The 57,671-nt window shown below is 60.7% G+C and carries 49 protein-coding genes; 30 read left to right on the top strand and 19 right to left on the bottom strand.

Translation table 11 applies throughout. From position 1 onward, the window contains the following. Window positions 1–100 precede the first annotated feature (100 nt). The 15 genes from J3P75_RS22410 to J3P75_RS22340 all read left to right on the top strand — a co-directional run bounded on the left by J3P75_RS22410 (window position 101) and on the right by J3P75_RS22340 (window position 17,112). Window positions 101–1,723, top strand: coding sequence for a methyl-accepting chemotaxis protein (locus J3P75_RS22410; protein ID WP_434708220.1), 1,623 nt, complete (start codon window positions 101–103; stop codon window positions 1,721–1,723). Further along, window positions 1,723–2,259, top strand: a complete 537-nt coding sequence (locus J3P75_RS22405; RefSeq protein ID WP_434708219.1) for a chemotaxis protein CheW — start codon at window positions 1,723–1,725, stop codon at window positions 2,257–2,259. The genes J3P75_RS22410 and J3P75_RS22405 overlap by 1 nt, the downstream gene beginning before the upstream one ends. Then, on the top strand, window positions 2,256–3,530 hold the full coding sequence (locus J3P75_RS22400; protein WP_434708218.1) for a CheR family methyltransferase: 1,275 nt from the start codon (window positions 2,256–2,258) through the stop codon (window positions 3,528–3,530). The genes J3P75_RS22405 and J3P75_RS22400 overlap by 4 nt, the downstream gene beginning before the upstream one ends. Then, a complete protein-coding gene (locus J3P75_RS22395; RefSeq protein WP_434708217.1) occupies window positions 3,527–4,210 on the top strand; it encodes a chemotaxis protein CheW in 684 nt (227 codons plus the stop codon). Before J3P75_RS22400 ends, J3P75_RS22395 begins: the two co-directional genes overlap by 4 nt. After that, a complete protein-coding gene (locus J3P75_RS22390; protein ID WP_434708216.1) occupies window positions 4,207–6,489 on the top strand; it encodes a hybrid sensor histidine kinase/response regulator in 2,283 nt (760 codons plus the stop codon). The genes J3P75_RS22395 and J3P75_RS22390 overlap by 4 nt, the downstream gene beginning before the upstream one ends. Continuing rightward, window positions 6,486–7,496: a chemotaxis response regulator protein-glutamate methylesterase gene (locus tag J3P75_RS22385; protein ID WP_434708215.1), complete on the top strand. Its 1,011-nt coding sequence runs from the start codon at window positions 6,486–6,488 to the stop codon at window positions 7,494–7,496. Before J3P75_RS22390 ends, J3P75_RS22385 begins: the two co-directional genes overlap by 4 nt. Before the next feature lie 48 nt (window positions 7,497–7,544). Next, window positions 7,545–8,546 carry a response regulator gene (locus tag J3P75_RS22380; RefSeq protein ID WP_090281963.1) on the top strand — a complete coding sequence of 334 codons (1,002 nt, stop codon included), beginning with the start codon at window positions 7,545–7,547 and terminating at the stop codon, window positions 8,544–8,546. 118 nt (window positions 8,547–8,664) lie between these two features. Beyond that, window positions 8,665–9,807, top strand: a complete 1,143-nt coding sequence (locus tag J3P75_RS22375; protein ID WP_434707542.1) for an IS481 family transposase — start codon at window positions 8,665–8,667, stop codon at window positions 9,805–9,807. Between the two features lie 362 nt (window positions 9,808–10,169). Beyond that, window positions 10,170–11,265 (top strand): peptide chain release factor 2 gene (prfB, locus tag J3P75_RS22370; protein ID WP_157720869.1). Its coding sequence is split into 2 segments (ribosomal slippage): window positions 10,170–10,241 and window positions 10,243–11,265, totalling 1,095 coding nucleotides; the frame shifts between segments, so codons are not numbered across the junction. Between the two features lie 114 nt (window positions 11,266–11,379). After that, window positions 11,380–12,882 carry a lysine--tRNA ligase gene (lysS, locus tag J3P75_RS22365; RefSeq protein ID WP_090281964.1) on the top strand — a complete coding sequence of 501 codons (1,503 nt, stop codon included), beginning with the start codon at window positions 11,380–11,382 and terminating at the stop codon, window positions 12,880–12,882. 105 nt (window positions 12,883–12,987) lie between these two features. Then, window positions 12,988–13,701, top strand: coding sequence for a TetR/AcrR family transcriptional regulator (locus J3P75_RS22360; RefSeq protein ID WP_093104335.1), 714 nt, complete (start codon window positions 12,988–12,990; stop codon window positions 13,699–13,701). A gap of 158 nt (window positions 13,702–13,859) precedes the next feature. Continuing rightward, the gene (locus J3P75_RS22355) at window positions 13,860–14,414 is read left to right on the top strand and encodes a hypothetical protein (RefSeq protein WP_434708214.1); all 555 of its coding nucleotides are present in this window, start codon (window positions 13,860–13,862) and stop codon (window positions 14,412–14,414) included. A 59-nt stretch (window positions 14,415–14,473) separates the two neighbouring features. Continuing rightward, a complete protein-coding gene (locus tag J3P75_RS22350) occupies window positions 14,474–15,724 on the top strand; it encodes a flavohemoglobin expression-modulating QEGLA motif protein (protein WP_172833349.1) in 1,251 nt (416 codons plus the stop codon). A gap of 156 nt (window positions 15,725–15,880) precedes the next feature. After that, complete coding sequence (locus tag J3P75_RS22345) at window positions 15,881–16,786, top strand: alpha/beta hydrolase (RefSeq protein WP_434708213.1); 906 nt, start codon at window positions 15,881–15,883, stop codon at window positions 16,784–16,786. Continuing rightward, window positions 16,783–17,112, top strand: coding sequence for a hypothetical protein (locus J3P75_RS22340; RefSeq protein ID WP_434708212.1), 330 nt, complete (start codon window positions 16,783–16,785; stop codon window positions 17,110–17,112). Before J3P75_RS22345 ends, J3P75_RS22340 begins: the two co-directional genes overlap by 4 nt. Window positions 17,113–17,282: 170 nt before the next feature. Here J3P75_RS22340 and J3P75_RS22335 read toward each other — a convergent pair whose 3' ends face one another. The 3 genes from J3P75_RS22335 to J3P75_RS22325 all read right to left on the bottom strand — a co-directional run bounded on the left by J3P75_RS22335 (window position 17,283) and on the right by J3P75_RS22325 (window position 19,243). After that, window positions 17,283–18,071, bottom strand: coding sequence for an OmpA family protein (locus tag J3P75_RS22335; RefSeq protein WP_024011746.1), 789 nt, complete (start codon window positions 18,069–18,071; stop codon window positions 17,283–17,285). A gap of 54 nt (window positions 18,072–18,125) precedes the next feature. After that, complete coding sequence (locus J3P75_RS22330) at window positions 18,126–18,530, bottom strand: DUF4398 domain-containing protein (protein WP_090281970.1); 405 nt, start codon at window positions 18,528–18,530, stop codon at window positions 18,126–18,128. 368 nt (window positions 18,531–18,898) lie between these two features. After that, the gene (locus J3P75_RS22325; RefSeq protein ID WP_090281971.1) at window positions 18,899–19,243 is read right to left on the bottom strand and encodes a pilin assembly protein; all 345 of its coding nucleotides are present in this window, start codon (window positions 19,241–19,243) and stop codon (window positions 18,899–18,901) included. A 214-nt stretch (window positions 19,244–19,457) separates the two neighbouring features. On the opposite strand from J3P75_RS22325, the gene ppc reads away from it, so the two are divergent. The 7 genes from ppc (at window position 19,458) to J3P75_RS22290 (ending at window position 26,798) form a co-directional block, all read left to right on the top strand. Next, a complete protein-coding gene (gene ppc, locus J3P75_RS22320; RefSeq protein ID WP_434708211.1) occupies window positions 19,458–22,088 on the top strand; it encodes a phosphoenolpyruvate carboxylase in 2,631 nt (876 codons plus the stop codon). 302 nt (window positions 22,089–22,390) lie between these two features. Further along, window positions 22,391–23,041 carry an adenylate kinase gene (adk, locus tag J3P75_RS22315; protein WP_039762420.1) on the top strand — a complete coding sequence of 217 codons (651 nt, stop codon included), beginning with the start codon at window positions 22,391–22,393 and terminating at the stop codon, window positions 23,039–23,041. Between the two features lie 95 nt (window positions 23,042–23,136). Then, the gene (gene tsaB / locus J3P75_RS22310) at window positions 23,137–23,811 is read left to right on the top strand and encodes a tRNA (adenosine(37)-N6)-threonylcarbamoyltransferase complex dimerization subunit type 1 TsaB (RefSeq protein ID WP_434708210.1); all 675 of its coding nucleotides are present in this window, start codon (window positions 23,137–23,139) and stop codon (window positions 23,809–23,811) included. Between the two features lie 252 nt (window positions 23,812–24,063). Then, window positions 24,064–24,375, top strand: a complete 312-nt coding sequence (locus J3P75_RS22305) for a hypothetical protein (protein ID WP_090281974.1) — start codon at window positions 24,064–24,066, stop codon at window positions 24,373–24,375. Beyond that, window positions 24,375–25,235, top strand: a complete 861-nt coding sequence (locus J3P75_RS22300) for a DUF72 domain-containing protein (RefSeq protein ID WP_434708209.1) — start codon at window positions 24,375–24,377, stop codon at window positions 25,233–25,235. The genes J3P75_RS22305 and J3P75_RS22300 overlap by 1 nt, the downstream gene beginning before the upstream one ends. A gap of 31 nt (window positions 25,236–25,266) precedes the next feature. Further along, window positions 25,267–26,103 carry an isocitrate lyase/PEP mutase family protein gene (locus tag J3P75_RS22295; protein WP_434708208.1) on the top strand — a complete coding sequence of 279 codons (837 nt, stop codon included), beginning with the start codon at window positions 25,267–25,269 and terminating at the stop codon, window positions 26,101–26,103. 2 nt (window positions 26,104–26,105) lie between these two features. Next, window positions 26,106–26,798, top strand: a complete 693-nt coding sequence (locus tag J3P75_RS22290; protein ID WP_434708207.1) for an extensin-like domain-containing protein — start codon at window positions 26,106–26,108, stop codon at window positions 26,796–26,798. Window positions 26,799–26,801: 3 nt separating this feature from the next. Here the strand turns inward: J3P75_RS22290 and J3P75_RS22285 are convergent, their stop codons facing one another. Further along, a complete protein-coding gene (locus J3P75_RS22285; protein ID WP_336354972.1) occupies window positions 26,802–27,422 on the bottom strand; it encodes an energy transducer TonB in 621 nt (206 codons plus the stop codon). Window positions 27,423–27,514: 92 nt separating this feature from the next. Here J3P75_RS22285 and J3P75_RS22280 point away from each other — a divergent pair, with 92 nt between their 5' ends. After that, entirely contained in the window at window positions 27,515–28,297 is a 783-nt protein-coding gene (locus tag J3P75_RS22280; RefSeq protein WP_434708206.1) for a class I SAM-dependent methyltransferase, read from the top strand. A gap of 117 nt (window positions 28,298–28,414) precedes the next feature. On the opposite strand, the gene J3P75_RS22275 is transcribed toward J3P75_RS22280, so the two are convergent. Continuing rightward, window positions 28,415–29,050, bottom strand: a complete 636-nt coding sequence (locus J3P75_RS22275) for a TetR/AcrR family transcriptional regulator (protein ID WP_434708205.1) — start codon at window positions 29,048–29,050, stop codon at window positions 28,415–28,417. Window positions 29,051–29,144: 94 nt separating this feature from the next. Between J3P75_RS22275 and J3P75_RS22270 the strand changes: the two genes are divergently transcribed. From J3P75_RS22270 to J3P75_RS22260, 3 genes are all read left to right on the top strand, one after another. After that, window positions 29,145–30,245, top strand: coding sequence for an efflux RND transporter periplasmic adaptor subunit (locus J3P75_RS22270; protein WP_434708204.1), 1,101 nt, complete (start codon window positions 29,145–29,147; stop codon window positions 30,243–30,245). A gap of 6 nt (window positions 30,246–30,251) precedes the next feature. After that, window positions 30,252–33,320 (top strand): efflux RND transporter permease subunit, encoded by a 3,069-nt coding sequence (locus J3P75_RS22265; protein WP_434708203.1) that lies wholly within the window; start codon window positions 30,252–30,254, stop codon window positions 33,318–33,320. Between the two features lie 840 nt (window positions 33,321–34,160). Next, complete coding sequence (locus J3P75_RS22260) at window positions 34,161–35,552, top strand: Fic family protein (protein ID WP_434708202.1); 1,392 nt, start codon at window positions 34,161–34,163, stop codon at window positions 35,550–35,552. Here the strand turns inward: J3P75_RS22260 and J3P75_RS22255 are convergent. The 3 genes from J3P75_RS22255 to plsB all read right to left on the bottom strand — a co-directional run bounded on the left by J3P75_RS22255 (window position 35,549) and on the right by plsB (window position 39,283). Then, complete coding sequence (locus J3P75_RS22255; RefSeq protein WP_093104297.1) at window positions 35,549–36,238, bottom strand: DUF4197 domain-containing protein; 690 nt, start codon at window positions 36,236–36,238, stop codon at window positions 35,549–35,551. The genes J3P75_RS22260 and J3P75_RS22255 overlap by 4 nt on opposite strands. A 27-nt stretch (window positions 36,239–36,265) precedes the next feature. Continuing rightward, entirely contained in the window at window positions 36,266–36,664 is a 399-nt protein-coding gene (locus J3P75_RS22250) for a YbaY family lipoprotein (protein ID WP_434708201.1), read from the bottom strand. 117 nt (window positions 36,665–36,781) lie between these two features. After that, window positions 36,782–39,283, bottom strand: a complete 2,502-nt coding sequence (gene plsB, locus J3P75_RS22245) for a glycerol-3-phosphate 1-O-acyltransferase PlsB (protein WP_434708200.1) — start codon at window positions 39,281–39,283, stop codon at window positions 36,782–36,784. Between the two features lie 238 nt (window positions 39,284–39,521). On the opposite strand from plsB, the gene J3P75_RS22240 reads away from it, so the two are divergent. Then, window positions 39,522–39,731: a cold shock domain-containing protein gene (locus J3P75_RS22240; protein ID WP_208938554.1), complete on the top strand. Its 210-nt coding sequence runs from the start codon at window positions 39,522–39,524 to the stop codon at window positions 39,729–39,731. 229 nt (window positions 39,732–39,960) lie between these two features. On the opposite strand, the gene J3P75_RS22235 is transcribed toward J3P75_RS22240, so the two are convergent. The 4 genes from J3P75_RS22235 to J3P75_RS22220 form a co-directional block, all read right to left on the bottom strand. Further along, a complete protein-coding gene (locus J3P75_RS22235; RefSeq protein ID WP_434708199.1) occupies window positions 39,961–40,338 on the bottom strand; it encodes a hypothetical protein in 378 nt (125 codons plus the stop codon). 75 nt (window positions 40,339–40,413) lie between these two features. Next, a complete protein-coding gene (locus tag J3P75_RS22230; RefSeq protein ID WP_434708198.1) occupies window positions 40,414–41,223 on the bottom strand; it encodes a putative RNA methyltransferase in 810 nt (269 codons plus the stop codon). Continuing rightward, window positions 41,223–42,374, bottom strand: a complete 1,152-nt coding sequence (gene dapE, locus J3P75_RS22225; RefSeq protein ID WP_208938551.1) for a succinyl-diaminopimelate desuccinylase — start codon at window positions 42,372–42,374, stop codon at window positions 41,223–41,225. Before dapE ends, J3P75_RS22230 begins: the two co-directional genes overlap by 1 nt. A gap of 240 nt (window positions 42,375–42,614) precedes the next feature. Continuing rightward, window positions 42,615–45,206, bottom strand: a complete 2,592-nt coding sequence (locus tag J3P75_RS22220) for a glycosyltransferase (protein WP_434708197.1) — start codon at window positions 45,204–45,206, stop codon at window positions 42,615–42,617. A gap of 213 nt (window positions 45,207–45,419) precedes the next feature. On the opposite strand from J3P75_RS22220, the gene tcdA reads away from it, so the two are divergent. Beyond that, complete coding sequence (tcdA, locus tag J3P75_RS22215) at window positions 45,420–46,235, top strand: tRNA cyclic N6-threonylcarbamoyladenosine(37) synthase TcdA (protein WP_434708196.1); 816 nt, start codon at window positions 45,420–45,422, stop codon at window positions 46,233–46,235. A gap of 120 nt (window positions 46,236–46,355) precedes the next feature. Here the strand turns inward: tcdA and J3P75_RS22210 are convergent, their stop codons facing one another. The 4 genes from J3P75_RS22210 to J3P75_RS22195 form a co-directional block, all read right to left on the bottom strand. Beyond that, window positions 46,356–46,760, bottom strand: a complete 405-nt coding sequence (locus tag J3P75_RS22210; protein ID WP_434708195.1) for a SufE family protein — start codon at window positions 46,758–46,760, stop codon at window positions 46,356–46,358. Continuing rightward, entirely contained in the window at window positions 46,757–47,962 is a 1,206-nt protein-coding gene (locus J3P75_RS22205) for an aminotransferase class V-fold PLP-dependent enzyme (RefSeq protein WP_434708194.1), read from the bottom strand. Before J3P75_RS22205 ends, J3P75_RS22210 begins: the two co-directional genes overlap by 4 nt. Window positions 47,963–48,108: 146 nt before the next feature. After that, the gene (gene dapD, locus J3P75_RS22200) at window positions 48,109–49,143 is read right to left on the bottom strand and encodes a 2,3,4,5-tetrahydropyridine-2,6-dicarboxylate N-succinyltransferase (protein ID WP_434591863.1); all 1,035 of its coding nucleotides are present in this window, start codon (window positions 49,141–49,143) and stop codon (window positions 48,109–48,111) included. A 31-nt stretch (window positions 49,144–49,174) separates the two neighbouring features. Then, the gene (locus tag J3P75_RS22195) at window positions 49,175–49,483 is read right to left on the bottom strand and encodes an arsenate reductase (protein ID WP_231985582.1); all 309 of its coding nucleotides are present in this window, start codon (window positions 49,481–49,483) and stop codon (window positions 49,175–49,177) included. 342 nt (window positions 49,484–49,825) lie between these two features. On the opposite strand from J3P75_RS22195, the gene J3P75_RS22190 reads away from it, so the two are divergent. Continuing rightward, window positions 49,826–51,457 carry a Na+/H+ antiporter gene (locus J3P75_RS22190; RefSeq protein ID WP_434708193.1) on the top strand — a complete coding sequence of 544 codons (1,632 nt, stop codon included), beginning with the start codon at window positions 49,826–49,828 and terminating at the stop codon, window positions 51,455–51,457. 44 nt (window positions 51,458–51,501) lie between these two features. On the opposite strand, the gene dapC is transcribed toward J3P75_RS22190, so the two are convergent. The 3 genes from dapC to map form a co-directional block, all read right to left on the bottom strand. Beyond that, entirely contained in the window at window positions 51,502–52,701 is a 1,200-nt protein-coding gene (dapC, locus tag J3P75_RS22185) for a succinyldiaminopimelate transaminase (RefSeq protein WP_434708192.1), read from the bottom strand. 203 nt (window positions 52,702–52,904) lie between these two features. Continuing rightward, window positions 52,905–55,607, bottom strand: a complete 2,703-nt coding sequence (locus tag J3P75_RS22180; protein ID WP_434708191.1) for a [protein-PII] uridylyltransferase — start codon at window positions 55,605–55,607, stop codon at window positions 52,905–52,907. 42 nt (window positions 55,608–55,649) lie between these two features. Beyond that, window positions 55,650–56,432: a type I methionyl aminopeptidase gene (gene map / locus J3P75_RS22175; protein WP_203420929.1), complete on the bottom strand. Its 783-nt coding sequence runs from the start codon at window positions 56,430–56,432 to the stop codon at window positions 55,650–55,652. Between the two features lie 372 nt (window positions 56,433–56,804). Between map and rpsB the strand changes: the two genes are divergently transcribed. Then, window positions 56,805–57,542 (top strand): 30S ribosomal protein S2, encoded by a 738-nt coding sequence (rpsB, locus tag J3P75_RS22170; protein WP_003222119.1) that lies wholly within the window; start codon window positions 56,805–56,807, stop codon window positions 57,540–57,542. The last annotated feature ends 129 nt before the right edge of the window (window positions 57,543–57,671 follow it).

The raw sequence follows: 57,671 nt of genomic DNA, 5'->3' as shown, positions 1-57,671 counted from the left end.
GCAGGGGCGCGGCAGGGATGAGGGTTAGAAAGCGTCTTATAAATGAAACAGCGCGCTCGGCTATACTCCCCGCATTTCGATCAGGCACCGAGGAATCACTGTGAAGAACTGGACGTTGCGCCAACGCATTTTGGCGAGCTTTGCGGTGATTATCGCCATCATGTTGATGATGGTGGTGCTCTCTTATTCACGGTTGCTGAAGATCGAGGCCAGTGAAAACAGCGTGCGCGACGATGCCATTCCCGGCGTTTATTACAGCTCGATGATTCGCGGCGCGTGGGTCGACAGTTATTTGCAGACCCAGGAATTGCTGGGCCTGAAGGAAGGGCAGGGCATTTCCAGCGAAGACGCTGCGGACTACAAGGCTTTCGAGAAACGCCTGCAAGAGCAGATGGCCAACTATCGCAAGACCATGGCAACCGATGAGGACCGCTCGGAGTTCGCCCTGTTCGAAAAATACCATGACGCCTATATCGACATTCAGAATGCTGTGCTCGATCTGCACAGTCGCAAACTGGAAGCCGAGGCGATCAAGCTGTTCACCGAAAAGCTGACCCCGGCCTGGTACACCGGGCGTATGAAACTCAATGACATCATTGGCGAAAACAAGGTTGTCGCGGATACAGCCATGGCCAACATCGACGACGCGGTGGCCGCCGCCAAGGTCAGCATGGTCATTTCCCTGCTGGTCGCGGTGCTGGCCGCCGGCCTGTGCGGTCTGTTGCTGATGCGCGCGATCATGGCGCCGATGAACCGCATCGTCACGATCCTCGAAATCATGCGCACCGGCGACCTCAGTTCGCGCCTGAATCTTGATCGCAAAGACGAGTTCGGCGCCGTTGAAACCGGCTTCAACGACATGATGACCGAACTGACCTCGCTGGTTTCCCAGGCGCAGCGCTCATCGGTGCAGGTGACCACCTCGGTGACCGAGATTGCCGCCACCTCCAAGCAACAACAAGCCACCGCCACCGAAACCGCCGCGACCACCACCGAAATCGGTGCGACCTCGCGCGAGATTGCCGCCACTTCGCGAGATCTGGTGCGCACGATGACCGAAGTCTCCACCGCCGCCGATCAGGCCTCGGTGCTCGCCGGCTCCGGCCAGCAAGGCCTGGCACGCATGGAAGACACCATGCACTCAGTGATGGGCGCCGCCGATCTGGTCAATGCCAAACTGGCGATCCTCAACGAGAAGGCCGGCAACATCAATCAGGTGGTGGTCACCATCGTCAAAGTCGCCGACCAGACCAATCTGCTGTCGCTCAACGCTGCCATCGAAGCCGAGAAGGCGGGTGAATACGGGCGTGGGTTTGCCGTGGTCGCCACCGAGGTGCGGCGTCTGGCCGACCAGACCGCTGTCGCCACTTACGACATTGAACAAATGGTCCGCGAGATCCAGTCGGCGGTGTCGGCCGGGGTGATGGGCATGGACAAATTCTCTGAAGAAGTCCGTCGCGGCATGTCCGAAGTGCAGCAGGTCGGCGAGCAGTTATCGCAGATCATTCATCAGGTGCAGGCGCTGGCGCCGCGGGTGTTGATGGTCAACGAAGGCATGCAGGCCCAGGCCACCGGCGCCGAGCAGATCAACCATGCGCTGGTGCAGTTGGGCGACGCCAGCAGCCAGACCGTCGAATCGCTGCGCCAGGCCAGTTTCGCCATCGACGAACTGAGCCAGGTGGCCGTCGGGCTGCGCAGCGGCGTTTCGCGATTCAAAGTCTGATGAACGAAGTCATCGCCAAGCGCGATGTGACGCCAGTGACGAAACCGGCATTGTTTCTGCTGTTTCGCATCGGCAGCGAGCGTTACGCCCTGCGCGCCACCGAGGTGGCGGAAGTCTTGCCGCGCGTGGCGTTGAGGCCGATTGCCCGGGCGCCGCATTGGGTCGCCGGGGTGTTTGCCTATCGCGGCGCGGTGGTGCCGGTCATCGACCTCAGCGCCTTGACCTTCGGCCAGCCTGCCGAGGCGCGCACCAGCACGCGGCTGGTGCTGGTCAACTATCGCCCGGATGATGCGGACTCGGCGCAATGGCTCGGGCTGATTCTCGAGCAGGCCACCGACACCCTGCGATGCCATCCTGAAGATTTTCAGCCTTACGGCCTCGATAACCGCGACGCGCCGTACCTCGGTCCGGTGCGCGAAGACGCCCAGGGGCTGGTGCAGTGGGTGCGGGTCAATGACTTGCTCGACGAGTCGGTGCGCGCCTTGCTGTTCCCCGATCCGCCGCGCGACCCGGCGCAGCTTGAGGCGCAGGCATGAGCGCTGATCAGCGGTTTTTCGACTTTCTCAAAGAGCGCATCGGCCTCGATGTGACGTCGGTCGGCCCGGCGATCATCGAGCGTGCCGTGCGCCAGCGCACCACGCTTTCGCAGGCGACTCATAGCGATGACTACTGGCAGTTGCTGCAAGGTTCGCGAGATGAACAGCAGGCGCTGATCGAGGCGGTGATCGTGCCAGAGACATGGTTTTTCCGTTATCCGGAATCCTTCGCCACGCTCGGCAAACTGGCGCGCGCCCGGCTTAAAGAACTGAATAACATGCGCGCGTTGCGCATCCTCAGCCTGCCGTGCTCCACCGGCGAGGAACCCTATTCGATTGCCATGGCCCTGCTCGATGCAGGATTGCAGCCGCATCAATTCAAGGTCGACGGCATGGACGTCAGTCCGATTTCGGTAGAGAAGGCGCGGCGTGCGCTGTACGGCAAGAACTCGTTTCGCGGCCAGGATCTGGATTTCCGCGAACGGCATTTTTTCGCCGAGCAGGATGGCCACCGGGTCAATGAAAACGTGCGCGAGCAGGTGCGCTTGCAGGTCGGTAATGTGCTCGATCCGACGCTATTGGCCAGTGAGCCGGCGTTCGATTTCGTGTTCTGCCGCAACCTGCTGATCTACTTCGACCAGCCGACCCAGAAGCAGGTGTTCGAAGTGCTCAAGCGCCTGACGCATTTCGACGGCGTGCTGTTTATCGGCCCCGCCGAGGGTAGTCTGCTCGGCCGCCTGGGCATGCGCTCGATCGGCATTCCCCAGTCGTTCGCGTTCAGCCGTCACAGCGAACCGCACCCCGAGCCGCTGCCGACACCGAAACCGATCGCCGTGCCGATCAGCCAAGCGCTGCGCAATCCGCCGCCAGTGCCGGTTATGCGCAGTCGCCCGTTTGCTGCCGTGACACCATTGCCGACCGTTCCGAAAGCCGCGAATCCGGACGCCGCCAGCTTGCTGGCGCACATCGCTGCGCTGGCCAACGAAGGCAAAAGTGCCGAAGCGCGCGCCGCTTGCGAACAATACCTGCGCAGCCATGAGCCAGTGGCACAGGTGTTTTACTGGCTCGGACTGCTCAGCGATGTCGCCGGCCTGACCCTCGAAGCCCAGGGTTTCTACCGCAAGGCGCTGTACCTCGAACCGCAACACCCCGAAGCGTTGGTGCACCTGGCGGCGTTGTTGCAGGCCCAGGGCGACACGGCGGGTGCCCTACGATTGCAGGAGCGTGCCGCCCGCAGCGGCCGCACCGCCGACAGTGAGCGCAAACGATGATCGCGTCCGACTCTTTCAACGTCACCCACGAAGACGCCCGCGCCATCGACGACTGCTGGAATCGCATCGGCATTCATGGCGACAAGTCTTGCCCGCTGCTCGAAGAGCACATTCATTGCCGTAACTGCTCGGTGTATTCCGCCGCCGCCACGCGTCTGCTCGACCGTTACGCGTTGCAGCAGGACGAGCGCGACCCGGTGGCCAGCGCCGTGGAGACGGACGTAAAGACCCGCTCGCTGCTGATGTTTCGCCTTGGCGAGGAATGGCTCGGGCTGGCCACGCGCAGTCTGGTGGAAGTCGCGCCGATGCAGGCGATTCACTCCTTGCCGCACCAGCGCTCGCGAGCTCTGCTGGGCGTGGCCAACGTGCGTGGCGCGCTGGTCGCGTGCCTGTCGCTGGTCGAATTGCTCGATCTGGACGCCAATGTCGCGCCGACCACTAGCGCGCGGATCATGCCGCGCATGCTGATCATCGCTGCCCATGGTGGGCCAGTGGTGGTGCCGGTGGATGAGGTCGACGGTATTCATGCCATCGACGAGCGCATTCTCGCTGCCGCCTCGCAATCCGCTGCCCAGGCCAGCGCCAAATACACTCGCGGTGTCCTGCAATATCGCGGTCGCAGCCTGCGCTGGCTCGACGAAGAACAGTTGCTGTCCGCCGTGACCCGGAGCCTGACATGACCCCCGAGCAAATGCGCGACGCCTCGCTGCTCGAGCTGTTCGGCCTTGAAGCCGAGGCCCAGACCCAGGTCCTCAGCGCCGGGCTGCTGGCGCTGGAACGCAATCCGACCCAGGCCGATCATCTCGAATCGTGCATGCGCGCGGCGCACTCGCTCAAAGGCGCAGCGCGGATCGTCGGCATCGACAGCGGCGTCAGCGTCGCCCATGTCATGGAAGATTGTCTGGTCAGCGCGCAGGAAGGGCGCCTGCTGCTGCGTCCCGAGCATATCGACGCATTGTTGCAGGGCACCGATTTGCTCATGCGCATCGCTACCCCGGCGAACGCGCCGCAACCGCCAGACATCGAGGCCTATGTGGCGCTGATGGCGCGGTTGCTCGATCCGTCGGCAGCCCCGGCAGCAGCGCCTGTCGTCACGCCGCCGATGGCCGAGCTGCAACTTGAGCCCGTGCCAGTGCCGGTGCCGGCGGTGCAAACGGCTGTCGAAGCTGCCGAGCCGGCGCCGCGCAAAAGCAAACGCACCGCTGAAGGCGGCGAGCGCGTCTTGCGCGTGACCGCCGAACGCCTGAACAGCCTGCTCGATCTGTCGAGCAAATCGCTGGTGGAAACCCAGCGCCTCAAACCGCATCTGGCGACCATGCAACGCCTCAAGCGCATGCAGAACAACGGCCTGCGCGCGCTGGAAAACCTCAACGTGCACCTCAAGGAACACGCCTTGAGCCTTGAGGCGCTGGAAGCCCTAGAAGACGCGCGCCGTTTGCTCGCCGAATCGCAACAACTGCTCAGCGAGAAAAACGCCGAGCTCGATGAATTTGCCTGGCAGGCCAGCCAACGCGCGCAAGTGCTTTATGACACGGCGCTGGCCTGTCGCATGCGCCCGTTCGCCGACGTCCTAAGCGGCCAGGTGCGCATGGTCCGCGACTTGGGGCGAAGCCTCGGCAAACAGGTGCGCCTGGAGATCGAGGGCGAGAAAACCCAGGTCGACCGCGACGTGCTGGAAAAACTCGAAGCGCCGCTGACGCACTTGCTGCGCAACGCGGTCGATCACGGCATCGAAACGCCCGAACAACGCTTGCTCCAAGGCAAGCCGGAAGAAGGCCTGATTCGCCTGCGCGCCTCGCATCAGGCCGGTTTGCTGGTGCTGGAACTGAGTGACGACGGCAACGGTGTCGACCTGGAAAAGGTCCGCCGCAGCATCGTCGAGCGGCAGTTATCCCCAGCCGAAACCGCTGCGCAGTTGAGCGAGGAAGAACTGCTGACCTTCCTGTTCCTGCCCGGTTTCAGTCTGCGCGACAAGGTCACCGAAGTGTCCGGTCGTGGCGTCGGCCTCGATGCGGTGCAGCACATGGTCCGCCAGTTGCGCGGTGCCGTGGTACTGGAGCAGACGGCGGGCGAGGGCAGCCGCTTCCACCTGGAGGTGCCGTTGACGCTGTCGGTGGTGCGCAGTCTGGTGGTGGCCGTCGGTGAAGAGGCTTATGCCTTTCCGCTGGCGCACATCGAACGCATGTGCGATCTGGCGCCGGAAGACATCGTTCAAATCGAAGGCCGCCAGCATTTCTGGCACGAAGGACGGCATGTCGGGTTGGTCGCGGCCAGTCAACTGCTCAATCGCCCGGCGAGCCAGAACAGCGGCGAAACCCTCAAGGTCGTGGTGATTCGCGAACGTGATGCGATCTATGGCGTGGCGGTCGAGCGTTTCATCGGCGAGCGCACCCTGGTGGTGTTGCCGCTGGATGAGCGGCTGGGCAAGGTTCAGGATATTTCCGCCGGCGCCTTGCTCGATGACGGCTCGGTGGTGCTGATCGTCGACGTCGAAGACATGCTGCGCTCGGTCGACAAACTGCTCAACACCGGGCGCCTGGAGCGTATTGCCCGCAACGGCAATCAAGCCGCGGAAGCTGCGCGCAAACGGGTGCTGGTGGTCGACGACTCCCTGACCGTGCGCGAACTGCAACGCAAACTCCTGCTCAACCGAGGTTACGACGTCGCGGTAGCGGTCGACGGCATGGACGGCTGGAATGCCCTGCGTTCCGAGGACTTCGACCTGCTGATCACCGACATCGACATGCCGCGCATGGACGGCATCGAACTGGTCAGCCTGCTGCGCCGCGACAACCGTTTGCAATCGCTGCCGGTGATGGTCGTCTCGTACAAGGATCGCGAAGAAGACCGGCGCCGTGGACTGGACGCCGGCGCCGACTATTATCTAGCCAAAGCCAGTTTTCATGACGACGCCCTGCTTGATGCAGTGGTCGAGCTCATCGGGGGAGCGCGGGCATGAGGATCGCAATCGTCAACGACATGCCGCTGGCGGTGGAGGCGCTGCGCCGGGCGCTCGCCTTCGAGCCGGCGCATCAGGTGGTCTGGGTTGCCCGCAACGGCGCCGAGGCGGTGCAACTGTGCGCCGAAAACACCCCGGATCTGATCCTGATGGACCTGATCATGCCGGTCATGGACGGTGTCGAAGCGACGCGCCGGATCATGGCTGAAACCCCTTGCGCCATCGTCATCGTCACCGTCGACCGCCAGCAGAACGTGCACCGCGTCTTCGAAGCCATGGGCCACGGCGCGCTGGATGTGGTCGACACCCCAGCCGTTGGCGGCAGCAACCCGCAGGAAGCAGCGGCGCCGTTGCTGCGCAAGATCCTCAATATCGGCTGGCTGATCGGCGACAAGGCGCCACGCGCGCGGCCGGTGCCGACGACCCAGCGCAGTTCTGCCTCACGTCAGCGCCTGGTGGCGATTGGTTCGTCTGCTGGCGGCCCGGCAGCGCTGGAGGTTCTGCTTAAAGGTTTGCCCAAGGATTTTTCGGCAGCGATCGTGCTGGTCCAGCATGTCGATCAGGTGTTCGCTGCCGGCATGGCCGAATGGCTGGCCGGCGCCAGTGGCCTGGACGTGCGTCTGGCCCGCGAAGGTGAGCCACCGCAAAGCGGCGCGGTGCTGCTGGCCGGGACCAATCACCATATCCGCTTGCTCAAGAACGGCACGCTGGCCTACACCGCCGAACCGGTCAACGAAATCTACCGGCCCTCGATCGACGTGTTTTTCGAGAGCGTTGCCAATTACTGGAATGGTGACGCCGTCGGGGTTTTATTGACGGGGATGGGGCGCGACGGCGCGCAAGGGCTTAAGCTCATGCGCCAACAGGGTTATTTGACCATCGCCCAGGATCAGCACAGCAGTGCGGTGTACGGCATGCCCAAGGCCGCCGCGGCCATTGATGCCGCCGTGGAAATCCGTCCACTGGAACGAATAGCGCCACGATTGCTGGAGATTTTCCCCAAATGAACAGGTATATCCGCAATCCTGGCCCCCGCAGCACTCAGGTGACCGCCCATGAATGATTTACAGATCGACGACATCAAAACCGACGAAAACGCCGCCATGGTGTTGTTGGTGGACGATCAGGCGATGATCGGCGAAGCGGTGCGCCGTGGGCTGTCGAGCGAAGAAAACATCGACTTCCACTTCTGCTCCGATCCGCAGCAAGCCATCGCCCAGGCCGTGCGCATCAAGCCGACGGTGATTTTGCAGGATCTGGTCATGCCCGGCCTCGATGGCTTGAGTCTGGTGCGCGAATACCGCAATCATCCGGCGACCAAGGATATCCCGATCATCGTCCTGTCGACCAAGGAAGACCCGTTGATCAAGAGCGCGGCGTTCTCCGCCGGGGCCAACGATTATCTGGTGAAACTGCCCGACACCATCGAACTGGTGGCGCGCATCCGCTATCACTCGCGCTCCTACATGACCCTGCTGCAGCGCGATGCCGCTTACCGGGCGCTGCGGGTCAGCCAGCAGCAATTGCTCGACACCAATCTGGTACTGCAACGGCTGATGAACTCCGACGGCCTGACCGGGTTGTCCAATCGCCGACATTTCGATGAATACCTGGAGCTGGAGTGGCGCCGCTCGTTGCGCGATCAAAGCCAGTTGTCGTTGCTGATGATCGATGTCGATTACTTCAAGTCGTACAACGACAGTTTCGGTCACGTCGAGGGCGATGAAGCCTTGCGCAAGGTCGCGGCGGCGATCCGCGACGCCAGCGCGCGGCCATCGGATCTGCCGGCGCGTTATGGTGGCGAGGAGTTCGTATTGGTGCTGCCGAACACCTCACCGGGCGGGGCGCGGCTGGTGGCGGAGAAGCTGCGCCAGACGGTGGCGGCGCTGAAGATTCCGCACAATACTCCGGCGGCCGGCGACAGCCTGACCATCAGCATCGGTCTGGCGACCATGGTGCCGCAGGCCGGTAGTGACTGCCGCTTGTTGATTTCGGCGGCGGATCGCGGGTTGTATCTGGCCAAGAACAATGGGCGCAATCAGGTCGGGATCGAGTAAACGCTCTCCCTCACCCCAGCCCTCTCCCTGTATGTACCGGACACATGGTGGACAGGTGTTCGGAGACATGGTGGACACTTTTTAATAGGCACATTGCTCATCATCAAGGAGATGACCTGTGTCCTGGCAAGAGGCATCCACCATGCAACTTCGTACAGAGTTTGTGCATTTAGCTCGGCAAGAAGGAGCGAATGTTCGGCAGCTTTGCCGTCGATTCAATATCAGCCCAAGTACTGCCTACAAATGGCTCAACAGGTTTGAAATATCAGGTGTAGAGGGGTTGCACGATCAGTCCCGTCGACCGAAAACATCACCGAAACGTTGTGCTGATGAGGTTGAGCAGCGGATTCTGACCATGAGTCAGCGATACGAGGCCTGGGGTGCCCGCAAGCTCAAGCGCGTGCTGGAAGATGAAGGCGCTGTGATGCCCTCTGTCAGCACTGTGCATGCGGTTTTGCAGCGTCATTCGCGTGTTGATCCAAAGGCTACCGAGATCAAACCATTTATCCGCTTTGAGCACGAAGCGCCTAACGATCTATGGCAGATCGACTTCAAGGGACATTTCAGTCTGAGCCACGGACGCTGCCATCCATTCACAATACTGGACGACCACTCACGCTTTTCGCTATGCATTGCCGCATGTGCCAATGAACAGCGCCAAACTGTACAAGACCATCTAATCCGGACGTTTCGACGCTACGGCCTGCCGTTGCGCATGACGATGGACAACGGCTCGCCATGGGGCGATCAGACTGGCGTTTATACTGCGCTGGAAGTCTGGCTGATGAGCCAGGGCATTAAGGTCGGTCACTCCCGGCCTTATCATCCTCAGACTCAGGGAAAACTGGAGCGCTTCCACCGCAGCCTGAAAAATGAAGTCCTGCAAGGCCGGTTTTTCACCGATCTCGACGACGCACAACGGGCGTTTGATACCTGGCGCGACATCTACAACCAAAAACGCCCTCATCAGGCGCTGGGCATGGCGGTGCCGGCGGCTCGTTACAGTGGCAGCCCAAGGGAATATCAGGAGCGACCGGCGGAACCGGAGTACAGCGACGCGGATGTGGTCAGGAAGGTACAGGTGGGAGGCGAAATCTTTTGGAGGAATCGGGAATACAAGATTGGAAAGGCTTTTTATGGCAGGTGCATAGCGATCAGGGAGACGACGGAGGACGGCATCCACGATGTCTACTGGAGTAGACATCGTGTCGCTCGAATCGACTTGAACTTGCAGGTCGTGACGGCAGGTAAGAAGATCTAAAACCGTCCACCATGTCTCCGAACATGTGTCCACCATGTCTCCGGTACATACACTCCCAGGGGGAGAGGGGGCCGACCGAGGTGTCTCGGATTCTGCATCGACCTGCTCCACCGAGTCGATTATGGATCTTTGAGCTTGGCGATTATGGATTCAGCTAAGCCATTCAAGTCGGCGTAGCTCTCGAATATCCCCCAATCGGTCCCCTCTCCCTCCGGGAGAGGGCTAGGGTGAGGGCAGGCAATCTCGACGCAGACAGAAACCTCAGATGATTCACCCCCACAGCCGCCAGACGGGCTGCCGCGCCAGCCTGATTACGTTATACTCGCCGGCTTTCAAAAGTTCGCCAACGAGTGCTGCCCGTCATGGAAATCAACCCGATCCTGAACACCATCAAGGACCTGTCCGAGCGCTCCGAAACTATTCGGGGGTATCTTTGACTACGATCAAAAGCATGAGCGTCTGACCGAGGTCAATCGCGAGCTTGAAGATCCGAGTGTCTGGAACAAACCTGAATACGCCCAGGAACTGGGCCGCGAGCGCGCTGCGCTGGCGCAGATCGTCGATACTCTCGATGAACTGAACGCCGGTCTGGCCGATTGCCGCGACCTGCTGGACATGGCCGTCGAAGAAAACGACGAAGGCGCAGTCGGTGATGTCGTCGCCGAGCTGGCCCGTCTCGAGGAAAGTCTGGCCAAGCTGGAATTCCGCCGCATGTTCAGCCATGAAATGGACCCGAACAACGCCTACCTGGACATCCAGGCCGGTTCCGGCGGTACCGAAGCGCAGGACTGGGCCAACATCCTGCTGCGCATGTACCTGCGCTGGGCTGACAAACGCGGTTTCGAAGCGACCATCATGGAACTGTCCGCCGGTGAAGTCGCCGGTATCAAAGGCGCGACCGTGCACATCAAGGGTGAATACGCCTTTGGCTGGCTGCGTACCGAGATCGGCGTGCACCGTCTGGTGCGCAAGAGCCCGTTCGACTCCGGCAACCGTCGCCACACCTCGTTCTCGGCGGTGTTCGTCTCGCCAGAGATCGACGACAAGGTCGAAATCGAAATCAACCCGGCAGACCTGCGCATTGACACCTATCGTTCCTCCGGTGCCGGTGGTCAGCACGTAAACACCACCGACTCGGCCGTACGTATCACTCACGTACCGACCAACACCGTGGTCAGCTGCCAGAACGAACGTTCCCAGCACGCCAACAAGGACACCGCCATGAAAATGCTGCGGGCCAAGTTGTACGAGCAGGAAATGCAGAAACGCAACGCCGCCTCGCAAGCGCTGGAAGACACCAAGTCCGATATCGGCTGGGGTCACCAGATTCGCTCCTACGTGCTCGATGCGTCGCGGATCAAGGATCTGCGCACCAACATCGAACGCAGCGATTGCGACAAGGTGCTCGACGGCGACATCGACGAGTACCTGGAAGCCAGCCTGAAATCGGGCCTGTAACAGACGCCAACACAGGATCGACCGTTTCCGCTCGATCCCTGTAGGAGCCAGCCCGCTGGCGATCCCCGGACCGCAGGGTCCGGGGGCAACGAACCTGATGGAATATCTAAAGACATGAGCGACCAACAACTCGACCCGCAAGCCCTGCAACAGGAAGAAAACTCCCTGATCGCCTTGCGCAAGGAAAAGCTTGCTGCCGAGCGCGCCAAGGGCAATGCCTTCCCGAACGACTTCCGCCGCGACAACTACTGCGATGCCTTGCAGAAACAGTACGCGGACAAGACCAAGGAAGAGCTGGCAGAGGCTGCAATCCCGGTCAAGGTTGCCGGTCGCATCATGCTCAACCGTGGCTCGTTCATGGTGATCCAGGACATGACCGGGCGCATCCAGGTCTACGTCAACCGCAAGACCTTGTCGGAAGAAACCCTGGCCGCGGTGAAAACCTGGGACATGGGCGACATCATTGCTGCTGAAGGCACCCTGGCGCGCTCCGGCAAGGGCGACCTGTACGTTGAAATGACCAATGTGCGTCTGCTGACCAAGTCGCTGCGTCCGCTGCCGGACAAGCACCACGGCCTGACCGACACCGAACAGCGCTACCGTCAGCGTTACGTCGATCTGATCGTCAACGAAGACGTGCGCCAGACCTTCCGCGTGCGTTCGCAAGTGATCGCGCACATCCGCAGCTTCCTGATGAAGCGCGACTTCCTCGAAGTCGAAACGCCGATGCTGCAGACCATCCCGGGTGGCGCTGCCGCCAAGCCGTTCGAAACCCACCACAACGCGCTGGACATGGAAATGTTCCTGCGTATCGCGCCGGAGCTGTATCTGAAGCGTCTGGTAGTCGGTGGTTTCGAGAAAGTCTTCGAGATCAACCGCAACTTCCGTAACGAGGGCGTTTCGACGCGTCACAACCCTGAATTCACCATGTTGGAGTTCTATCAGGCCTACGCCGATTACGAAGACAACATGGACCTGACCGAAGAACTGTTCCGCGAGCTGGCGCAGTTGGTGTTGGGCAGCACCGACGTGCCGTACGGCGACAAGGTGTTCCACTTCGGCGAGCCGTTCGTGCGTCTGTCGGTGTTCGACTCGATCCTCAAGTACAACCCTGAGCTGACTGCCGATGACCTGAACGACATCGACAAGGCCCGCGCCATCGCCAAGAAGGCCGGCGCCAAGGTGCTGGGCTTCGAAGGTCTGGGCAAACTGCAGGTGATGATTTTCGAAGAACTGGTCGAGCACAAGCTGGAACAGCCGCACTTCATTACCCAGTACCCGTTCGAAGTGTCGCCACTGGCCCGTCGCAACGACGACAACCCGAACGTCACCGACCGTTTCGAGCTGTTCATCGGCGGCCGTGAAATCGCCAATGCCTACTCCGAGTTGAACGACGCCGAAGACCAGGCCGAGCGCTTCATGGCGCAGGTGGCCGACAAGGACGCCGGCGACGACGAAGCCATGCACTACGACGCCGACTTCGTCCGTGCGCTGGAGTACGGCATGCCGCCAACGGCCGGTGAAGGGATCGGCATCGACCGTCTGGTGATGTTGCTGACCAACTCGCCGTCGATTCGCGATGTGATCCTGTTCCCGCACATGCGACCGCAAGCGTAAACGTTTCAGTTAAAAAGCCGCCTAAAACAGGCGGCTTTTTATTGCCTGTCTGGTACAAATGTATCAATTGGTTAATTTGGAATTAGTAGAGGAAGTGCTGTCGTGATGGGTGCAATAGCTCAAGAAGGTGCAGCGGGTATCGCCACTGCGGTCGCTGAAAGTGTTCAGTACCAGGGCCGCAAGGCCAGCCGACAGGGCAGTGAGCAGCGTCGCCAGGACATTCTCGACGCGGCCATGCGCATTGTCGTGCGCGACGGCGTGCGTGCCGTGCGCCACCGAGCGGTGGCGGCCGAGGCCGGTGTGCCGCTGTCGGCGACCACGTATTACTTCAAGGACATCGACGACCTGCTCACCGATACCTTCGCCCAATATGTTGAACGCAGTGCGGCGTACATGGCCAAGTTGTGGATCAACAACGAAGGCCTGTTGCGCGAAATGGTCGTCAGCGGCGATGGCAGCCCGGAGTCACGCTCGCAACTGGCCGACGACATCGCGCGGCTGATGGCCGACTACGTGCACCGGCAACTGATCAACCGCCGCGAGCATCTGATGGCCGAACAGGCGTTCCGCCAGGAAGCGCTGCTCAACCCGCGTCTGGCGATTCTGGTGCGCTCGCATCAGCAGATTCTGTTGCAGGGCACCTGCCAGTTGTTTCAGGTATTGGGCTCGCGCGAACCGCAGCAGGATGCCAAAGTGTTGACGGCGATTATCGGACGGATGGAATATCAGGGCCTGCTCAACGACGCCGAGCCTTTGGCCGAAGAGGACATGCTCGGCATCCTGACGCGGTATATGCACCTGGTGCTCGCCTCGGTCTGATCCGCGGATGTTTTTAATCGTTCCTCACGCTCCGCGTGGGAATGCCGCCTGGGGCGCTCTGCGTCCCTCGCCGAGATGACGCAGAGCGTCAGTGGACGCATTCCCAAGCAGAGCGTGGGAACGATCGATGAAAAGCAGCTGTTCATAAGGAGTCTCGAATGAAGTCCTGGCGTGGCGTGCTGCTGGCCCTGTCGTTGCTGCTGCTCAGTGGCTGTCTGGTGACGTTCAAGGAACCGCTGGGGGCCAGCGACCCGGCGCCCAAGGGCCTGCTCGGCAAATGGTCGAGCACCAATGCCTGGGGTGAGCCGATGAACCTTGAGCTGACCCGCGTCGGCAATCACCGCTACCAGGCCGTTACCTGGTTCAAGGCCAAACCGCGCGAACGCGAAGCCTATCCGTTTACCGTGTCACGGCATGGCAATCGCTGGTATCTGTCGGCGAAAGTGCCGGCGCGTTTCGGCGGCCACTTCACCATTGCCGGGTTCGAAATCACCGACAAGCGCGAACTGGTGATCTACAACCTCGACCTCGAGCAGATCAACCAAGCGATCAAACAGCACGCCCTGAACGGTCAGGCATTCCAGACCGACGATGGCGACGGCGTGCACGTCGACAGCAACCTCGACAAGGTCTTCGCTTACCTTGATGATCCGGCCAATTCCGATGTCTTCGTTGAAGCTGCGCGCTATCAGCGCCAAGCCAGCGCCCAATAATTCACACGTCAGGTTTCCTACAGGAGTTTCGGGTGGACGATTACCAGCAGACGATACGCATGTTGTCCGATCGCATTGTGCTGGCGCAAACGCCGATCCGCGTGCTCGATGCGGTCAAGTGGGACGAGAACGTGCGCAAGGGTTTTCTCAAGGCCAAGGGCAAGGAAATGCCCGCCATTGATCGCGACTACTACCTCAATCGGCCGCTGTCCTTCGATTCGAGCCAGGTCAAGCTGGAGTTTCAGAACATCGAGCGCGACATTACCCGCCAGCTCGGCCAGTTCAACCCGGTCGGGCAGATCATGCGGCGCATGTGCAAGGAATACCGCATGGTCGTGCGCATGCTCGAAGCGCGCGGCACCGAGGATTTCGGCCTGATCTCGCAAGAGTTGTACGGCGCCGCGTCCGATGCCTTCCATGCCGGAGATCCGACCCTGGCCGACCTTGGCCTGATGATGTCCGACTACCTGAACAACATCGATGGCCGCGGCGATCTGAAGGACGAACCGAAAATCCTCACCGCCAAGGACGCCGTGCACTTGCTGCAAACCCGTTTGAACAAGGTATTTGGCGAGGCCGAAGAAACCATTCGGGTGTTCGAGTCCGACGGCATTGTCGCCGACGCGGCGGCGGGCGCCGACTACATCAAGATCCGCACCGACGCGATGTTCAACAACCGTGACGTGCGCGCACTGGAAGTTCACGAAGGGCTGGTGCATGTCGGCACTACGCTCAACGGGCTGAACCAGCCGATCTGCACGTTCCTGTCGAAAGGTCCGCCATCCTCGACGGTGACCCAGGAAGGTCTGGCAATCCTCATGGAAATCATCACGTTCGCCTCCTACCCAAGTCGCCTGCGCAAACTGACCAATCGCACCCGTGCCATTCACATGGTCGAGGAGGGCGCGGACTTTTTGCAGGTGTTCGAGTTCTTCCGCGAGCAAGGCTTTGAAATGGCGGAAAGCTATGGCAACGCCAGTCGGGTTTTCCGCGGTTCGACGCCGACCGGTCTGCCATTCACCAAAGACTTGTCCTACCTCAAGGGCTTCATCATGGTTTACAACTACATTCAGTTGGCCGTGCGCAAGGGCAAGCTCGAGCAGATTCCGCTGTTGTTCTGCGGCAAGACCACGCTGGAAGATATGCGTACCCTGCGCCAGCTGGTGGATGAGGGGCTGGTGGTGCCGCCGAAGTATCTGCCGGATCAGTTCCGCGATCTGAACGCGTTGTCGGCGTGGATGTGCTTTTCCAACTTCCTCAACCACTTGAGCCTGGACCGGATCGAAGCGGATTACTCCAATATCCTCTAGTCCACTACCGACCGATCGTTCCCACGCTCCGCGTGGGAATGCCGCCATGGACGCTCCGCGTCCACTGTGACGCAGAGCGTCACGGGATGCATTCCCACGCAGAGCGTGGGAACGATCTGATCGATTGCTTGCCAATTTCTTGCGAGGTTTCACCGGATGAGAATCCTCGGCATCCTTTGCCTGCTTCTGACCCTCGGCGGCTGCAGTTCGCTGCTGTTCTACCCCGAACCCGGCCAGATCTTTACCCCGGAAAAAGCCAGACTCGACTACCGCACCGTCACGCTGGTCACTGCCGATGGCTTGAAGCTCAACGCCTGGTGGCTGCCGGCCAAACCTGGCATGGAGGTCAAAGGCACGGTGCTGCACCTGCACGGCAACGGCGGCAACCTGCCGATGCATCTGGGTGGCAGTTGGTGGCTGCCGAAAAACGGCTATCAAGTGCTGCTGGTCGACTATCGCGGGTACGGCTTGTCCGAAGGCAAGCCGAGCCTGCCAGCGATCTACCAGGACATCGACGCCGCATTCGCCTGGCTGGACCAGTCCCCGGAAGTCCAAGGCAAACCGCTGGTGCTGCTCGGGCAAAGCCTCGGCGGCGCGATGGCGGTGCATTGGTTGGTGCAGCATCCCGAGCGGCAGAAACAGCTCAAGGCACTGGTGCTCGACGGCGTGCCTGCCAGTTACCGCAGCGTCGGCCAGTATGCGCTGAGCACGTCGTGGCTGACCTGGCCGTTGCAGGTGCCGCTGTCGTGGCTGGTGCCGGACGGCGACAGCGCGATCCATTCGATGGCGCAACTCAACGGCGTGCCGAAACTGATTTTCCACAGCATCGACGATCCGCTGGTGCCGATGGTCAATGGCATCCGTCTGTATCAAGCGGCGCCGCCACCGCGGGTGCTGCAACTGACCCGTGGCGGCCATGTGCAGACCTTCGGCGATCCGGTGTGGCAGCAGGTGATGCTGCGTTACCTCGACGACCCCGAGCATTTCAACGGTCTGCGCCGCCTCGGCGAAATCCCCAATTACCCGCCGCCCCCGAATTCTGAAGACGAGAGTCCGCAATGACTGAAGAACGTAACGCCATCCCGCTGATCATCACCGGTATTTGCAGCATCCTCGGCACCGTGGGGGCGCTGTGGTACTACGGCTACCTGCACTTCGCCAAACCCGAGGATGCGCTGCTGCTCAACGAATTCACCATGCTCAAGACCGTGCCCGGCGAGGACTACAAACTATCGCTGACTCCTGCGCCGCAAGTGGCGCAGTGCATTGACGGCGTGCTGGTGTTGTTTGATACCGAGCAGAAGGGCCTGACCGGGGTGCTGGTCAATGGGCAGAAGAAGGCTGTGCGGTGCATGGGCGAAGAGACGCCGCAGAAGCTTGAGCAATAACGCGATCCTTTGTAGGAGTGAGCCTGCTCGCGATAGCGGTGTATCAGCCAAATAAATATTGACTGAACGGACGCTATCGCGAGCAGGCTCACTCCTACACGGTTCGTCTTCGTGCATGAAAAAAGCCCCGCCTGATCACTCAAGCGGGGCTTCTACGTTCAGCGCGAAACTTAGTTCGAGCTCACCGAGGAACGCGGTGCAACCGGCTGGTTGTCGTTGGAAATGGTCACTTCCACCCGACGGTTCATCGCACGGCCCGAGACGCTGCCGTTATCCGCGACCGGGTATTCCTTGCCATAACCCTGAGCGACGATACGCGATGGATCGACACCCATTTTGATCAGGGCCATTTGCACCGAAGTCGCGCGGCGCTCCGACAGGGACTGGTTGTAGCTGGCGGTGCCGGTGCTGTCGGTGTAACCCTCGACGATCACTTTGCGATCCGGGTTTTCCTGAAGGAATTGCGCCAGTTTGTTGATGTTCACCAGACCGCTGGATTTCAGGTCGGCCTTGTTGGTGGCGAACAGCACATCACCGAACGTCACCAGCGTGCCGCGATCGGTCTGCTTGGCGTTGAGGCTGTCCTGCAGCTGTTTGATCTGCTGGTCACGCGCATCCAGACGCGCCTGGGCACGTTGCGCGGCGGCGTTCTTCAGGTTGTTCTCAGCGGTGCGCAGGGCGATGGTCTGCTTGGCCACTTCCACGCGCTGGTTGGTCAGGTAGGCCAGTTGGTCAACCTTGGCTGCGTCTTCTTTGTCCAGATAGGCCTTGTCGGCCTTGTCCAGGTAATCGCTGGCGTCTTTGGTTTCCAGTGCGGCGACTTTACTCGCCTGCGGGTTGGCCTGCAGGCCGGCGTAGTTGGTGCGTGCCTGTTCCAGGTTCGGGTTAGGCGGGGTGGAGCAGGCAGCCAACGCAACGCTTGCGGCCAGAAGAGCGGGAATCATCAGTTGCTTACGCATAATTTGTCGTCCTTTCTATCGGTAAGAGATTCAGCTTTGCAATCGGATGCGCGCTTACTGCACGGTGCGCTGACTTTCCTGACGCAGTTCCTGAACACCTTTCTGGGAATCCTTCACAGCCTGTTCAGCCTTTGCAGCCTGAGCCTTGCGTTCAGCGACGCGAGCGTCCCACTCAGCCTGTTCGGACAGGCGACGGGCTTCGTCGTACTTCTTGTCGTGCATGGCGATTTCGGCTTGTTTGAGCTTGTCCTGCGCTTGCTTCATTTCCACCGCAGCGAACTCGGTACCGCCGGCGCTGACTGCGCTGTTGACGGCCGATTGGGTCACGGCGTACTGCTCGGTCGGTGGATTACCGGCGCAACCGGCCAGAACGAAGCTGGTGCCGATGGCCAGAGCGGCCAGTTTCAGACCGCGCAGGTGGGAAAACGTGGATTGGGTTTTCATGGTCTTCAACTCCATTAGGCATCTCCTGAAAATACAACTGAATCCATCCTGGCAGAGGAGCCGAAAGCATCGCTTGTTGACGCGAATTGAAACGCTCGTTCCAGGCGTGGTTACCTGTTCCGACCGGATGCATTTTTGAAAAGTTCAGAAAAGATGGCCTATCGCCAAAAATTAAATTGACCGTTTGGACAAGGCTCTGGAACGGGAACTTTGGCGGTTTGAAGGGGTACGCGCGGGGCAAAATGGACGCGAACATGAAGGGTTTTCACGGTCCATTGTAGGAGTGAGCCTGCTCGCGATGGCGGTGTATCAGCCGCTGGATGTGTCGACAAATACGCCGCCATCGCGAGCAGGCTCACTCCTACATTTTGGTCTGTGTTGGGTCAGTGATTCTGTTTGTTTTCGGCTGAGGCCAGATCATGCAAATGCCGTCTCGACAGCGCCAGAAAACGCGGCGTCGGCCCGACGTCTTCGTACAGCGGATCACCTTCCTCATCGGTCGCGACCACCGTCGAACCTTTCACATACGGCAGGCTCGCCTCGAACTCTTCAAGCGCCGCGCCGATCAGTTCGCCGAGCAATTCTTCGGGATGGCGTTTGGGATACATCTCGGCAATCGCCGCCAGCCTTGCGGCAGATTCCACGTCCAGATGAATCGTGTAGCCAGTATCGGTCAGGCGACCTTTGGCGTTTTCTTCCCAATGCTGGGCAAGTTCACGGATTTTCATGATGACCTCATTTCGCACCTGCTCATGGCAGGTCTGGGTGAGTGTCCGCCAGGGCCGGCGGCAAGCCGTCGTGCGGCTTACTGTTGAGACTAGCTTTGCTGCTCAAGGTTTAAAGTCCCTTCGTCGGCTGCTTGTAAGAAGCGCCGCAGAGCGGCACTCTCTCGAGCAAAGCATTCGTTTCTGCGCCGTCCCGATTACCGTTGGAGAACTGCTGATGACCGATATTGATGCACGCTTGCGCGAAGATGTTCACCTGCTCGGAGAGCTGTTGGGCAACACCATTCGAGATCAGTACGGCGAGCAGTTCCTCGCCAAGATCGAGCAGATCCGCAAGGGCGCCAAGGCTGACCGGCGCGGTTCGATGGACGCCGAACTGAGCGCCAGCCTCAATCAGTTGAGCGAAGACGAATTGCTCCCGGTGGCGCGAGCGTTCAACCAGTTTCTCAACCTGGCGAACATCGCCGAGCAATATCAGTTGATTCACCGGCGCGAAGAGTCGCAACCGGCGCCGTTCGAATCCCGCGTATTGCCTGAACTGCTGGCGCGTTTGCGCAGTGAAGGCCACAGCGCCGAATCCCTGGCCCGGCAACTGGCGCGGCTGGAAATCGAACTGGTGCTGACCGCGCACCCGACCGAAGTCGCCCGCCGCACCTTGATTCAGAAGTACGACGCGATTGCCGCGCAACTCGCCGCGCAGGACCATCGCGACCTGACCAGCGCGGAGCGCGAACAGATCCACACCACCCTGCAACGATTGATCGCCGAAGCCTGGCACACCGAAGAAATCCGCCGCACGCGGCCGACCCCGGTCGACGAAGCGAAATGGGGCTTTGCGGTGATTGAACACTCGCTGTGGCAAGCCATTCCCAACCACATGCGCAAGGCCGACAAAGCGTTGCACGAAGCTACAGGCCTGCGCCTGCCGCTGGAGGCTGCGCCGATTCGCTTCGCCTCGTGGATGGGCGGCGACCGTGACGGCAACCCCAATGTCACCGCCGCCGTAACCCGCGAAGTGTTATTGCTGGCGCGCTGGATGGCCGCCGACCTGTACCTGCGCGACGTCGATCACCTCGCCGCCGAACTGTCGATGCAACAGGCCAGTGACGCGCTCAAGGCCCAGGCCGGCGACAGCGCCGAACCGTATCGTGCGGTGCTCAAGCAATTGCGCGAGCGCCTGCGAGCGACGCGTAATTGGGCTCACGCCGCACTCACCGCGCCGACACCCGCACCCGCCGAGGTGCTGCACAACAATCGCGACCTGCTCGGGCCGCTGGAGCTGTGTTTCAACTCGCTGCATGAATGCGGCATGGGCGTGATCGCCGATGGGCCGTTGCTCGATTGCCTGCGCCGCGCCGTAACTTTTGGTCTGTTTCTGGTGCGTCTGGATGTGCGTCAGGATTCCGCACGGCACAGCTCGGCGATGACCGAAATCACCGATTACCTCGGGCTTGGGCGTTATGAGGATTGGGATGAAGAACAACGGATCAAATTCCTCACTCAGGAACTGAGCAACCGCCGCCCGTTGTTGCCCGCGCATTTCAAGCCGTCGGCCGACACCGCCGAAGTGCTCAATACCTGCAAGGAAATCGCCGCCGCCCCGGCGGCTTCGCTCGGCTCTTACGTGATTTCCATGGCCGGCGCGGCTTCCGATGTGCTCGCCGTGCAACTGCTGCTCAAGGAATCCGGTGTGCTGCGGCCGATGCGCGTGGTGCCGCTGTTCGAGACCCTCGCCGACCTCGACAACGCCGGGCCGGTGATGGAGCGGCTGTTGCTGCTGCCGGGTTATCGCGCGCGCCTGCAAGGCCCGCAGGAAGTGATGATCGGTTACTCCGACTCGGCCAAGGACGCCGGCACCACCGCGGCGGCCTGGGCGCAATACCGCGCGCAGGAACGGTTGGTGGAAATCTGCCGTGAGCAGCAAGTCGAATTGCTGTTGTTCCATGGTCGCGGCGGTACCGTCGGCCGTGGCGGCGGCCCGGCGCACGCGGCGATTCTGTCGCAGCCACCGGGTTCGGTGGCGGGGCGGTTCCGCACCACCGAGCAGGGCGAAATGATTCGTTTCAAATTCGGTCTGCCGGACATCGCCGAGCAGAACCTCAATCTGTATCTGGCCGCGGTGCTCGAAGCGACATTGCTGCCACCGCCGCCGCCGACGCCCGAATGGCGGCACCTGATGGACGAACTGGCGGCGGACGGTGTCAGCGCTTACCGCCAGGTGGTGCGCGAAAATCCGCAGTTCGTCGAATACTTCCGCCAGTCGACTCCGGAGCAGGAATTGGGGCGCCTGCCGCTCGGTAGTCGTCCAGCCAAGCGCCGCGCCGGCGGCATCGAGAGCCTGCGGGCGATCCCGTGGATCTTCGGCTGGACACAAACGCGGCTGATGCTGCCGGCGTGGCTGGGCTGGGAGTCAGCGCTGAGCAAGGCGCTGGAACGCGGCGAAGGCCAGTTGCTCGGGCAGATGCGCGAGCAGTGGCCGTTCTTCCGCACGCGCATCGACATGCTGGAGATGGTCCTGGCCAAGGCCGATGCCGATATCGCGCTGTCCTACGACGAGCGTCTGGTCGAGCCGGACCTGCTGCCTTTAGGCGCGCAGTTACGCGACCTATTGTCGCAGGCGTGCAGCGTGGTGCTCGGCCTGACCGGCCAGTCGCAGCTGCTCGCGCACAGCCCTGACACCCTCGAATTCATCCGTCTGCGCAACACCTATCTCGACCCGCTGCATCTATTGCAGGCCGAACTGCTGGCGCGCTCGCGGCAGCAGGAAGTCGAGCAGGGCAGCCCGGTGGAACAGGCGCTGCTGGTGTCTGTGGCGGGGATTGCCGCCGGTTTGCGAAATACCGGCTAACGTTTGCAACAGGGCATGCGGCATCGAGCAATCGCTGCCAGGTGCTGCTGTGCGTGTGCGGGGAAAGTGCCGCCAGGCGACAGTTAATGATGGGGTTGCGACTAGGGTTACCGCGTCGCAAGGTCGCGGCGGGCGTCGGTTTCTCCGACTTTTGGCGTCTTGTGTGGGCGCAGCCTGCTGTGTATCTTGATCAGCCTTTGGCCGTTTGTGCGGCCACGACCCGTATTTTTCAGGATTCGTCCCAAGCGGCGAATCCTTTGTTTTGTAAAAGCTTTTTATAAAAAAATTGAGGAGCACATCTAATGCGCGTCATTCTGCTGGGAGCTCCCGGGGCCGGTAAAGGTACTCAGGCTAAGTTCATCACCGAGAAATTCGGCATTCCACAAATTTCCACCGGCGACATGCTGCGCGCAGCGGTCAAGGCCGGCACACCACTGGGCGTTCAAGCCAAGAGCATCATGGATGCCGGCGGCCTGGTGTCGGATGACTTGATCATCGCCCTGGTCAAGGACCGCATTGCCCAGCCTGACTGCGCCAACGGCTTCCTGTTCGACGGCTTCCCGCGCACCATTCCGCAGGCTGAAGCATTGGTGACTGCCGGTGTCGAGCTGGACGCCGTGGTCGAAATCGCCGTTGAAGACGAAGAGATCGTCCAGCGCATCGCCGGCCGTCGTGTTCACGAAGCCAGCGGCCGCGTTTACCACATCGTCTACAACCCGCCAAAACTGGCCGGCAAGGACGACATCACCGGTGAAGAGCTGGTGCAGCGCAAGGACGACACCGAAGAAACCGTGCGTCATCGCCTGTCGGTCTACCATTCGCAGACCAAGCCGCTGGTGGAGTTCTATCAGAACCTCTCCGCGAAGAATGGCGGCAAGCCGAAGTACAGCCACATTCCTGGCGTCGGTTCGGTCGATGCGATCACCGCCAAGGTCCTCGCGGCGCTGAGCTGAAAAGTCTGAATAGCTGCATCATCCACGGCCCGCTTGCGGGCCGTAGTTGTTTATACTGACGCACTTTTTTCCCCACCCTTGTTCTGGAAACATCGATGAGTACCTTGCTGGCCCTGGACACCGCGACTGAAGCTTGCTCCGTTGCCTTGCTGCACGACGGCAAGGTGACGAGCCATTACGAGGTGATCCCGCGCCTGCATGCGCAAAAGTTGCTGCCGATGATCCAGCAGTTGCTGGCTGATGCCGGGACCACGCTGCAAGCAGTCGACGCCATTGCGTTCGGGCGCGGGCCGGGTGCATTCACCGGTGTGCGGATTGCTATCGGCGTGGTGCAGGGACTGGCGTTTGCGCTGGATCGTCCGGTCTTGCCGGTGTCCAATCTGGCAGTGTTGGCCCAACGTGCGTTACGTGAACATGGCGTGAGCCAGGTTGCGGCGGCCATCGATGCGCGCATGGACGAAGTCTATTGGGGCTGCTACCGCGAGACGGCAGGGGAGATGCGTCTGGTCGGTGCCGAAGCCGTGCTGCCACCGGAAGTCGCAGCGCTGCCGGCCGACGCCTGTGGCGAGTGGTTCGGTGCCGGCACCGGTTGGGGCTACGGCGAGCGCATTGCGGTCAACCTGACCGGCGCCGATGCCGGCATGCTGCCCCACGCCGAAGACCTGCTGACCCTGGCGCGTTTTGCCTGGGCGCGCGGCGAGTCGATCCCGGCGGACGACGCGCAACCGGTCTACCTGCGCGACAAAGTCGCCACCCCAAAAGCCCGCTAAGTCTGCTTTCCCTGTGGGAGCGAGCCTGCTGGCGAAAGCGGTGGGTCAGGTAAGGAATAATGGCTGACACACCCCCTTCGCGAGCAGGCTCGCTCCCACAGGGAAATAAGTCACACGCAAATATCGCCAATCGTCAGTTTTTTCCCCTCGTTTAAAACCTTTTGCGCTTTATGTGTTCTAGTTATCACTCGGCAGTTTGCTAAGTCGGTCAGGTGCCGCTAAATTGCCATCATTGATACCGAGCATGAAATTATGCGTATAGACGGCGTTTCCTCTCAGTCCTATCCCATCAAGCGCAAGCCTCGCAAAGGCCCTGTGACGGTGGATGAATCCCTCGACGATATCGACGGCGAGCTGGAGTTTCCGACTGAAGAACAACTGGCGGCCCGTGCTGCCGCCAAAGCCACTGCGCAACGCCTGAGCAATCTGCCTGCCCGCCAGCAAGACATGATCTACCACCGCGCCATGAGCAAAAGCGTAGCGATGGCCTTGGCCAGCTACCTGAGTACCGCCGGTTTTGTCGATTGGGATGCCGACGTGCTGGGCCTCGATCTGTATATCTGATGGCTCTGCCTTACTACCTCGGATGCCCGTCCTGGAGCGAAAACGCCTGGCGCGAGTATCTGTATCCGGTAGACGCAAGAACCACGGATTTTCTCGCTCTCTATTCCCAAGTGTTCAATGCCGTCGAAGGCAATACCACCTTCTACGCCAGCCCCTCGCCAGCCACCGTGCAGCGTTGGGCCGAAATCATGCCCGAACACTTTCGCTTCACCGCCAAATTTCCCGGCGACATCAGCCACAGCGGTGACTTGCGCGATCAATTGACCGCCGCCGAAACCTTCCTGCAATTACTCAAGCCGCTCGGCAAACGGGTGTCGCCGTTGTGGTTGCAACTGTCGAAAGGCTTCACCCCGCAGCGGCTGCCGGAACTGGCGGCTTTTATTGATGCGCTGGACTGTCCGTTGGCGGTCGAAGTGCGCAACGAGCAGTTTTTCGCCAAGGGCGAGAGTGAGCGCTTGCTCAACCGTCTGCTGCTCGATCGTGGTGTCGAACGCATCTGCCTTGATCCACGCGCGCTGTTCAGCTGCCTGTCGACCGAGTCCTCGGTGATCCACGCACAATCGAAAAAGCCGCGAGTGCCGACGCGTCCGGCGGCGTTTACCCAGTTCCCGCAGGTGCGCTTCATCGGTCATCCTGAGCTGGAAGCCAACGATCCGTTTCTGCTGCCGTGGGTGAGCAAGATTGCCGAGTGGATCGAAGAAGGGCGTACGCCGTATATCTTTCTGCACACCGCTGACAATCTGCTGGCGGCGAAGCTGGCGCAACGTTTTCACACGCAATTGATGCAGCGTTTGCCTGGCCTGCCAGCGCTGCCTGAGCTATACAGAGAACCCGCCGCCGAGCAACTTGGCCTGCTCTGAGGCGTTTGTGTTTTCCGCCCGGAGCCTGCCGATGGACGCTTCAGCCCGCAACGAACAAGCCCGTAAAGCCCTTGCCTTCAAAGCCCTGCACGAACAATCGGGGATTTTCGTCATTCCCAATCCGTGGGACGCCGGCTCGGCGAAAATGCTCGCCAGCCTCGGCTATCAGGCCTTGGCGACCACCAGCGCCGGTTATGCCTTTTCGCAAGGCAAGGCCGATGGTGCGTTGAGCCTGGACGAGACCCTGGCCAATGTTCGCGCCATCGTCGCGGCAACGGATCTGCCGGTGGCAGTGGATCTCGAAAACGGTTTTGCCGATGACCCGGCCGAGTGTGCCAAGAGCCTGCTGCGCGCCGCCGAGGCCGGAGCCGTGGGCGGTTCGATCGAAGATGCCACTGGCCGCGCAGACGCGCCGATCTATTGTTTTGAACACGCCGTAGCGCGCATCGAGGCCGCAGTCGCGGCGGTGCGCACGCTAGCGTTTCCCTTCGTGCTGACCGCCCGCGCGGAAAACTACCTGCACGGCAATCCCGATATCAACGATACCATCCGCCGCTTGCAGGCCTTCGCCGAAGCCGGCGCCGACGTGTTGTATGCGCCGGGTTTGCGCACTGCCGAAGAAGTGCTGGCGGTGGTCCGGGCGGTGGCGCCGAAACCGCTGAATGTGTTGATGTCCGGTGGTTTGCAACTGACGGTGGAGCAATTGCAGGACATGGGCGTGCGGCGCGTCAGCACCGGTTCGGCGTTGGCGCTGGCGGCGTTTGGCGAGTTTTTCCGCGCCGCTGAGGAAATCCAGCAATCGGGCACCTTTGGCTTCACGTCGCAATCGATGCCGTACGCCAAGGCCAATCAATTGTTCAAAGGCTGAGCATGGGGCGCTGGATTTTCTGGTTAATTCTATTGGCGCTGGGCGGAGCTGCGGTCAGCGTCTGGCGCGGTTGGCTGGACGTGCCGGCGCAGTGGGATCCGTGGGCGCCGCTGGACATCAAAGCCACGCCCAATTGGCTCACCGGTTACAAGCTGATGCGCCTGCGCAGTGATCCGGCACTTTGCGCTCAGGCTTTGCGCAGTTCGGATCTGCGCGTTTCACCGCAATCTGACAGTCCTGGCGCCAAGTGCCCGTTGATTGGCGCATTGCGCGTACAGGGTGGTCAGACCGCGCTGAGCAGTAGTTTCCTCGCCAGTTGCCCATTGGCGGTGGCTTACGCGATGTTCGAACATCATTCCCTGCAACCGGCCGCGCAGGCCGTTTACGGTCAGAAAGTCGCGCGTGTCGATCACCTTGGCAGCTTCGCCTGTCGCAATGTGTATAACCGCGAGAGCGGGGCGCTAAGCCGTCACGCCAGCGCCGATGCGCTGGATATCGCCGGTTTCCGTCTGGCTGACGGGCGCAGCATCAGCGTGCTCAAGGACTGGCCCAAGGACAATCAGGACGCACGCTTCCTGCGACAGGTGCGTGACGGCGCCTGCGAGGCGTTCAGTGTGGTGTTGAGCCCGGATTACAACGCAGCCCATCGCAATCACTTTCATGTCGATGTCGGGCGCTGGAGCGTGTGTCGCTGAGGTTTATGCGGCGAGGCGCAAGTTCTGCAGAACGATCGGGCGTGCCCAGCCGTTATCGAAGTCGAGGGCTTTTTGCTGCTCGACAATTTCTTCCGGCGGGAATGGCGGATAAGGCTTTTGCAGCAGATCGAGATCGAATTCGGCGATCGGCAGGTACAGCGGCTTCTTCTGCGGTGCCGGGCCAGGTTCTGGCATTGGCTGACCATTGTTGATCACGATCGGGCGGACCCAGCTGCTGTCAAAATCCTGCTGTTCCTGCTGGGCTTTGAGTTCTTCTGGCGGGAACGGTGGGAACGGCTTGTCGAGCAATTCCATCTCGAACTCGGCGATCGGCAGGAACAACGGCTCCGGCGGACGCACTTGGGTTTCGACCACATCGCACTCGCGCTGACTGACGATGTGCGCGTGCAGTTCGCTGCCGATGGTTGGCTCTTGCGGGCTGTTGAGGTCAACCGGTGGGAACGTGCCGCAGGCTGGCACCACTTCACTCGACTGTTCAGCCAGCGCCTGGGCAAAGAAATCCTGCCACAGGTGACTGACGCCGCTCAGTGCTTGAGTGTTATGACGGCTGAAATCGCCATGGGGCGAGATGTAGCCAATCGATGTGGGAAGAATGCCTGACATTTTTTTCGGTTGACGCTCAGCTCTGGCAAAATGCGCGTTGAATGGTTTATCGGCGGTTTTTGTCGATCCTTAACTTTTTTGAGCGTTTTTTCATGATCGAGTCACCCGCGGCCTGCCGCATCCATGTCCAGGCCCTCGCCGCGACGTTTCAAGCGCAAGCCGAGCAATGGGCCGAACGTCTCGGCCTGCCGCTCGCCGAGGCTGACGGCGAGTTCGCTTTGCAGGTCGGCGAGCAGGGTTTGCAGCTGCAACAGCTCGGCCCGGACGCACCGGGGCCGGTGCGGGTCGACTTTGTCGAGGGCGGCGCGGCGCACCGGCGTTTGTACGGTGGCGGCAGTGGGCAGATGATCGCCAAAGCGGTCGGTATCGCCCAAGGCGTGCGCCCGCGCGTGCTGGATGCCACGGCGGGGCTGGGCAAGGATGCCTTCGTCCTCGCCAGCCTCGGCTGTGACATGAGCCTGATCGAGCGCCAGCCGCTGATTGGCGCGCTGCTGGAAGACGGTCTGGCACGGGCGGCGGAGGATTTTGATGTGGCGCCGATCGTGGCGCGGATGAAGCTGCTCAAGGGCAATTCCATTGAGGTCATGCGCAATTGGCAAGGCGAGCCGCCGCAGGTGATCTATCTCGATCCGATGTTTCCGCACCGAGAGAAGACCGCGTTGGTGAAAAAGGAAATGCGCCTGTTCCGGCCCTTGGTCGGCGATGACCCGGATGCACCAGCACTGCTCGAAGCCGCGCTGGCGTTGGCCACGCACCGGGTAGTGGTCAAGCGCCCGCGCAAGGCGCCGTGCATTGAAGGGCCGAAGCCGAGCCATGCGCTGGATGGCAAGTCGAGCCGGTATGACATTTACCCGAAAAAAGCGCTGAAGGCGTAAGACCGAGTCGCTCCCAATCGCTAGCAGGCTAGCTCCCACACTGGATTTGTGGTCCACACCAAACCCCTGTGGGAGCTAGCCTGCTAGCGATGGGGGCAGTCCAGCCAAAGCAAAAAGTCAGGGTGTATAAGCCCGCATAAACAACCCCACCACCTCGCGCACATGGCTCTCCGCCGCGTCGCCAGTCAGCGGCTCACCACAGCCATACAACAAACGAAAATTCCCCGCGCCCTTGATCAGGCAGAAGAAGTGCTCGGCCGCGTTGCGTGGCTGGTCGATCTTCAGCGCGCCAGTTTCGTTGATTTTCGCCAGAAGCCCCTCCATGCCGTTCACCACGCGCTCGGGGCCGGCCTGGAAAAAGATCAGCGACAGGTTCGGGTCCTGACTTCCCAGCGCCATGATCAGCCGGTGCAGATTGACCGATTCCTCACTGTTGATCAGTTGGTGAAAGCCCCGGGCAATGTTCAGCAACACATTTTCCACCGCAATGCCTTCCGGCAATTCGAAGAACAGCGGCGGTAATTGCTCTTCGCATTTAGCCACCACGGCAGCAGAGAACAACGTCTCCTTGTCGTTGAAATGGCTGTAGACCGTCAGTTTTGACACACCGGCCTCGCTGGCCACCGCGTCCATGCTGGTGTTGGCGTAACCGTGCGTAAGAAAGAGGATTTTCGCCGCGTCGAGGATGGCTTGGCGCTTGGCCAGATCCTTGGGGCGGCCTGGGCCGTTTGGAGCTGCAGGATTGTTCGACATTCTTCGCTTTTAATACTGGACTGGTGAGTTTGCTATTAATACCATACCCGCCAGTATAAATATTCCAAGCACCATTAGCGAAAGGTCCGTCACCATGTTCCGCCATGCGTTGTCCTTTGCACTGCCAGTGAGTCTGGCGTTTCTGTTGTCGGCGTGCGGTCAGGAAGAGGTGACGCAAGTCACCGTGCGCCCGGCCATGGTGGTGCAGCCAGAGCCTTCGGCCCAGGCGATGGAAAGTTATCCAGGTGAAGTCCGCGCGCGCTACGAGCCCGATCTGGCATTCCGTATTGGCGGCAAGGTCAGCCGACGACTGGTCGATGAAGGCCAGCGGGTCAAAGCGGATCAGCCCCTGGCCGAACTCGACCCGCAGGACGTACGCCTGCAACTGGAAGCCACGCGGGCCCAGGTCGCTGCCGCCGAAGCCAATCTGAATCTGGTACGAACCGAACGTGATCGCTACAAGACCCTGATGGAGCGGCAGATGGTCAGCCGCTCGGCCTACGACAACGCCGAAAATCTATACCGCTCCGGCGAAGCACGTCTTAAACAAATCAAAGCCGAATTCAACGTCTCCACCAACCAGGCCAGCTACGCAGTCCTGCGCGCACCGCAGGATGGCGTGGTGGCCAAGCGTTCGGTGGAAGTCGGGCAAGTGGTCGCTGCCGGGCAAACCGTGTTCACCCTCGCTACCGATGGCGAGCGGGAAGTGTTGATCAGCCTGCCGGAGCAAAGCTTCGGCCGCTTCAAGGTCGGGCAGCCGGTCACCGTCGAATTGTGGACCCAGCAGAACCAGCGCTTCGCCGGGCAGATCCGCGAGTTGTCGCCCGCGGCCGATCCGCGCTCGCGCACCTTCGCCGCTAGGATTTCCTTTGCCAGTGGCAAAGTCCCGGCTGAGCTGGGCCAGAGCGCGCGGGTCTTCGTGCAATCCGCCGACAGCGTGTCCTTGTCAGTGCCGCTCTCGGCCCTCACTGCCGAAAACGGCGCGACCTACGTCTGGGTTGTCAACGCCAACAACACCTTGAAGAAAACCCCGGTGCGCGTCGGCCCGTTCGGTGAAAAAACCGTACCGGTGCTCGAAGGCTTGAGCGCCAGTGACTGGGTGGTGGCAGCCGGGGTTCATGTGCTGCTCGAAGGTCAGCAGGTGCGGCCGGTAGATCGCTCCAACCGCGTGGTCAATCTGGCGAACAAGGAGTAAGCCCCAATGCGCTTCAACCTTTCCGAATGGGCGCTGCGTAATCGCCAGATCGTACTGTTCCTGATGCTTTTGCTTGCCGTTGTTGGCGCGTTGTCCTACACCAAACTGGGCCAGAGCGAAGATCCGCCGTTCACCTTCAAGGCCATGGTCATCCAGACCCGCTGGCCCGGTGCGACGGCGGAGGAAGTCTCGCGGCAGGTCACCGAACGCATCGAAAAGAAGCTGATGGAAACCGGCGAATACGAACGCATCATGTCGTTCTCCCGGCCCGGCGAATCGCAAGTCACCTTCATCGCCCGCGACTCGATGCATTCCAAGGACATTCCCGACCTCTGGTATCAGTTGCGCAAGAAAGTCGGCGATATCCGCCAGACCTTGCCGCCGGGCATTCAAGGGCCGTTTTTCAACGACGAGTTCGGTACTACCTTCGGCAATATCTATGCGTTGACCGGCGACGGTTTCGATTACGCCGTGCTCAAGGATTACGCCGATCGCATCCAGATCCAGCTGCAACGGGTCAAGGATGTCGGCAAGGTCGAACTGCTCGGGCTGCAGGACGAGAAGATCTGGGTCGAGCTGTCCAACGTCAAACTGGCAACCCTCGGCCTGCCGCTGGCCGCGGTGCAGCAAGCGCTGGAAGAACAGAACGCGGTCTCCACGGCGGGGTTCTTCGAAACCGGCAGCGAGCGTTTGCAGCTACGGGTCTCGGGAAATTTTCAGACAGTCGATGAGATAAAGAACTTTCCGATTCGTGTCGCTGATCGTACGTTCCGCATCGCCGATATCGCTGACGTGCGTCGCGGTTTCAGCGATCCGCCGGCGCCGCGCATGCGATTCATGGGCGACGACGCGATCGGTCTGGCTGTCGCGATGAAGGACGGCGGCGACATTCTGGTGCTCGGCAAAGCGCTGGAAACCGAGTTCTCGCGGCTGCAGAAAAACCTCCCGGCCGGCATGCAACTGCGCAAGGTATCCGACCAACCGGCAGCGGTGAAAACCGGCGTCGGCGAGTTCGTCCAGGTGTTGGTCGAAGCGCTGGCGATCGTGTTGCTGGTGAGCTTTTTCTCCCTCGGCGTACGTACCGGCATGGTCGTCGCGCTGACGATTCCGCTGGTGTTGGCGATGACCTTCGCCTGCATGTATTACCTGGGCATTGGTCTGCACAAGATTTCCCTCGGTGCGCTGGTGCTGGCGTTGGGGCTGCTGGTCGACGATGCGATCATCGCCGTGGAAATGATGGCGATCAAAATGGAGCAGGGCTTCGATCGTATCCGCGCCGCGAGTTATGCCTGGACCAGCACCGCGTTCCCGATGCTCACCGGCACCTTGATCACCGCGGCCGGGTTTCTGCCGATTGCCACGGCGCAGTCCGGCACTGGCGAATACACCCGTTCGATCTTCCAGGTGGTGACCATTGCGCTGCTCGCGTCGTGGGTCGCGGCGGTGATGTTCGTGCCGTACCTGGGGGAAAAACTCCTGCCGGATCTGGCAAAAATTCACGCAGCCAAACATGGCACCGGCGACGATCAGCCAGACCCGTACGGCACGCCGTTCTATCAGCGGGTCCGGCGCTTGGTCGAATGGTGTGTAGCGCACCGCAAAACCGTGATCGTGCTGACCGTCGGGCTGTTTATCGCTTCGGTGATGCTGTTCCGCTTCGTCCCGCAACAGTTCTTCCCGGCCTCCAATCGACTGGAGCTGATGGTTGATCTGAAACTGGCCGAAGGCGTGTCGTTGGCTAACACCACCAGTGAGGTCAAACGTCTCGAAGCGCTGCTCAAGGAACACGCTGGTATCGACAATTATGTGGCGTATGTCGGCACCGGTTCGCCGCGCTTCTATCTACCGCTCGATCAGCAGCTGCCGGCGGCGAGCTTCGCCCAGTTTGTGGTGTTGGCGAAGACCATCGAGGAGCGCGAGACGCTACGCACATGGTTGATCGACACCCTCAACGAGCAATTCCCGACGCTGCGCTCGCGGGTCACGCGCCTGGAAAACGGTCCGCCGGTTGGCTACCCGGTACAGTTTCGCGTGACCGGCGAGCACATCGAAGAGGTTCGCGCGCTTGCCCGCAAGGTAGCGGCCAAAGTTCGCGAAAATCCGCATGTGGTCAACGTGCATCTGGATTGGGAAGAGCCGAGCAAAGTCGTTTACCTGAATATCGATCAGGAGCGCGCGCGGGCGCTGGGCGTGAGCACGGCGAATCTGGCGAAGTTCCTGCAGAGTTCGTTGACCGGGTCGAGCGTCAGTCAGTACCGCGAAGACAACGAATTGATCGAAATCCTCCTGCGCGGCACGGTGCATGAGCGCACCGAGTTGTCGCTGCTGCCGAGTCTGGCAGTGCCGACGGACAACGGCCGCAGTGTTGCCTTGTCGCAGATTGCCACGCTGGAATATGGCTTCGAGGAAGGGATTATCTGGCACCGCAATCGTCTGCCGAACGTGACCGTGCGAGCGGACATTTATGGCAAGGAGCAGCCGGCGACGCTGGTCAAGCAGATCATGCCGACGCTGGATTCGATTCGCGCCGAATTGCCGGATGGCTACCTGCTGGATGTCGGCGGCACGGTGGAGGACTCCCAGCGCGGGCAGGCCTCGGTGAATGCCGGGGTGCCGATGTTCATCGTCGTGGTGCTGACGTTGTTGATGGTGCAATTACGCAGTTTTTCGCGCACGGCGATGGTGTTTCTCACGGCGCCGCTGGGGTTGATCGGGGTGACGTTGTTCCTGATGGTGTTCCGTCAGCCGTTCGGTTTTGTGGCGATGCTGGGGACGATTGCGCTGTCGGGGATGATCATGCGTAACTCGGTGATTCTGGTGGATCAGATCGAGCAGGATATCGCCTCCGGGCTCAAACCGTGGCAGGCGATTATCGAGGCGACCGTGCGGCGGTTCCGGCCGATTGTGTTGACGGCGCTGGCGGCGGTGCTGGCGATGATTCCGTTGTCGCGCAGTGTGTTTTTCGGGCCGATGGCGGTGGCGATCATGGGCGGGTTGATTGTGGCTACGGCGTTGACGCTGCTGTTTTTGCCGGCGTTGTATGCGGCCTGGTTCAGGGTTCGTCGGGAGGTTTGATTCTTGGCGGCCTTCGGGCCGACCAGGCTCTTGGGGTTTTGGGTGAATATCCGGTTTTTTGGGTGTTGCGGCTGGCGGTTTCGCCCTTACGGCGAGTCACCTTTTCCAGACGCCGAAAAGGTAACCGAAAAGGCTTGCTCCTGCGTCCGGCCCCTCGCGGGCTCGGGGTTCCTTCGCTCCGGGATCGATCCGGGCGCAGCGGCTACGGTTTGCTGCGCTGCACCTCCTTCCGCTGTGTCTGGCTGCGCCAGACGGTCGCTGCGCTCCCACGCCCTGATCAATCCCTCCACTCAGCCTTCCGATGTCGCTGGTTAGGCAAGATCAAAAGCACTCGAGCTTCGCTCATTGTAATGAGTGGTGAGAAGCGGCGCATGGCTTGGGATTTGCGGTGGATTTTCCCCTCATCGGAACGCCGCCCGCCCAGCCCTCTCCCGAGGGAGAGGGAGCCGATTTTGGTTGGCTTCGAAGTTTTGCATTCGACTCGGTATTTCATGTCGGTGTATCTCTCGCATCCACCACGGTCAGTTCCCTCTCCCTCCGGGAGAGGCTAGGGTGAGGGGCTTTTGATTTTCAGACTGATTTCAAGCCTCAACCTTCAATGGCGCCAGCAACCAAGATCACCCGCGAGATCAAAAGCAGGCGAGCTGGCACTCGGCCTGGTGGTGGGCGCGGTTTTTGTGGGAGCTTGCCTGCAAGCGATGGCGGCCGGGCAGCCGACAATTACCACTCTGACATGCTCCCACCGTCCTACATCTTTTTCAGAAACCTCCGATCTTGAGCCGCTGCGCGTCGAATGTTGTACTCCAGCTCCTGTTTTCCGCAATCCTTGAGTCTGTCCCGATGAAGAAGCCACCGAAATCAAGCGGCAGAACCGACCCTGTTTTCGATCTCTTGGCTCGTTCTCCCCATAAGGAACGCTTGGCAGATTATCTTGCGTTGCTCAAACCATTTGATGATCAGGGCCGTTACCTGCCATTCGAGGCGCTGCGCTATCGCTGGGCTGCGGGGTTGGACGCGAATCTTTGTTGGGCGTTGGTGAAGAAGGCGCGAGCGGCGCAATACATCAATCTGTTGCCGTTGGGCGAGCCGTTGCAGTGGGGCAAATATGTGCAGACGCCGCTGGCGCAGAAAACCCTGTCTGTCGTGGATCGTCACACTAGTACGGCTGCGCTGGACTACATGAGCCGTCAGATCGGTGAGCGGATGCACTTTTCTTATCTGCTCAATGATCTGATCGAAGATGAAGCCATCGCCAGTAGCCAGCTGGAAGGCGCGGCCACCACCACACGGGTGGCCAAGGACATGCTCAAGCATCAGCGCCAGCCGCGCACCCCCGACGAGCGCATGGTGCTGGGTAATTACCGGATGATGAATTTTGCCTGGGAACAACGTCACGAACCCTTGAGCGTGGCGTTGATCGCCGCGATCCATCGGGTCGGTGTCGAGGGGATCGATGACAAACAGTATTCCCCCGGAGTGTTCCGGGCCAATGATGAAGTCGTCGTGCAGGATGGCGCGGGCAATACCGTGCATCGGCCGCCGCCCGCTGCGAGTTTGGTTGCGCGGCTGGAGAAACTGTCGGATTGGGTCAACCTGTCCCACGGCTCAACGCTCGAGAAGAATTACCTGCATCCCCTGATCAAGGCAATCACGCTGCACTTTGCATTGGGCTATGAACATCCCTTTCGCGATGGAAACGGGCGGGTCGCCAGAGCGTTGTTTTATTGGTTGATGTTCAAAAACGAGTTCGCAGCTTTTCGCTATATCGCGATCAGTTTGCTATTGCGCAACGCGCCGGTGAAATATGGACGATCTTATTTACACACCGAGGCGGATGAGCTGGACCTGACCTATTTCATCGAATTTCAGTGCTCAATCATCCAGCGTGCGGTACTTGGATTCACAGACGTTTACCGCAGAACTGTTGCCTATACCGACGACTTCGAGCGCTGGCTCATCAGTTCAGGCTTTGTCGACCGACTGACAGAGAAACAGCGTGCGGTGTATCAAGTGGCAAAAAGCGGAGCTGCAAAAGAGTTCACTGCCAACAATGTGGCGGGAAACTTTGTCTGTTCGTATGCCGAGGCTGCGTCGGTATTAAAGGGACTGATTGAATTGCAGGTTTTCGAGCGAAGGAAGATGGGGCGGGAATGGGTATATTTTTTACGTAGCCCTATACACAAATGTAAGCACGGAGGCGAGTTGCTTCGCCCCCATGCCCTGACCGCTTAAAGCGTCCCAAACACCTTCTTCGCCAGACTCGTCGCCGCCGCTGCAGGATTCTGGCGCAACGTTTCTTCCTGTTTGCCAATCATTTCGAACAAACCATTGAGCGCCTGTTCGGTAACGTAGTTTTCAACGTTGGCGCTTTTGGCGTCGACCACACCGAATGCGGCGGCCTGGCCAGCGAACGAGTTGTACTTCTGCGCGACGCCGACCTTGTCGGTGGCTTGTTTGACGATCGGCAGGAACTTGGCGCGGATCTGTTCGCGGCTGGATTTATCCAGGTATTGGGTGGCGGAGTCGTTGCCGCCGCTGAGGATGCCTTTGGCGTCGGCCACGCTCATTTTCTTCACGGCGTCGACAAGGATTGGCTGGGCCTGGGTCACGGCGGATTCCGCGGCTTTGTTCATCGCGGTTTCCAGTTCTTCGACCTGGGCGCCCATGCCGAAGGCTTTCATCTTGCTCGCGGCTTTGCCGAGTTTGCCTGGCAGTTCGATCTTCACTTCAGGGTTGTTGCTGAAGCCACCGGGCGTGCCCAGTTGTTTGACGGCGATTTGTGCGCCTTGGGTCAGGGCATCCTTGAGGCCGCCGGCGGCGTCTTGTTGCGACAGGTCGCTGAGCGACAGAGCCAGGGCGTTGGCGGAGATCATCAGGCCGGTGCAGATGGCGGCGAAGCGAAGGGTAGGGCGGCGCATGGCGGCTTCCTTGTGGTGGAGCGTGAATTAGCGGACGGCGTCGACGCGGATTCTCAGCGGCTGCGGGTCCTTGCCGTCGAGCTGCACGGCGTGGTTTTCGGTGGTGATGAACATCAGCTCACCGTTGACCTCGATACGCGCGCTGACCGAATAGCGATGGCCGGGTTTGACCTGCGCCGGATCGTAGCTCAAGTGGAACGACAGCGGCACCTGGCCTTTGACCGGGCCTTTCTGTTGGTCGAGAACCACGGCGGGGGCATCGGCCTGCGACACGTCCTGCAGGCTGACGCTCAGGGTTGCGCTTGGCGGCAGGGCGATGCGTTGCAGGTAGAACACTTCGCCGTCGAGGCCGACTTTGCCGGCCGGGGTGGTGGACTGGCAGGCGCTGAGTAGCGTGGCGGCGGCGAGGGTCAACAGTTTTTTCATGTAGTACTCCATTCAATTGTAAGAGTGAGCCTGCTCGCGATAGCGGTGTGTCAGACGACAGTGATGTTGACTGAAAAACCGCTATCGCGAGCAGGCTCACTCCTACAGGGATTTGCGTCAGGCTTCCGGCAACGCGGTGAGCTGATCAGCCGCATCTTCACTGCGATGCAGCGCCACCTGGCGGATCGACAAACGAATCTCCGCTGGTAGCACGCGTTTCGCCGCGCCTTCGGCGAGTTCACCGAGCAATTCGTGGTAGCTGAGCTTGCCGGCTTCGTCGCGGCGCAGCACGTCGAGGTCGAGCATCGTCTGGATGAAGTGGCGGAACAGGCTTTTGTCGAAAAACTCTGGCGCGTTCAAACCGTGGAGGATCGACAGGCGCTGGGCCATGACCGTGCACAGGTCTTCCAGTTCTTCGGCGCTGATGCTGTTCTGGCCGCTGTTGAGCAGCAGGGACACGGTCATGTAGAAACGCTGCAAGGTCTGCGCGATGCTTTTTGACAGCAGCGTCAGCAGCACGAAATGGCGCGAACTCGGTGCCGGGCGCAGGTACAAGTCCTTCTCGAAACGCAACAGGCCTTGCTCGACAAACGCTTCCAGCCATTGATCGACCACACCGTCGAGCTCATCCAGCGTCCAGCGAATGAACAGCTCCGATTGCAGGTACGGATACAGCGCGCGGGTGTAGCGCAGGATCTGCTCGCGGCTCATGCGCGAGGTGCTCTGGAAGAAGCTCGCCAGCAGCGACGGCAGGGCGAAGATGTGCAACACGTTGTTGCGGTAGTAGGTCATCAGGACGGCATTCTGTTCGTCCAGATAGAGAATCTTGCCCAGCGCATCGTTCTGTTCGGCGAGCAGGTCCATGTCCTTCACATGCTCGATCAGCGCGCGGCCATCGCCTTCAGGCAGGGTGGTGTGCGGCGAGTACGGGACTTTGCGCAGCAGCGCCAGATACAGATCCAGCACCCGCGCCATGGCACGATCGTCCAGGGCGAGACGCGTGGTCGAGAGCAATGCCAGCGCCACCAGATTCACCGGGTTGATCGCCGCTGCTTCATTGAGATGGCGCGCGACTTTTTCGCCGAGACGGTTGGTGGTTTCGTTAAGCCACGCCGGTTTGAACTGCGGACCGAGGTCTTGCTGGCGCCAGTCCGGTTGCTCGGCGTCGAGGAATTCGGCGAGTTTGATCGGCTCGCCGAAGTTCACCGCCACCTGGCCGAAACGCTGCTTGAGCGCGCCGATGACTTTGAAGATGTCGAAAATCGATTCTTTCTTCTTGCTCGCCCCGCGCAGTTCGCCGAGGTAAGTGCGACCTTCCAGCACGCGCTCGTAGCCGATGTACACCGGCACAAACACGATCGGCATGCGCGACGAACGCAGGAAGCTGCGCAGGGTGATCGCGAGCATCCCGGTTTTCGGTTGCAGCATGCGCCCGGTGCGCGAGCGACCGCCTTCGACGAAGTATTCGACCGGGAAACCTTTGGTGAACAGCGTGTGCAGGTATTCGTTGAACACCGAGGTGTACAGCGGGTTGCCCTTGAACGTACGGCGCATGAAAAACGCGCCGCCGCGGCGCAACAGGCTACCGATCACCGGCATGTTGAGGTTGATCCCGGCGGCGATGTGCGGCGGGGTCAGGCCGTTGCGAAACAGCAGATACGAGAGCAGCAAGTAGTCGATATGGCTGCGGTGGCACGGCACGTAAATCACTTCGTGACCCGGGGCAACCTCTTGCACGCCTTCGATGTGGTTGACCTTGATGCCGTCGTAGATCTTGTTCCAGAACCAGCTCAGCACCACTTCCAGAAAGCGGATCGCCGTATAGGTGTAGTCCGAGGCGATCTCGTTGCCGTAGCGCAGGGCCTGGGCCTTGGCTTTTTCCGGGGAGATGTTTTCGCGCTCGGCTTCGTCGAGGATCGCTTGTTTGACCAGCGGCTGATTGAGCAAGCCTTTGACCAGATTGCGCCGGTGGGAAATGTCCGGGCCGATCACCGCCGCTTTCAGGTTGCGGAAGTGCACACGCAGAATTCGCTGCGCCATGCGCACGGTGCGCTCGTGGCCCTTGTTGTGATCGATCAGCTCGCGCAGGTGGATCGGCGCGGAGAATTGCACGCGGGTCTTGCGGCCCAGGACAATGATGCTCAGCAAGCGCCGTAATCGGCCAGTGACCGCCCAGCTGTCGGCGAACAACAGTTTCCACGGGCTGTTTTCGCTGTCTGGCGATTGGCCCCAGAACACGCTGACCGGAATGATCTGCGCATCTTCGGCGGCGTTTTGCGACAGCGCACTGACCAGTCGGGTCAAGGTCGGCGGCGCGCCGCGTTTGTCCTGGCGACCGAGCCAGTCCGGGTCCGGGGTCAGGTAGAAAAACGCCGCCGGTTCGATCAGCGCACCCACCGACACCGCCAGCACCGGGCGCGGCAGGCCGGCCTTGGTGCACTCGGTGTCGACCACGGCCAGATCGGTCAACGAAGGGTTTTGCAGGACGTAGAACACCGGACGACTGCGGTCGAGGTTGAGGGTGAACGACGACTGATTGATCGTCTCCGAGCGAACCCAGAGGTACAACAGTCGGCGCAGGGTGCCAAACACAAGACGGCGGAACGGGGAACGGGTCATACGGCTTCTGCGTGAGTGAATAAAACCGAGCGGTTGCTCGGGAGGGCGATAGTGTGCCGGATTACTCGAATATCGGCAAAAAAGCGGCGAAGTAATCTCCTGTTGAGACTTTTTCCACCTGTCATATACTCGGCGCTCTGTTGCCGGTGCCCTTTGATGGACGTCGGACGCAGGCTGACGTTCCTCTGAGGCTTTCCTGCGAAAAGCCCGTTCAATAATAAAAAAGGAGTATGAACAGATGGCAACACGCGAAACCGGCAATGTGAAGTGGTTCAACGACGCCAAGGGCTACGGCTTTATTCAGCGCGAAGACGGGGCGGACGTGTTCGTGCACTACCGCGCGATTCGCGGCGAAGGGCACCGGTCGCTGACCGAGGGCCAGCAGGTTGAATATGCGGTGATCAGCGGCGAGAAGGGCTTGCAGGCGGAAGACGTAGTCGGACTCTAAAGATCGTTCCCACGCTCTGCGTGGGAATGCCTCAACGGACGTTCCGCGTCCGCTCTGGGACGCAGAGCGTCCCGGGCTGCATTCCCACGCGGAGCGTGGGAACGATCAAAAAAAACACTGTGGGAGCGAGCCTGCTCGCGAATGCGGTGTATCAGTCAGCATTCATATCGACTGACACACCGCATTCGCGAGCAGGCTCGCTCCCACATGGGATCTACGTTGCCCGTTGTTAAGCCGTTTTCCAGGTGATTTCTTCTTCACCATCTTCGCTGATGCGAATCCAGCGATCGGCGGTTTCTTCGCCTTCTTCTTCAACCCATGTCCCCGGTGCGCAGCGCACTTCGACGTTCAGCGCGGCAAACGCTGCGCGGGCGCAGGCGATGTCGTCGTCCCATGGGGTCTGGTCGCTTTCCAGGTACAGGCTGTTCCACTTGCCCACGGCTTTCGGCAGCCAGGTCACCGGGATGGTGCCGGCCTTGCACTTGTATGTCTGACCTTTCTGTACCCAGTCGCTGCACGGGCCCAGCGCGGCGCCGAGCCAGGCGGAAATGGCCTTGTGGTCGACGTCGGCGTCTTTCAGGTAAATCTCGATATCCGGTTGGCGCATGGATGTCCTCACTGCGGGTCTGAAAAATCCATTCGCGGATTTAGCCGGCCCCGGGCGCTCGCCCGGAACCAAAAGTTATTGAACAACGAAATAATCGTAGCGCATCGACACGGTGGTCTCGAACGGCTCGGCCTGTTCGATCACCGCCGCGCGACGCTCGGCACTGGCGCGCCAGCCGTGAGGTGTCATCGCCAACAGGTTGGCGCGATCCTCGGGCTTGTCCAGCGTCAGTTTGAATTCCAGGGTTTCACTGTGCGCCAGCGCCATGCCGTCAGGCACCAGGGCCAGATGCTTGTCGTCGGTGTATTCGCGCACTTCGTCGTACAGGCGCTCGCGCAGTTCCATCAAATGGCCGCGGGTCGGGCCGACCTTCATCAGGCCGCCCCCCACGCTGAGGAGACGCTTGGCCTCACCCCAGTCCAGCGGGCTGAAGACGCTGGCGAGAAACTGGCAACTGCCCGACGCCAACGGCACGCGCGCCATGCTGGCGATCAACCAGCTGATTGCCGGGTTACGCTTGCAGGCGCGTTTGACGGCCTCGCGGGAGATATCCAGCGCGTAGCCATCAGCGTTCGGCAAAGCCTCGGCGATCTGCGCGGTGTAGTAACCCTCGCCACAACCGATGTCGACCCAGCGATCCGGCGCATAACCGGCCGCCAGTTCGGCCAGGCGCCTGGCCACCGGGGCGTAATGCCCGGCATTCAAAAAGTCGCGGCGCGCCTCGACCATCGCCTGATTGTCGCCTGGATCACGGCTGTTCTTGTGCTGCACCGGCAACAGGTTCAGGTAGCCCTGACGCGCGCGGTCGAAGCGGTGCCCGGCGGGGCAGACCACGCCGTTATCCACCGCGTTCAGCGGTGCACTGCAGATCGGGCAAGCGAGCATCAGGCGAGCAACTTGATCAGGGTCTGGTAGTAGATCTCGGTCAGCACATCGAGGTCCGCCGCCAGAACGCGCTCGTTGACTTGGTGAATGGTCGCGTTGACCGGGCCCAGTTCAACCACTTGCGTGCCCATGGTCGCGATGAAACGGCCATCGGAAGTCCCGCCGCTGGTGGACGCCTTGGTCTCGCGACCGGTGATGGTCTTGATGCTCGCCGACACCGCGTCGAGCAGTGCGCCAGGTTCGGTGAGGAACGGCAGGCCGGACAGCGCCCAGTCGATGTGCCAGTCCAGATCATGCTTGTCGAGGATATCGGCGACGCGCTTCTGCAGGCCTTCGACAGTCGATTCGGTGGAGAAGCGGAAGTTGAACACCGCCACCAGATCGCCCGGAATCACGTTGGTCGCGCCGGTGCCGGAATTTACATTGGAAATCTGGAAACTGGTCGGCGGGAAGAAGTCGTTGCCGTGATCCCAGTGCTCGGCGGCCAGCTCGGCCAGGGCCGGGGCGGCGAGGTGGATCGGGTTTTTCGCCAGATGCGGGTAGGCGACATGCCCCTGAATACCCTTGACCGTAAGCTTGGCGCCGAGCGAGCCGCGACGGCCATTCTTGACCACGTCGCCGACCAGCGTGGTGCTCGACGGTTCGCCGACGATGCACCAGTCCAGACGTTCATTGCGTGCGGCCAGACGCTCGACCACCGCTTTGGTGCCGTGATGGGCCGGGCCTTCTTCGTCGCTGGTGATCAGGAACGCAACCTTGCCCTTGTGGTTCGGGTAGTCGGCGACGAAACGCTCGGCGGCAACGGTCATCGACGCCAGGCTGCCTTTCATGTCCGCCGCGCCACGGCCGCAGAGCATGCCGTGTTCGTCGATCACCGCGTTGAACGGGTCGATCTGCCACGCGCTGACCGGGCCGGTCGGCACCACGTCGGTGTGGCCAGCGAAGCACAGCACCGGGCCGTCACCGTTGCCGTGGGTAGCCCAGAAGTTATCCACATCCTCGATGCGCATCGGCTCCAGGGTAAAACCGGCATCGCCCAGGCGCTGCATCATCTGCTTCTGGCAATCGGCGTCGACCGGTGTCACGGACGGACGGCGGATCAGGTCGATGGCGAGCTGGAGGGTCGGCGAAAGGTCGGCGTGGGCCGTCATGGAAAACTCCGAAGATCATGAATTTGAGCGAGGGCCAATGTAGGAGCGAGCCTGCTCGCGAAGGCGGTGTACCAGGCAACATAGAGGTTGAATGTTACAAGGCCTTCGCGAGCAGGCTCACTCCTACAGGGGATTGGGTTCGGTCAGTCAGACCCTGTATGCCGCCAAGCCCCGCAAAATGGCGGTTATCTTAAAGCAAAACGGCGACCATTGGCCGCCGTTTAGTGCATCGATGCCGATTTAGACGACAGGTGCCGGTTCCTGCACGGCGGCAGGTTTGGGCAGCGACGACAGGAACGCCATGATCAGCGCCGCCAGATACGGCAGCGACTGCACCAGCAGCATCACTACCCAGAAGCGCATGTCATTGCTCGGCATGCCGTTGACCAGAAAGATCCCCAGCGCCGCGCCCCACAACAGCAGCATGATGAAGACTTCTTCGCGCGCTTCGGAAATCGCCACCCAGAAACCATGGTTGTCGGCGTTTTTCGGTGTGCGAAAGAACGGAATGCTGCTGGTGAAGAAGCCGTACAGCACCGCTTTGGCGATGGTGTGCGATAACGCCAGCCCGGCCAGCGCCGCGCAGAACGCATCCTTGAGGTTGACGCCGACGGCGCGACGATAAAGGAAGATGATCTTGCCGACCTTGAACACGAACAGCGCCAGTGGCGGGATCGCGAAGATCAGCAGCGGCGGATCGACCCGTTGCGGCACGATGATCATCGCCGCCGACCACAGCAGCGCACCGACGGTAAAGAAGATGTTCATGCCATCGGCGACCCACGGCAGCCAGCCCGCGAGGAAGTGGTAGCGCTGGCCGCGGGTCAGCTCGGTGTCCTTGCCGCGCAGCAGGCTGGCGGTGTGGCGCTTGATGATCTGGATCGCGCCATAGGCCCAACGGAAACGCTGTTTCTTGAAGTCGATGAACGTATCCGGCATCAGGCCTTTGCCGTAACTGTCGTGGTAATACGCCGCCGACAAGCCTTTTTCGAACACGCGCAGACCCAGTTCGGCATCTTCACAAATGCACCAGTCGGCCCAGCCCAATTCTTCCAGGACCGAACGGCGGGTCATGGTCATGGTGCCGTGCTGAATGATCGCGTCGCGGTCGTTGCGGGTGACCATGCCGATGTGGAAGAAGCCTTTGTACTCGGCGTAGCAGAGCTTCTTGAAAGTGCTTTCGTTCTGGTCGCGATAATCCTGCGGCGACTGCACCACAGCGATTTTCGGGTCAGCGAAGTGCGGCACCATGTGCTTGAGCCAGTTCGGGCTCACGCAGTAATCGGAGTCGATCACCGCGATCACTTCAGCGTCTTTGGCGGTGTGCGGAATCAGGTAGTTCAGCGCGCCACCCTTGAACCCGGCCAGCGGCGCAACGTGGAAGAACTTGAAGCGCGGGCCGAGGGTCGCGCAGTAGTCGCGCACCGGCTCCCACACCGCCGGGTCCTTGGTGTTGTTGTCGATGATCAGCACTTCATAGTCGGGATAGTCGAGCGCGGCGAGGGCATCGAGGGTCTGTTTGACCATTTCCGGCGGCTCGTTGTAGCACGGCACATGGATCGACACTTTCGGGCGATAGCTGGAGTCGCCGACCACCGGCAGGAATTCGCGCCGACGCTTGTGAATCCACACCGCTTCGGCCAGTTCATGGGCCTCGGTCAGTAATACGATGAATACCCCGAGGGCACCGAGGGCCAGGAGGAAACCCACTGTCAGGCTGAACCAGGTGCTGTATTGCTGGCTGTAGTCGTAGCCGATGTACACCAGCACCGAACCGCAGAGGAACGCGATAAATGTCAGGAACGTGCGGCCGCGCTGGCGCAAGGCCGAGCCGTCGATCATCAGCAGGGTCAGCGACAACAGCGCCAGCACCACCGAACCGATGGCCAGCACCCGCCATTGCGGGATCGCGACAACCGGGCCTTCGAAATTGAATTTCTGCTGACGCGCGGCGTTGAACACGCCCCAGTAGGCGCCGACCGAGCCTTCGTCGCTGGCTTTCCACGGCTGATCGAACGCCTCGATCACGAAGTAGTTGAAGCCCTGGCGGTTAAGCTTGTTGACCAGCGTACGCAGGTAAATGGCCTGATCGGCCGGCGACGCATCGGCACCACCGCGCATGCGGCCATTGCTCGGCCAGCCGACTTCGGAGAGCAGCAGGGGCTTTTTCGGGAACAGCTTCTTCAGGTCGCGCGCGCGGTCGAAGACGAACTGGCCGGCCTTGTCGACCGGAATGAATTCCCAGTACGGCAGAATGTGGGCGGCGATCAGGTCAACGTGTTTGGCCAATTGTGGGTATTTCTCCCAGATGTGCCATTGCTCGGACGTCGTTACCGGCACTTTGACCGCAGCACGCACCCGATCCAGCAGAACGATCAGCGCTTCGGGAGTGATTTCTTCACGGAACAGCGCCTCATTGCCGACCACCACGCGCACCACGCTGCGCGAAGTGTTGGCCAGTTCGATGGCTTTGGCGATTTCTCGTTCGTTGCGTTCCTGGTCGGGGCTGATCCAGATACCGAGGGTTACGCGCAAGCCGAACTCTTCAGCCAGTTTTGGAATGTCGCCCAGCGAGCCGTCGACCGAGTAGATGCGGATGTTGTCCGTCAGCTTGCTCATGATTTCCAGGTCGCGGCGCATTTCATCGTCAGTCGGATACTGATCTTTCTGTGGGAATTGCCCCTGCTGGAATGGCGAATAAGAGAAACCGGAGATTTGCTCCGGCCAGTTCGGCGCTGACACCGGACGGTTGATCAACGCCCAGAAACCGCTGAAAAGGGCAGCGATGGCCAGCACGACCACCAGGTTGAGTCCAAATTTACGCGATGACATAGCTATTTCGGGTTCCAAAGGCTGTGGAACGAAGGATCGGTCGGCAAGGCACCAAAGGGCGCGCATCCTACACCGGCAATCTACGAGTCGTACAACAGACGCAGAAATGCCCGACGTTGGGCAACCGGCCAGCACATAAGTTCTTACACTTGCAGCTCCACGCTTAAAACTTGTCGCTTTGTAGCCCTATAATGCGCGCCGGTTTTTGGGGTAATGGTCATGAGTACAGAAGATCCGCGGTTTGCAGGCATCGCCCGTTTGTATGGCATTGAGGGCCTGGAGCGCTTGCGCGCCGCCCATGTGGCGATCGTCGGTGTCGGCGGTGTCGGTTCCTGGGCGGCGGAAGCCATGGCCCGTTGTGGTGTCGGCGAGATTTCGCTGTTCGACCTCGACGACGTCTGCGTCAGCAACGCCAACCGACAGTTGCACGCGCTGGACAGCACCGTCGGCAAGCCCAAGGTCGAGGTGATGGCCGAGCGTCTGCGCGGGATCAACCCGGACTGCACCGTGCATGCGGTCGCGGATTTCGTCACCCGTGACACCATGGCCGAATACATCACGCCGGACATCGACTGCGTGATCGACTGCATCGACGCAGTCAACGCCAAGGCAGCGCTGATCGCCTGGTGCAAGCGCCGCAAGATCCAGATCATCACCACCGGTGGCGCCGGCGGGCAGATTGACCCGACGCTGATTCAGGTGTGCGATCTGAACCGCACCTTCAACGACCCGCTGGCTTCGAAAGTGCGTTCAACGTTGCGCCGCGATTATGGTTTCTCGCGTACCGTGACCCGGCATTACAGCGTGCCGTGCGTGTTTTCCACGGAACAACTTCGTTACCCGAAGCCGGACGGCAGCATCTGTTTGCAGAAAAGTTTTGTCGGTGACGGGGTGAAGCTCGACTGCGCCGGCGGGTTTGGCGCGGTGATGATGGTCACGGCAACGTTCGGCATGGTGGCGGCGACCAAGGCTGTGGACAAGATTGTTGCCGGGGTGCGGCGGCCGTCGGATCGCACCAAGCCGCAGTGATCGTTCCCACGCTCTGCGTGGGAATGCCTCAATGGACGCTCCGCGTTCGGCTTTGGATGGGACGCGGAGCGTCCCGGGCTGCATTCCCACGCAGAGCGTGGGAACGATCGGTCAAGGCGATCAGCCTGCCAGCTCATTCATCCGCTGGAGCACGGCATTGAGGCCATTGCTGCGCGAGGGCGATAGCTGGCGCGACAGGCCAAGCTGATTGAACCAATCAGGCAAATCAATCTGCTGCAACTCAGCGGCCGACAACCCGTTAACCCGCAACAGCAACAACGCCACCAGCCCACGAATCATCCGCGCATCGCTGCTTGCCTTGAACTGCCAGTGACCGTCGCGCAACTCGCCGACCAGCCACACCTGACTTTCACAGCCATGCACGCGGTTGGCCTCGCATTTGTCTGCGTCATCCATGGGCGGCAAGCGATCACCAAACTGCATCAGCAACCGCGCCCGCTGTTCCCAGCCCGCCGCGTTCTGAAACGTCTGCAGCGCTTCGCTCGCTTCCATCGGCAGGCTCATCGCAACATCTCCAGCGCTTGATCCAGCGCTTCGAAAAAGCGTTCCAGATCTTCTGAATCGTTGTACAGCGCCAGCGACACGCGAATCGCCCCCGCCAGTTCGAAGCTTTTCATCAACGGCATAGCGCAATGATGCCCGGCGCGCACGGCGATGCCCTGTTCGGTGAGCAGATGCGCCAGGTCAGCGTTATGCACACCCTCGACGACGAAACTGGCCAGTGCCAGTTGCGGCTTGCCGAGCAGGCAGATGCCGTCGCGCGCGGCGAGGCCACGCAGCAAGTAGTCATGCAGCGCCGCCTCATGGGTGGACACCGCGTCCTGATCCAGACCGGCCAGATAATCGAGAGTCGCGCCGAGGCCGATCACGCTGGCAATCGGCGGAGTGCCCGCCTCGAAACCCAGCGGCGCCGGGCGAAAGCGCGAGTCGTGATAGTTGGCCTCCAGCACCATCTCGCCGCCGAACTGCCACGGCTTTAGCTGCGCAAGCGCAGCATTGCGCCCGAACAGCACGCCGAGGCCATCGGGGCCATACAGCTTGTGGCTGGAAAACACATAGAAGTCGCAACCCAGCGCTTGCACGTCATGGCGACCGTGAACCACGCCTTGCGCGCCATCGACCACGCTCAGCGCGTTTTGCGCCTTGGCCATGCCCAGCAAAGCGGTCAATGGCTGCCAGGCGCCGAGCACGTTGGACAACTGACTCACCGCGAGCAAACGCGTACGCGGGCCGATCAGGTGTACAGCAGCAGCGAGGTCGATCAGGCCGTCAGCGTCCAGCGGCAGAATCACCAGTTTCAACTGACGCCGCAGGGCCAATTGCTGCCACGGCAGCAGATTGGCGTGGTGCTCCAGGGCGCTGATGACAATTTCATCGCCCGGCTGGAATAAATGTTCCAGCCCATAAGCCAGAAGATTCAGCGCGCTGGTGGCGCCGTGGGTAAAAATGATTTGCCCGCTGTCAGCCGCATTCAGCCACTGCGCGACCTTGTGCCGACTGTCTTCGAACGCCTGCGTGGCGTGCGCGCCGGGCAGGTGTTGCGCGCGGTGCACGTTGGCCGCGCCGTTGGCATAGTAATGCATCAGCGCATCGAGCAGGGCTTGCGGTTTTTGCGTGGTGGCGGCGTTGTCCAGATAGGTCTGGTCCTGCCGTTGCAGAGCGGCGATGGCCGGGAAGTCGGCGCGCCAGGGGGAGGGAATCATCATGTGTTCAGCCCTGTGAAATTGGGCGGGGTGTACGCTGCCCCTGTAGGAGTGAGCCTGCTCGCGATGGCGGTGTGTCAGTCAACCTTCAGCTACTGATCCAATGCCATCGCGAGCAGGCTCACTCCTACAATGAGTCGACTGCGTGCTTAGTTGTGAGCGTGCAGCGCTTCGTTCAGTTCGATCGCCGATTTGTGGGTCTTGCACTCCACGGCACCGGTTTCCGAATTGCGACGGAACAGCAGGTCGGTCTGGCCGGCCAGCTCGCGTGCCTTCACCACTTTAACCAGATTGTTGTGCTCGTCCAGCAGCGCGACCTTGGTACCGGCGGTCACGTACAGGCCCGATTCAACGGTGTTGCGATCGCCCAGCGGAATGCCGATACCGGCGTTGGCGCCGATCAGGCAGCCTTCGCCGACCTTGATCACGATGTTGCCGCCGCCCGACAGGGTGCCCATGGTCGAGCAACCGCCGCCCAGGTCCGAACCCTTGCCGACGAAGACGCCAGCGGAAACGCGGCCTTCGATCATGCCCGGGCCTTCGGTGCCGGCGTTGAAGTTGATGAAACCTTCGTGCATGACGGTGGTGCCTTCACCGACGTAGGCGCCCAGACGCAGACGCGCGGCGTCAGCGATACGCACGCCGGCCGGAACCACGTAGTCGGTCATTTTCGGGAACTTGTCCACCGAGAACACTTCCAGCAGCTCGCCGCGCAGACGCGCTTCCAGTTGCATTTCCGCCAGCTCGCTCAGGTCAATGGCGCCCTGGCTGGTCCAGGCTACGTTCGGCAGCAGCGGGAAAATGCCGGCCAGGCTAACGCCGTGTGGCTTGACCAGACGGTGCGACAGCAGGTGCAGCTTCAGGTAGGCCTCAGGCGTCGAGGTCAGCTGCGTGTCTTCAGCCAGCAGGGTCGCAACCAGCGGCTTGTGGCTCTCGGCCAAACGGGTCAGCAACTTGCCTTGCACGGCGTCGATGCCCTTTACCGCTTCAGCCAGTTGCGCAGCCTGGGCGGTAGTGAAGGTGATGGCCTGGTTGCCTTCGGTGTAACCGAGGATCGGCGCAACGGCCGCGACCAGTTCAGCCGAAGGGTTGAGCAATGGCTGTGCATAGAACACTTCCAGCCACGCGCCTTGACGGTTCTGGGTGCCGATACCGAAGGCGATGCTGAACAGAGAATTGGACATGGGAATACCTCTACGAAGAGTGACGGGCTGCTTACTTCAGAGCGGCCGCGTAGATATCTGGCTTGAAGCCAATCAGGGTTCGGTCACCGAGATCGAGCACCGGGCGCTTGATCATCGAGGGTTGCGCGAGCATCAGTTCGATGGCTTTCGACTGGTCGAGATCGGCTTTGCGTTCGTCGTCGAGTTTGCGAAAGGTCGTGCCTGCGCGGTTCAGCACAGTCTGCCAGCCGTGTTCGTCACACCATTGGGTCAGGTGTTCACGGTCGATACCGGCGCTCTTGTAATCGTGAAAATCGTAGCTGACAGCGTGTTCATCGAGCCAGGTGCGCGCCTTTTTCATGGTGTCGCAGGCTTTGATGCCGAAAAGGTGCAACGTTTTACTTGAAACGGCCAAGGAATCGCCCCCTTTGCAGGTGCTGGAAAAAAATGGTGTGGGATTATGCCATGACCAAACGGTTTCGCGGCGCCTGGCTTTATCTGGCAATGCAAAACCTGTGGGAGCCAGCCTGCTGGCGATAGCGTCGGATCAGTCGACATTCATCTCAATGTGTGGCCGCCATCGCCAGCAGGCTCCCCACAGGGTGATTGGGTCCAACCGTGCGACATAGGTGCAACGGTCAGACGCATCCTGAGCGGTTAATATGGCAATTGAACGCTGTCGATGGTCCGGAATCTACGTTTTATGCAAACTGCTTACACCGTCCTGATCCTGCTCATGCTGGTCGGCGTCTCGCGTCTGATCGGCCGGATCGTTCCGCTGCCACTGCCGCTGGTGCAAATCGCCGCCGGTGCCTTGCTTGCCTGGCCGACTCTCGGCCTGCATGTGGCGCTCGATCCTGAGTTGTTCCTGTTTCTGTTCCTGCCGCCGTTGCTGTTCTCCGATGGGTGGCGCATGCCCAAGCGCGCGTTCTGGCAATTGCGCGGGCCGATCCTGACGCTGGCGGTGGGTTTGGTGCTGTTTACCGTGGTCGGCGCCGGGTATTTCATTCACTGGCTATTGCCGACGATTCCGCTGCCGGTGGCGTTTGCCCTGGCCGCAGTGTTGTCGCCAACCGACGCCGTGGCGGTTTCGGCCATTGCGCAGAATCGTTTGCCGACGCCGCTGATGCATATCTTGCAGGGCGAGGCGTTGATGAACGATGCCTCGGGTCTGGTGACGTTCAAGTTTGCCCTTGCTGCTGCCATCACCGGGGTGTTCTCACTGACCAACGCTGGCCTGAGTTTCGTTGTCGTGGCCCTCGGCGGACTGGCCGTCGGCGTGGCCTTGAGCTGGCTGGTCGGGCGTTTGCGCGCATGGATGATCGCCCGCGGCTGGGATGACCCGGCCACGCACGTGGTGTTCATGTTGCTGCTGCCGTTCGCCGCGTATGTGCTGGCCGAACGTCTCGGCGTGTCGGGCATTCTCTCGGCAGTGGCGGCCGGGATGATGCAGAGCTGGCTCGATCTCTTGCCACGGCAGACCAGCACCCGACTGCTCAATCGCAGTGTCTGGTCGCTGCTCGAATTTGCTTTCAACGGTTTGATCTTCCTGCTGCTCGGCCTGCAACTGCCGGACATCATCAAAGCCGTGGTCAGCCACGAGCCGACCTTGTGGCCAACGCTTTTTTATCGTTGCCTCGATGTGCTGGCGATCTTTCTCGCGCTGGTGTTGTTGCGCTTTGTCTGGGTACAGAGCATCTGGCGTTTGTCGGTGCTGCTGCGCCGTTTGCGCGGCAAGGGCGAGCTGACGCAAGTGCCGACCGCGCGCTCCTGCTGGTTGCTGACGGTCGGCGGCGTGCGCGGGGCGGTGACGCTGGCGGGGGTGATGTCGGTGCCGATGTTGATCGGCGCGCAGGCGTTTCCCGAGCGTGATCTGCTGATCTTCATCGCTGCCGGGGTAATCCTGCTGTCGCTGATCTCGGCGTGCATTGCCTTGCCGTTGCTGCTGCGCGGTATCGAAAAGAGTCCGGATGACAAGCGTCGTCAGGAAGTGCGCGACGCCTGGCGCAAAACCGCCGAGGCGGCGATTCATGCCCTTGAGACCGAAGAGGCCCTCCCGCAGGACGCCGCTCAAGCGGCATTGGCCGCCGAACTGAAGGCGCGGATCATGTCCGAATATCGCCATCAGCTCGACGTGTTCAATGATTCCGCGGAAGCCCAAGCGTTGGCCTTCCAGATGGATCTGCTTGAGCGGCGCTTGCGTTTGAAAGCGCTGCGGGCGCAGCGTCTGGAGTTGTACAGCCTGAGCCGTCATCACCAGATCGGTGATGACGTCCTCAGGGAAGTACTTGGCGAACTGGACTTGAGCGAGGCCAATCTGGGGCAGGTGAAGTAGCCTGCCACAGTGCCCGCATCAGACGTTCTGCTGCGGGCAACGGTTTATTTGTGGCGAGTGACGAACGCGCGAATACGCTCCGCCGCCTCAACACATTCGGCCAGCGGCGCAACCAGCGCCATGCGTACCCGGCCGGCGCCCGGGTTGACGCCGTCGACATCGCGGGACAGGTACGAACCCGGTACCACGGTTACGTGTTCCTGCTCAAACAGGTCGCGGCAGAATGCTGCATCGTCACCCTGCACGTTCGGCCACAGGTAGAAGCTGCCATCCGGGCGCTGCACGTCCATCACCGGGCTGAGAATTGCCAGCACGGCATCGAACTTTTCGCGGTACAGCGCACGGTTGGCGCGTACGTGAACTTCATCGTTCCACGCGGCCACGCTGGCCAGCTGGGTTTGCACCGGCATTGCGCAGCCGTGGTAGGTGCGATACAGCAGGAAGCCTTTGAGGATATCGGCGTCACCGGCAACAAAACCGGAACGCAGGCCCGGCAGGTTGGAACGCTTGGACAGGCTGTGGAACACCACGCAGCGCTTGAAGTCCTGGCGACCCAGTTCAACGCAAGCAGTGAGCAAGCCTGGCGGCGGGGTTTGTTCGTCGAAATACAGTTCGCTGTAGCACTCGTCGGCAGCAATCACGAAATCGTACTGGTCGGCCAGGGCGATCAGCTTTTTCAGGGTTTCGACCGGGATCAACGCGCCGGTCGGGTTGCCCGGCGAGCACAGAAACAAAATCTGGCAGCGCTTCCAGATGTCCGGGGAAACGGCATCGAAGTCCGGGTTGAAGCCATTCTCGTCGAGGCATGGCAGGTAATGCGGCTTGGCCCCGGCAAGAAACGCCGCGCCTTCGTAGATCTGATAGAACGGGTTGGGGCTGACCACCAACGCCTCGTCGCCACGATTGACCACGGTCTGGGTGAAGGCGAACAGCGCTTCACGGGTGCCGTTGACTGGCAGCACGTTGCGCGCCGGATCGATCCAGCCGTTCGGTACGCCGAAACGCCGCTCGCACCAACCGCCAATGGCTTCACGCAGGGCCGGAATGCCGAGGGTGGTCGGGTACACCGCCATCTGGTCGAGACTGTTGGCCAGTGCTTCGGCGACAAAACTCGGCGAACGGTGTTTCGGCTCGCCGATCGACAGGGCGATCGGGCGCTTGTCCGGGTTCGGCGTCACGGTGCCGAGCAGGGCGCGCAGCTTTTCGAACGGATACGGCTGGAGCTGATTCAGGGCGTTGTTCATGGGGGCCTCGGTCAATGTGGGGCAAGACTCCATAACTGAGCCGTTCACCGAACCTGTAGGAGTGAGCCTGCTCGCGATGAGGGCCGCAGATTCAATATGTATGCAAGCTGGTACATCGCTATCGCGAGCAGGCTCACTCCTACAAGGGTTGGGTTAACAGGCTGAAGTCGGAGTATTCCTTCCCACCGGGGTAATGGATGGGTTCAGATACTGATTCGGGACAGCTTGATATCCGGTTCCTGATTGACGCTCAACTGCTCGACGATCGCATCCTGCAAGCGGCTGCACAGCAGCGGGTCGGACAGCGGCTGATTGTGTGCGTCGGTGATAAAGAACACGTCTTCCACGCGTTCGCCCAGGGTCGCAATCTTGGCGTTCTGCAGCGACAAGTCGAATTCGAGGAAAATCCCGCCGATCCTCGCCAGCAGGCCGGGACGATCGGGCGCCGTCAGTTCGAGCACCGTCACCGGGCGCTGCGCATCGTTGTGAATCGTTACCTGCGGCGCAAAGGCGAAATGCTTGAGCTGGCGCGGCACGCGACGCTGAATGATCGTGGGGTAGTCGTCCGGATCACGCAGGGCTTCGGTCAGGCCTTCACGAATCTGCTTGACCCGCGTCGGGTTGTCCCCGATCGACTCACCTTCGTTGTCGAGCACGATGTAGGTGTCGAGGGTGAACTGGCTGCTGGACGTAATGACGCGGGCGTCGTGAATGTTCAGGTTCAGCTGGTCCATGGCTGCCACGGTCACCGCGAAGAAATCGTGCTGGTCGGGGGCATAAATGAAGATCTGCGTGCCACCTTCGAACTCGCGTTGGGTGGTCTCCTTGATCAGCACCAGCGGCCCGCCGTCGACCGGCTGCTGCAGGATCGCATCGCTGTGCCAGGCCACGTCGCCGGCGGTGTGGCGCAGAAAATAGTCATCGCCCAGTTGCGCCCACAACTGTTCGACGTCATCCGGGTCGGTGCCCCCGCGCACGAGGATATCCAGCGCGGCGCTTTGCGTCTGGCGGATCTGCTCTTCACGATCCACCGGATTTTCCAGGCCACGGCGCAGGGCACGTTTGGTCTCGGTGTAGAGCTGGCGCAGCAGGCTGGCGCGCCATGAATTCCACAGCGTCGGATTGGTCGCGTTGATATCCGCCACGGTCAGTACGTAGAGATAGTCGAGACGGGTTTCATCGCCCACCGCCAAGGCAAAATCGTGGATCACCTGTGGATCGGACAAATCCTTGCGCTGGGCGGTGGTCGACATCACCAGGTGGTTCTGCACCAACCAGACGATCAGGCGGCTGTCCCACACTGGCAACTGGTGGCGCTGGCAGAATGCTTCGGCATCGACCGCGCCGATTTCCGAGTGGTCGCCATGCCGGCCCTTGCCGATGTCGTGGTACAGGCCCGCCATGTAAATCAGCTCAGGCTTGGGCAGCTTGGCCATCAACTTGGCCGCCAGCGGGAATTTCTCCGAGACCTGGGTGTACTGTAATTTACGCAGGTGCTTGATCAGATTCAGTGTGTGCGCATCGACCGTATAGATGTGGAACAGGTCGTGCTGCATCTGCCCGACGATGAAACCGAACTCTGGCAGATAGCGGCCAAGAATGCCGTAACGGTTCATCCGGCGCAGGTTGCGGTGGATGCCGATCTTGCACTTGAACAATTCGATGAACAGGCTGGTGTTGCGAATATCGTTGCGGAAGTTGTCGTCGATCAGGTGGCGGTTTTCGCGCAGCAGACGAATGGTGTCGGCGCGCACGCCTTTGATCTCCGGCTGCTGGGCCATCAGCACGAAGATTTCCAGCATGGCGAACGGCGTGCGCCGGAACACGTTGTCGTTGCGCGCCTCGATATAGCCGTCGTGCAACTGGAAACGCGAATTGATCGGCTGCGGCGGCGCTTCGTCTTCCGGGGCGAGGATGACTTCTTCGAAGTGCTGGATGATCAAATCGCTGAGCTGGGCAATGCTCATGACCGTGCGGAAGTACTGCTGCATGAAGTTCTCGACCGCCTGCTTGGCGTCGTCGCCCTCAAAGCCCAGCAGGCCGGCGATGGTCCGCTGGTGATCGAACAGCAAGCGGTCTTCGGAGCGGCCGGCGAGCATGTGCAAGGCATAGCGCACTTTCCAGAGAAATTCCTGGGAGGAGGCGAGCAGGGCGTTTTCGCTTTCGACCAGGAAACCTTCGCCGGCGAGGGCGCGCAGGTTCAGGGTGCCGTACTGACGCCGGGCCACCCAGAGAATCGTCTGGATGTCGCGCAGGCCGCCAGGCGAGCCTTTGACGTTGGGTTCGAGGTTGTATTCGGTGTCGTTGTACTTGTGGTGGCGGGCCTTTTGTTCGGCGCGCTTGGCCAGGAAAAACTCCTTGGCCGGCCACATGTGGGCGGTGCTGGTGACATCGAGCATGCGCTGGCGCAGACGCTCGGGGCCGCAGATCGTGCGGCTCTCCATCAGATTGGTGACCACGGTCAGGTCGGCGCGGGCCTCTTCGGCGCATTCGTCGACCGAACGCACGCTCTGTCCGACTTCCAGGCCGATGTCCCATAGCAAGGTGAGAAAGCGCTCGATGGAATCACGGAAAACTTCGTGGTCGGCGCTGTCCAGCAGGATCAGCAAATCGATGTCGGAATACGGGTGCAGTTCACCGCGACCGTAGCCGCCGACCGCGACTAGCGCGATGTCGGCGTCTTCGCTCCAGTCAAATTGCTCCCAGGCCTTTTGCAGGATGTTATCGACGAACCAGGCACGGTCTTCGATCAGGCGGCGAATGTCGCGACCGTTACGAAAACGCGTGTCGAGGACCTCGCGGGCCTGGCGGATCGCCTTCTTGAACGCCGCGACAGGACTCGCTTTGAGGGCCAGTTCAGCCTGGAACTGGCCGCGGTCGAAAAGTTCGGGATCCACCTGCGGCATCGATTGGCTTTCCTTTATATGAGGCTGGGCGCGTTTACTTGATCAGGCCGAGATGCGCGCGATGGTGTCATCGCTGCGCAACGTGAAAATTTCATAGCCGGTGTCGGTCACCAACAGCGTGTGTTCCCACTGTGCCGAAAGCTTGCGGTCTTTGGTGATCGCGGTCCAGCCGTCGCCCAATACTTTGGTGTCGGCCTTGCCCTGGTTGATCATCGGCTCGATGGTAAAGGTCATGCCGGCCTTCAGTTCCATGCCGGTGCCAGCGCGACCGTAATGCAGGATCTGTGGTTCTTCGTGAAAGACTTTGCCGATACCGTGACCGCAGAATTCGCGAACCACCGAGAAGCCATTCTTTTCGGCGTGCTTCTGAATCACTTCGCCGATGTCACCGAGGCGGCAGCCTGGCTTGACGATCTCGATCGCCTTGTACATGCATTCCTGGGTGATCTGCGACAGGCGCTCGGCCCACACCGGCACTTCGCCGACGTGGAACATGCGGCTGGTGTCGCCGTGGTAGCCGTCCTTGATCACGGTGACGTCGATGTTCAGGGTGTCGCCGTTTTTCAGCGGCTTGTCATTCGGGATACCGTGGCACACCACATGATTGATCGAGGTGCAGATCGACTTCGGGTAGCCCTTGTAATTGAGCGGGGCGGGGATCGCTTGCTGCACGTTGACGATGTAGTCGTGGCAGATCTGGTTCAACTGATCGGTGGTCACGCCCGGCTTGACATGTTCGGCAATCATTTCCAGCACATCGGCGGCCAGTTTGCCGGCGACACGCATGCCAGCGATGTCCTCGGGGGTTTTGAGGTTGACGGTCATACAGGCTCTCTCTGCGCTCGGCGGCGCTTGCGGATACAAACAGGGTGGCCGGTGTGGAATGGGCGACCCGAAAAACGCGATTCTAACAGACGTATGGCGCAATTCAGCGCCGGCGTGCATCGCTTCTCTCTATACAATGGTGCGCCTCGGGCCGATTCCAAGGGGGCGGCGCCCATGTCCCTGGTGCGAATACAGATTTCGGGTTCCGTTTCTGCGCACCCTGTGGTATAAAATGCGCCGCTTTCCGGGGATGCCCCGAAAGGCTTAAATCCACACACGTGTCGACACGATGACCTGGGTGCCCTTGGCTTGATGCCATTGGTTGGTCATTGGGATACGTGGAGGCCAAACCCGACTTATCAAGGAACTATCATGTCCCAAGTCAACATGCGCGATATGCTGAAGGCCGGTGTGCACTTCGGTCACCAAACCCGTTACTGGAATCCGAAAATGGGCAAGTACATTTTCGGCGCGCGTAACAAGATTCACATCATCAACCTTGAAAAAACCCTGCCAATGTTCAACGAAGCTCTGACTTTCGTAGAGCGTCTGGCCCAGGGCAAAAACAAGATTCTGTTCGTCGGCACCAAGCGTTCCGCTGGCAAGATCGTTGCTGAAGAAGCAGCACGTTGCGGTTCGCCGTACGTCGATCATCGCTGGTTGGGCGGCATGCTGACCAACTTCAAGACCATTCGTGCTTCCATCAAGCGTCTGCGTGACCTTGAAGTTCAGGCCGAAGACGGTACTTTCGCCAAGCTGACCAAGAAAGAAGCGCTGATGCGCTCCCGTGACCTGGAAAAGCTGGATCGTTCGCTGGGCGGCATCAAGGACATGGGCGGTCTGCCAGACGCACTGTTCGTGATCGACGTTGATCACGAGCGCATCGCGATCACCGAAGCCAACAAGCTGGGCATCCCGGTCATCGGCGTTGTCGATACCAACAGCAGCCCGGAAGGCGTTGACTACATCATCCCAGGCAACGATGACGCAATCCGCGCTATCCAGCTGTACATGGGTTCGATGGCTGACGCAGTGATCCGCGGTCGCAACAACGTTGCTGGCGGTACTGTAGAATTCGCAGCTGAAGAAACTCAGGCTGCAGCTGAGTAATTGACGCCCTGGCGTTGACTCAGTAAGCAAAAAGGGGGCTTGGCCCCCTTTTTGCCACCTCGAAAACCATTTGTCGGCGCCCACGGCACTGTTTGTAATGTGCGGCAGCTAACAAGGGTGGTTCGGGAA

The sequence above is a fragment of the Pseudomonas sp. R1-1 genome (assembly GCF_051132135.1).
GTDB lineage: Bacteria > Pseudomonadota > Gammaproteobacteria > Pseudomonadales > Pseudomonadaceae > Aquipseudomonas.
The sequence above is the reverse complement of the archived record's forward strand: the minus strand, read 5'-3'. Positions and strand labels throughout refer to the sequence as shown.

Coding starts and splice junctions, on each gene's coding strand:
- J3P75_RS22405 (WP_434708219.1), top strand. CDS start 1,723: ATGAACGAAGTCATCGCCAAGCGCGATGTGACGCCAGTGACGAAACCG.
- J3P75_RS22400 (WP_434708218.1), top strand. CDS start 2,256: ATGAGCGCTGATCAGCGGTTTTTCGACTTTCTCAAAGAGCGCATCGGC.
- J3P75_RS22395 (WP_434708217.1), top strand. CDS start 3,527: ATGATCGCGTCCGACTCTTTCAACGTCACCCACGAAGACGCCCGCGCC.
- J3P75_RS22390 (WP_434708216.1), top strand. CDS start 4,207: ATGACCCCCGAGCAAATGCGCGACGCCTCGCTGCTCGAGCTGTTCGGC.
- J3P75_RS22385 (WP_434708215.1), top strand. CDS start 6,486: ATGAGGATCGCAATCGTCAACGACATGCCGCTGGCGGTGGAGGCGCTG.
- J3P75_RS22380 (WP_090281963.1), top strand. CDS start 7,545: ATGAATGATTTACAGATCGACGACATCAAAACCGACGAAAACGCCGCC.
- lysS (WP_090281964.1), top strand. CDS start 11,380: ATGAGCGACCAACAACTCGACCCGCAAGCCCTGCAACAGGAAGAAAAC.
- J3P75_RS22360 (WP_093104335.1), top strand. CDS start 12,988: ATGGGTGCAATAGCTCAAGAAGGTGCAGCGGGTATCGCCACTGCGGTC.
- J3P75_RS22355 (WP_434708214.1), top strand. CDS start 13,860: ATGAAGTCCTGGCGTGGCGTGCTGCTGGCCCTGTCGTTGCTGCTGCTC.
- J3P75_RS22350 (WP_172833349.1), top strand. CDS start 14,474: ATGTTGTCCGATCGCATTGTGCTGGCGCAAACGCCGATCCGCGTGCTC.
- J3P75_RS22345 (WP_434708213.1), top strand. CDS start 15,881: ATGAGAATCCTCGGCATCCTTTGCCTGCTTCTGACCCTCGGCGGCTGC.
- J3P75_RS22340 (WP_434708212.1), top strand. CDS start 16,783: ATGACTGAAGAACGTAACGCCATCCCGCTGATCATCACCGGTATTTGC.
- J3P75_RS22335 (WP_024011746.1), bottom strand. CDS start 18,071: ATGCGTAAGCAACTGATGATTCCCGCTCTTCTGGCCGCAAGCGTTGCG.
- J3P75_RS22330 (WP_090281970.1), bottom strand. CDS start 18,530: ATGGAGTTGAAGACCATGAAAACCCAATCCACGTTTTCCCACCTGCGC.
- J3P75_RS22325 (WP_090281971.1), bottom strand. CDS start 19,243: ATGAAAATCCGTGAACTTGCCCAGCATTGGGAAGAAAACGCCAAAGGT.
- ppc (WP_434708211.1), top strand. CDS start 19,458: ATGACCGATATTGATGCACGCTTGCGCGAAGATGTTCACCTGCTCGGA.
- adk (WP_039762420.1), top strand. CDS start 22,391: ATGCGCGTCATTCTGCTGGGAGCTCCCGGGGCCGGTAAAGGTACTCAG.
- tsaB (WP_434708210.1), top strand. CDS start 23,137: ATGAGTACCTTGCTGGCCCTGGACACCGCGACTGAAGCTTGCTCCGTT.
- J3P75_RS22305 (WP_090281974.1), top strand. CDS start 24,064: ATGCGTATAGACGGCGTTTCCTCTCAGTCCTATCCCATCAAGCGCAAG.
- J3P75_RS22300 (WP_434708209.1), top strand. CDS start 24,375: ATGGCTCTGCCTTACTACCTCGGATGCCCGTCCTGGAGCGAAAACGCC.
- J3P75_RS22295 (WP_434708208.1), top strand. CDS start 25,267: ATGGACGCTTCAGCCCGCAACGAACAAGCCCGTAAAGCCCTTGCCTTC.
- J3P75_RS22290 (WP_434708207.1), top strand. CDS start 26,106: ATGGGGCGCTGGATTTTCTGGTTAATTCTATTGGCGCTGGGCGGAGCT.
- J3P75_RS22285 (WP_336354972.1), bottom strand. CDS start 27,422: ATGTCAGGCATTCTTCCCACATCGATTGGCTACATCTCGCCCCATGGC.
- J3P75_RS22280 (WP_434708206.1), top strand. CDS start 27,515: ATGATCGAGTCACCCGCGGCCTGCCGCATCCATGTCCAGGCCCTCGCC.
- J3P75_RS22275 (WP_434708205.1), bottom strand. CDS start 29,050: ATGTCGAACAATCCTGCAGCTCCAAACGGCCCAGGCCGCCCCAAGGAT.
- J3P75_RS22270 (WP_434708204.1), top strand. CDS start 29,145: ATGTTCCGCCATGCGTTGTCCTTTGCACTGCCAGTGAGTCTGGCGTTT.
- J3P75_RS22265 (WP_434708203.1), top strand. CDS start 30,252: ATGCGCTTCAACCTTTCCGAATGGGCGCTGCGTAATCGCCAGATCGTA.
- J3P75_RS22260 (WP_434708202.1), top strand. CDS start 34,161: ATGAAGAAGCCACCGAAATCAAGCGGCAGAACCGACCCTGTTTTCGAT.
- J3P75_RS22255 (WP_093104297.1), bottom strand. CDS start 36,238: ATGCGCCGCCCTACCCTTCGCTTCGCCGCCATCTGCACCGGCCTGATG.
- J3P75_RS22250 (WP_434708201.1), bottom strand. CDS start 36,664: ATGAAAAAACTGTTGACCCTCGCCGCCGCCACGCTACTCAGCGCCTGC.
- plsB (WP_434708200.1), bottom strand. CDS start 39,283: ATGACCCGTTCCCCGTTCCGCCGTCTTGTGTTTGGCACCCTGCGCCGA.
- J3P75_RS22240 (WP_208938554.1), top strand. CDS start 39,522: ATGGCAACACGCGAAACCGGCAATGTGAAGTGGTTCAACGACGCCAAG.
- J3P75_RS22235 (WP_434708199.1), bottom strand. CDS start 40,338: ATGCGCCAACCGGATATCGAGATTTACCTGAAAGACGCCGACGTCGAC.
- J3P75_RS22230 (WP_434708198.1), bottom strand. CDS start 41,223: ATGCTCGCTTGCCCGATCTGCAGTGCACCGCTGAACGCGGTGGATAAC.
- dapE (WP_208938551.1), bottom strand. CDS start 42,374: ATGACGGCCCACGCCGACCTTTCGCCGACCCTCCAGCTCGCCATCGAC.
- J3P75_RS22220 (WP_434708197.1), bottom strand. CDS start 45,206: ATGTCATCGCGTAAATTTGGACTCAACCTGGTGGTCGTGCTGGCCATC.
- tcdA (WP_434708196.1), top strand. CDS start 45,420: ATGGTCATGAGTACAGAAGATCCGCGGTTTGCAGGCATCGCCCGTTTG.
- J3P75_RS22210 (WP_434708195.1), bottom strand. CDS start 46,760: ATGAGCCTGCCGATGGAAGCGAGCGAAGCGCTGCAGACGTTTCAGAAC.
- J3P75_RS22205 (WP_434708194.1), bottom strand. CDS start 47,962: ATGATGATTCCCTCCCCCTGGCGCGCCGACTTCCCGGCCATCGCCGCT.
- dapD (WP_434591863.1), bottom strand. CDS start 49,143: ATGTCCAATTCTCTGTTCAGCATCGCCTTCGGTATCGGCACCCAGAAC.
- J3P75_RS22195 (WP_231985582.1), bottom strand. CDS start 49,483: ATGAAAAAGGCGCGCACCTGGCTCGATGAACACGCTGTCAGCTACGAT.
- J3P75_RS22190 (WP_434708193.1), top strand. CDS start 49,826: ATGCAAACTGCTTACACCGTCCTGATCCTGCTCATGCTGGTCGGCGTC.
- dapC (WP_434708192.1), bottom strand. CDS start 52,701: ATGAACAACGCCCTGAATCAGCTCCAGCCGTATCCGTTCGAAAAGCTG.
- J3P75_RS22180 (WP_434708191.1), bottom strand. CDS start 55,607: ATGCCGCAGGTGGATCCCGAACTTTTCGACCGCGGCCAGTTCCAGGCT.
- map (WP_203420929.1), bottom strand. CDS start 56,432: ATGACCGTCAACCTCAAAACCCCCGAGGACATCGCTGGCATGCGTGTC.
- rpsB (WP_003222119.1), top strand. CDS start 56,805: ATGTCCCAAGTCAACATGCGCGATATGCTGAAGGCCGGTGTGCACTTC.